Here is a 57671-nt window from a genome sequence, read left to right on the forward strand (position 1 = left end):
ATTCCGGTTGGTTTCTAGATAAAAACGGCAATTGGATTCAACATAACGGGAGGGTTACTAAAACCACTACGGATGGTAAAGTGATCTTTGATATTGGGCACCCGCAAACTATAGGAATTTATAAACCCGAAGATCATTTCTGCCCTACGGAAACTGCAATCGGGCCTAACGGAGATATCTATGTGGCAGACGGATACGGAATGGATTATATTATTCAATATGATGCGAATGGACAATATATACGGCATTGGGGAGGAAAAGAAAATAAAGATTCTAATTACAACTTAAGTAATGCACACGGAGTAGCAATCGATTATCGTGATGCTAAAAATCCAATGGTGGTATGTACTTCAAGAAACGAGCGATCCTTTAAATGGTTTACTCTGGAGGGTACCTATGTAAAAACTTTGCATTTACCTAATATGCAGGTATGTCGACCCGTATTCGATGATCAAAACCTGTATGCCGGTGTTTGCTGGTCACAGCCAAAAGTAGGAAGAACTACCTGGAAAGATCATACGGGTTTTGTAACTATTTTAGAAGGAGATAAAGTGGTGTCTAACCCGGGTGGTACGTCTCCGGAATATATCGATGGAACCTTACAAAAATCTTATCAGCTAGCACATAAACCCATCTTACATGGTCATGATGTATGTATTGACGAGGATAAAAATTTATATATCTGTCAATGGAATGCAAATGGAACTCCCCCATTAAAATTAGAAAGAATTAATAGTTAATAACAAATTAAGTTTCCTTACAACATACCGATGTATGTATAGTGACGATTTCAAATCACTTTAAAAACAGCTATGAACGAAGTATCTGATATTGTTTTATTTTTTGGAAGGTTTCATCCCCTGGTAGTACACCTTCCTATAGGTTTTTTATTTTTTGCTTTTATACTTGAAATATTTGCAAAGTTTCAAAATAAAAATGTTCTAAAAGAAGCTATTCCTCTAGCCTTATTTCTAGGTGCGGTGAGTGCCATTGTAGCTTGTGTTTTGGGGTATATGCTATCCCTAAGTGGTGATTATGACAACGAGGCTTTAGACCAACATTTTTGGTTTGGTATAGCAACCACAGTGCTTTCTATTTTCGCCTGGATTTTAAAAACCGGAAAACTGAAAAACATGATAAAAGAGTCGGTAAAAGTACATATTGCTACGCTTACCTTTATCGTAGTGCTATTGAGTGTTACCGGACATTACGGAGGTAATTTGACCCATGGATCCGATTACCTTACCGCTTATCTTCCAATAGGGAAAGAAGAAAAAAACGAAGTTCCTTTAATCAGTAGCATCGAAGAAGCACAAATCTTTACCCATCTGGTGAACCCAATTCTTGATAAGAAGTGTGCAAGTTGTCATAATTCTTCCAAAAAGAAGGGTGGACTTTCCCTGGAAGATGAAGTAGCTATTTTAAAAGGAGGGAAAAGTGGAGTTCCTGTAATAACAGGAAACAGTGATCAATCAGAGTTGATCAAAAGGGTTCATTTAGACCCGGAGGATAAAGAGTTTATGCCACCGGAAGGAAAAACACCTTTGACCGATGAAGAAATAAGAGTAATTGAATATTGGATAGATAACGGACAAGCTAGTTTTACATCAACCGTAGGTAGCCTGGCAGATACCCCGGAAGATATAAAAAAAATTATGGCAGAACAATTACAACTAGACGGAAGTAAGTCGGTGTCTGTAGCTTCTTCGGTTTCACCGGAAATTTTGGAAAGCCTCCTGAAAAAAGGGGTAAATATTCGCGAAATTGTAGCTAAAACCAATCGATTTGACGTTTCTATGTTACCCAATAGTAAAGCGGAGGAAAATATAAAAGAAGAAAAAATACAGGAAGTATTACAGGAGTTGACTAAAATTAAAGATAATATCGTTTGGTTATCTCTGCCCTCCCAGGGAATTACCGATAGCCAGGTAAAAACAATAAGTACGTTTACCGGATTACAAAAATTAGGATTACAAAAAAATAATATTTCTGATGAGGGAATATCCTATTTAACAAACCTGGAAAAATTGGAAAGTATAAACCTTCATAGCAACAAATTAATTACCAATAAAAGTATAGAAGAGTTGTCCAAGTTTAAGAATTTACAGAATATTTATTTATGGGGAACTTCCGTTCAAAAGGAAGAAGTATTTGATAAAAAAGTTGTATTGTAAAAATCCTAATTATCCTGAGCTTTATCGAAATACTCGATAGTTCTGCTTAATTTGTTGAATCATACTTCTTCCTTTGATTGAAGCATTAGTATTGAACTTACATATTTTAGGATTATTATAAGTCAAATGCACTATAGATTGCTACTATTTAAAAATGCTTCCTTATTTATTTTTTTAAAACTTTTATAATTACGGATTTACTGATAGGAGTATAGCTTTTATCTGCGTAATGGTTGTATGGGACTAGAATATTAGTCTCTGGGAAGTAGGTAGCGACATTCCCTTCAGGAATATCGTACGGGATGATTTTAAAGTTCTCCGCCTTTCGTAAGATATCATCGTACGTACTAATCAAATCCACAATTTCTAAGGAAGTAAAACCGTGCTTCTTTATATCCTTCTGATTCATGAAGATGACCCTTCGTTCATTAAAAATACCACGGTACCGGTCATTCATCCCGTAAATGGTGGTGTTGAATTGGTCATGCGAACGTATGGTCATCATTAAAAATTCATCTTCCTGTAGCTGGTGCGCAGGTAAGGAACAATTACTAAACTGTGCCTTACCATTAGGTAGTTTACTAAAATCCAGGTCTCGGACATTGTTTGGTAAATAAAAACCAGCTCCTTTTGATTTTTCTTCAACTCCCTTAAAATCAGAAATGACCTGCTGTAGCTTTTCCCGGATTTTAGTATAGTCCGTACTTAAACCTAACCAGTCAACAGGATGATTTCCTTTAAAATACGCATGAGCAATACCTCCAATGATTTCGGGTTCGCTTTTCAAATTTTCTGAGGCAGGTTTTAACATTCCTTTGGAACGATGTACCTTTCCCATACTATTTTCTACCGTAAAAAACCGTGATTTTCCGTCTTTAGTATCAAATTCGGACCTTCCTAAAGTCGGTAAGATTAAGGATGTTTTACCCGCAGTAGTATGCGTACGGTTTAATTTGGTACTTACCTGTACGGTTAGGTCACAATTTTGCAAAGCATCTGCAGTATATTGCGTATCCGACACCGCAGATACAAAGTTACCGCCCAATCCGATAAATACTTTAGCTTTACCTTCATGCATTGCCTTTATAGAATGAACCGTATCTAGCCCTTCTTCAGTGGGTGGGGTAAAACCAAAAACCTTTTCTACCGCTGCATTAAAAGCCGGTGTTACATGGTGTACAATACCTACGGATCGGTCACCCTGTACATTACTATGTCCTCGTACCGGACAAGTTCCTGCACCTGGTTTACCCAGACTTCCTTTTAATAATAATAAGTTGACACATTCTTTAATATTCTCCACCCCATTTTTATGTTGGGTAAGTCCCATCGCCCAGCAAACAATGATTTTATGTTTATTTGCCAATAAATTCACTGTTTTGTCAATTAATTGAGGAGAAACTCCGGATTGCTTAATTAGTTCATCTACATCAAAACTTTGTAGATGATTTAAGAAGGATTCATAACCTTGCGTATAGGTTTGGATAAAATTATGATCAAAAACGCTGTTAGTTTGTTCATCCAGTTTAGCCAGCTTTATGAGAATTGCTTTTAAAAGCGCAATATCTTCATTTATTTTTACCGGTAAATGAATATCCGTAAGTGCTTCCCCGTTAGCCAGCACACCTTTGATTTCCTGAGGATTCTTAAACCGGATAAGACCAGCTTCTGCTAGCGGATTGATACTAATAATCTTCCCGCCATGTTCCTTGCACTTTTGTAGCGCGGACAACATACGGGGATGATTGGTTCCTGGATTTTGACCTAAAACGATAATAGCTTCGGCTTTTTCAAAATCATCCAGGACAACAGAACCTTTTCCGATTCCTAAAGTTTCATTAAGTGCAACTCCACTTGATTCGTGACACATATTAGAACAATCCGGCATATTATTGGTGCCAAAAGCCCGTATAAAAAGTCCGTATAAAAAAGCAGCTTCATTACTAGACCTTCCGGAAGTGTAAAATATTGCTTCATTAGGATTTTGCAATTGATGTAAATGTGCTGCGATTAAGTTGTACGCATCGTCCCAGGCTATAGGTTCATAGTGGATGTTACCAGGATGGAGCACCATAGGTTCGGTAATACGCCCGCTTTTTCCAATTTGATAATCCGTCCACTGTGAAATTTCTTCTACGGAATGTTTGGCGAAAAAATCGGCATCCACTTTTTTATTAGTAGCTTCTTCTGCCAGTGCTTTAGCTCCGTTTTCACAGTACTCCGCTACTTTTGAAGGTTTATCCGGATCCGGCCAGGCACACCCCGGACAGTCAAAACCTTCTTTTTGATTCATCTTAGCCAGTCCTGTTAAAGATTTTACAACCCCCATTTCTTTAAAAGCATGCTCCAGAGCTACTTTTACGGCTTTAGGTCCGGCAGCATAAGTAGCAGGTTCTTTTAATGTTAAATCGGAAAAAGCGGTGGAACCGGTTATAGAAATGTTTCTTTTGGAATTACTCATTGGGATTGAAAGAAAGTTTTAATAGAATTAATATTAATGTCCGGTTGAAATAAATAAAAGTTAATAAAGCATAGTAAAATAAGGTAATTCCAAACTTTGAAATGTTCGGAGGTTACTTTTTCACTTTTTTAAAAGTAGTTTGTTCTTTAATATAAAAATTTATTACAATATTGATTTTCAATACTATAGTGATTAGTCTTGATTCTTGTTTCCAGAAGCGATAGCGACCTGCCCGTAAGCAGGCGGGTCTTAAATCTTTACCAGGCACTCATGTAAAATTAACTATAATTAGTAATGTAATTACAAAAAATAGAAACAACTCAACATAAGTGGTTAACGAAGTTAAGACCTTGTGAAGTATACAAATTATACTATTTTTGCAATAAGTTAATTTTTATTGTCGTTTTAAGACTATGTTGCTACCTCCTAAAATTGAAGTTTCACTGGAAAAAATTGAAACTTCACAACATGTTTCCTTTCATACGGGTGTATATAAACAACCTTATTTTAATGGGAATTGGCATTATCACCCGGAGTTTGAATTGTTGTTAATTGTAAATGGCCAGGGAAAGAGGTTAGTTGCAGATCACGGGGAAGATTTTAAAGTAGGGGATATTGTACTACTGGGAGGGTATTTACCCCATGCTTGGATTCCTGATGCCAAGTATCTTAAAGAAAATTCTACGGAATACTGTGAATCAGTGTATGTTCAGTTTAAAAAGGATATTTTCGGGTCTCATTTTGTTGATATTCCGGAACTTAAAGGCGTTCGTAAAGTATTACGTTCATCAGAGCGAGGTATAAAAATCGAAGGAAAGTATAAGAATGAAATTATCGAATTGCTAAAGGGAATTTCAAAATTTTCTCCCTTAGATCAATTACTGAAATTAATCAAAATTTTAGACCTGATTAATCTCTCCGGATATCAGATATTAGCTTCTGAAGGATACTTGAATAATAGTTTTTATTTTAAATCGAACCGTATTATAAAAGTACATGAATTTATGATGGAACATTACAAACAGGATGTATCTCTCAATGAATGTGCGGAAATGGTAAATATGACCGTATCGGCTTTTTGCAGGTATTTTAAGAGTGAAACTAACTATACATTTACCAATTATCTAAATAAAGTCCGAATAGATTTTGCAAAGAAATTATTAATTAATACGAATATTCCAATCAAAGAAATAGCTTTTGATTGTGGCTATAATTCGGTTCCTTATTTTAACCGTCAATTTAAAAAGCTGGAACAAGTATCTCCGTATACTTTCCGGAAGTCTGTAAAAGAGTAAAAGAATTGTTGGTTAAGTTGATAGCTTTGATACGGAAATTTAAGCCATTATTAAATTGGCAGAGCTCAATTTTGCCGAAGTGTCTTTTAAATTGTCCTTATTAATTTTAGTACGGTCCTTGATAAATTTTGTTCCCAGTACATAGGCTTTAGCATTATTAATCGCATCTACTGCCTGTAGTTCATCATTTTTAAAATACCAGATAGAAAATTTGTGAGTGCTTCCTTCTTCGGATCGTATAATGCTTTCATCAAAATCTAAGGATAACCCTACTATTTGAAGTTTAATATCGTATTGATCTGACCAAAACCAGGGGATAGCATTATAAACAACCTCTTTACCACAAATGGATGCAGCTGCTATTTTTGCCTGGTCTACAGCGTTTTGTACGGATTCTAAGCGTATATAACGATCGTAATGCGGATTATGGTGATAGGTACAATCACCTATTGCATAAATATCCGGATCGCTAGTTTGTGCAGCTTGATTGACAGAGATACCATTTTCTATTTTAAGTCCGGCTTCTTTGGCTAATTCCGTATTTACCCGTACACCAACACCTAGTACGATAATTTCTGCTTTATATTCAGTACCGTCGTCACACATAATAGTATTGATGTGATTTTCTGTAGCAATAGAAGATACATTTTTTTGCGTATGGATATCAACTCCTTTTTCGGTATGTAACTCATGGAAAAACCGGCTCATATCTTCGGTGGTTACCCGGGCTAATATTCTGGATTCGCGTTCTAACAGGCTTACGGTCGCTCCAAGTTTTCGCAGAGAAGCAGCAATTTCCAAACCAATATATCCGCCACCAATAATCACCACACGTCTATTACTATCTTCCTGAACCGTTTTGCGAATATCATGCGCGTCTTGTATGGTTCTCAAAGTAAACAATTCGGATGCTTCGGTTAAACCTTTTATGGGGGGTACTAGTGGACGTGCACCGGTAGCTATCACCAGTTTATCGTAGTTTTGTACGGAACCAGTAGAGGTTGTAATGGTTTTTTTTAGGGTGTCAATACTTTTTACAGTAATACCCAATTGTAATTGAATCTGATCTTTCTCGTAACTCTCTGCAGATTTTAAAAGGTTTTTATCAATTTCGTCATCAGAGGTAAGGTAGGCTTTAGATAGGGGAGGACGGTGATAAGGCATATTAGGATCCTGATCAAAGATACGTATGTCGCCTTTCCAACCCTCTTTTCTCAGGGAAAAGGCAAAGTTAACCCCGGCGTGACTTGCTCCTATTACCACACAAACGGAAGCTTCGGTATTTTGATTTGTCATATGATATATATCCTATCTAAAATATTGAGAATTATAAGAGTAAAGCTATATTATTGAGCAACCGTCAGTATCAGTCCATCCAAAGCTTCATTTACTTCTAACTGACAGCATAGACGACTGTATTCAGAAACATTATCATCCAGTTCGAGCATATCCTGTTCAATCTCTCCCGGAGCTCCGGTTTTATCAAAATGATCCGGATGTACATGAACGTGGCAGGTAGCGCATGAGCATACACCTCCACAATCACCATCGATACCTTTTATATTATTATCTACTGCTAATTGCATTACAGATCCGGAATTACCCTCTACTGTAATAGTTTCGTTATCACTGGTAATAAAGGTTATTTTAGTCATATTTTAATAATTTGCGTTGTAGGTTTTGAAATATATAAATTTTAGCTAGTAGTGATCGAACTATTTATTAAAGATAACACTTAGTTTGTCAAAACCTACTTTCCGATTGAATTCCCCAAGGCTTTCTATGTTCTCTTTTGCATCCGTAATAGTTATGGAACCTACTTTTTTAGAAAGGGTATCTAATAAAATGTTCATAATTTGTCGAGCATGGGTTGCTCCCAGGCATTTATGATGGCTAAAGCCAAAACTTACATGAGGATTCATCTTTCTATCTAACACTACTTCGTTTGGATTTTCAAATACCGTTTCATCCCGGTTAGCAGAAGCCCAACATAATGAAATACGAGAGTCTGCTTTTACTGCATGTTCACAAACCGAAGCATCTTGGGTAACTACTCTTCCCATTTGGGTTAACGGGGCAAAATAGCGTATCAATTCCTCTACTGCCTTTCCTGTTATTTCAGGATTTTCCTTAATTAGTTTTAAAGATTCTTTATGCTCCGCAAAATAGGCAATAGTATTGGTAATAGAATTAATTACCGTATCCCTTCCACCTGCAAAAGTTAAAATCATGACACCTTTTACTTCTTCTTTCGTCAGTTTTTTTCCTTCAATTTCAGAATTAAGTAAGGTAGAATATAAATCCTTCCCCGGGTTTTTAATGGCTTTTTCAATTTGTTCGTCTATATAATCGTATAGAATATTTGCTTTATCTCCATCTAAAGCCGATCCTTCACTTCTAAATACATGCGTCCCCCACGAAATCCAGGTTTCGGATTCTTCAAAAGGAATATTAAGTAATAAAGTCAAAGCCCTGGATTGAATGAGTAGAGCAAATTCTTCTACTACTTCGATGGCATTATCTTCGGCAATAACAGTGTCGATAGCATCTTCAATGATGATATTCAATTCTTTTTGATAGGCTTCGCCCAAAGGTCTTTTAAACCAATCTTCTAATAAATCCCGGTACGTTTTATGCATGGGCGGATCAACTTCAAAAGGGATTTGTCGGGTATCACGTATATGGACCTCCGAAGGAATCACAATACGGCCCGGGGCAGCTCCGGATTGGTAAGTTTTCCAATTATGCGCACATTTTCGCACGTCTTTAAGACGTAATACCATTTTGACCGGATCGTTCTGATCATCCATTTCACCACATCCTACTTGCTGTCGGGCTTTTTCAAACGGATCAGAAAATGTGCTATTCTTCATAATAAAGGTATTTTATAGTTACAAAGTAAATTAGATATTTTCACTCAAAATTATCTTTTATTGATAAATTATTAAACAATTTTATCTTTAAGACGGAGAGTTATGGTTTAGAATTTTGTTGAAAAATAATATAGTGTCTTTTATATGGGTTTCCCAGTATATCCATTCGTGCTTTCCGGGATGTTCTTCATAGATATGTGCTATATCAATCTCTTTTAATTGAAGGTGTAGTTTTCGGTTTCCTTCGATAAGCAAATCCTCCGAACCGCAATCAAATCTAAACGGAGGTAGGTGTTCTTTGTGTTTTAATATCGTTTGATACACCGACTCATTCTCCTTATCCGATTGATCATAGGATGTTAAGGGTTCTTCTACAAACAGTTTCATTTCTTCCAGAACGGTTATGGATGATAAGCCGGAAACTGCTTTAAACATTTCATGGTTTTTAATCCCTAAACGCAGTGCCCCGAATCCCCCCATAGATAACCCGGCAATACATAGTTTGGATTGTACACTGGCTTCGGGGATTAATTCTATTACCGCTTGTACTACATCTACGGTAATCCATTGTTCAAAATCAGCTTGCGTATGGGGTACATAACCGCTACCATCTCCCCAGAGCCCATCAGAAGGCATGGCGATAATCATGGGTTTTACCTCTTTATTTTTAATCCAGGATTCCATTTTTAAATGAATGCCTGTTTTTTGTGACCAGATCCAATGGCTACCGTATACTCCGTGAAGTAAAATCGTAATAGGTAAATCTTTCAAATTGTGACCGGAAGGGACGTATACTGTAATATCCCCTCTTTGTTTTAAATGCCTACTCTTGACCGTAATATGCCGCAATTGATTGGCTTCAAAGCGTGGATCGGATAGTTCTGTAGTTCTGAATTTTGATGACATATGTGAAGGTGTTACCTAGGTATTTTTTAGTAAAATAATTTTTATGGAATAACAATATGGAAATATAAAATAGCTAGGCTACCTTTAAGGTTCAAATACAATAACACCTTTTGCATTTTTACCTGACAACATATCGTCAAAAGCTTGTTGCAATTCTTCAAATTTATAAGTAGTGGTAATCATCTCGTCCAGCAGTAAATCACCCTTGCTATAAAGTTCCAGGATTTTCGGGAAATCAATTTGTGGTCTACATTTCCCGTATAAGGGATTAATGTATATTTTATCCCATTCAAACAATTGCATGTCGATGGTTACTTCTTGTTCTATTCCACTAACCTGAACGGCAGTTCCGGCATTGCGAACCATCCCCAGGGGTGCTGCTCCTAATTCCGGTATGGCAGTACATTCAAAAGCAAAATCAGCACCTCCTTTACCGGCAAGCTCTTTTACTTTTATAGTAGCCTCTTTTAAACCTTTATCCGATTTTTCAGCTAACAGCAGATCGGTTGCGCCAAACTTTTTGGCCATTTCTAAACGTCCCGGATTAATATCTATGGCAATGATTTTAGTTGCCCCGGAGACTTTAGCTCCCTGAATCACATTCAAACCAACACCGCCGGTACCAATAACGGCTACAGTTGACCCCGGAGTAACTTTAGCTGTATTAACCGCAGAGCCATAACCGGTCATCACGCCACATCCGATAATGGATGCTGCGCTAAATGGAATTTCAGTTTTATATTTTACAACTGCCTGTTCTTTTACAAGGGTATGAGTAGAGAGCGTACCAATGTTAAAAGAACGTTCAATGCCTTTATCCTTAAAAAGAGTACTTTCTAATCGGGCATGTCCTTTTGAGACCTCTCCGTCCGGTAAAGCATCCCCGGCCACCACCGGAGAATTGTTCTCACAAATATGCTGATTCTGTTCCTGGCATTGAAAACAGGTTCCGCAAGGAATTGCCCAGTTTAAGATTACATAATCACCGGCAGCTACCGTGGTGACGTCGGGTCCCACAGCTTCTACGATTCCTGCTCCTTCATGACCTAAAATAACCGGTCTTCCCCAGTGTAAAGAATCGTGATCCGTATGGCATAAACCCGCTGCCATAATTTTTACCAGTACCTCATCCTTTTCCGGAGGTAATAGTCTTACTTCTTCAATAGAAAAATTCCCGTCTCCGGAACTAATAGCTGCTTTTGCTAACATATATATATCTTAAAAAATACGGATTGTAAAGTAATTGTTTAATTAAAGCCAATAATTAAATCATTTTATCAATTAATTGTAGTATTTATACATAATTGTCTTTCTACTTTTAAGAAGTTGGTAGGCTATATAATCTTATTAAAAATATAGTTGTAAGGGTTTAGAGAAATTAATAGTTGGATATAAATTCTACTAAATTGTCGTTTCTTTCCAGATTTAATTTCTTTCGCAACCTATATCGAGAAGTGTGAACACTTTCCACCGAAATACCAAGTAACGAAGCCATATCTTTACTGGAAAAATTTAATTTAATCAGCGCACAGATTTTTAAGTCCGTCTGAGTTAATGCAGGAAAATTTGATTTTAAATTTCTGTAAAAATCTTGATTGATATCAATAAATCGTGCCTCAAATTCTTTCCAGTTGCTTCCCATACCGGATTGTATGGACTTGATAATTTTATTTACTGAATTTAGATTCAAATTATCTTTATTTTCTGCCAATGAATTTTTTAAACTTAGAATAAATTCATCTTTCTCGATTAATTGTAAGGCAGATTTAGCAAGTTCTTTGTTTTTAAGCTTAATTGCCTTTTTACTTTCGTCTAGTTTAAGTTGCTGTTGTTGTCTAAGTAGATGTTTTTCCTTTTTATGTTTTATTTTTAAATTTCTAAAGATCATTACCCCTACAATGATTGAAAAAAGGAGTATGACAAATAACAAACTTGATCTAAGGAGGGATATTTTTTGTTTACTTTCTAATTCTAATAATCGCTGTTCTTTTAATAATTGTTCCTGTTTTTCTTTTTGAAGGCGGTATTTATCCTTGATTTCATACAAATACTCATTATTTTTACTATTGATCCCGAAGATTTTATTTTCAAATTCAATGGCTGTTTTATAATGATCAAAAGCTTCTTTATACTCTTTATAATTATAATGAATTTTAGATAGCTGCTTATGATTGATAATCTGGTAGTTCATATGGCTCTTATGGATATGAAGTAATTCCAGGGATCGGGTAAAATGATATTTACTTTTTTGAGGTTGATTTAGCTTTTGATAAAGTTTCGCCAGGAAATAATGAATAATGACAAGGTATGATTCGTTATTATCCTCAAAGTACTCTTTACATTGTAGTAGTAGATCCTCAGATTTTTCAAAATCACCGTTTTGAGCTAGAAGAAAGCCTTTTTCGGCTTCCAGGAAATAATTTCGAATTCCCTGATTCTTAGACCTAAAATATAAATATGAACTATCCAGGTACGTCCGTGCGGTTTCAAAGTCTTGATTGTAACGGTAAAAATTAGAAATAGAAAAATAATCACTGATGGTATAATCAATACTAATCTCGTTATTCGCATAAAGTTCCTTACTGATTTCTAGTGCTTTGCTAAAATTCTTTAAGGCAATTTCCCTCCGGTTGTACAAGCTGTAAAGCCAACCTAAAGACTGGTATACCCGGGATTGTGAAAATTCGTCATTACTCTTTTCCGCCAGGAACAAGGCTCTCCAATAACCATCGTATGCCTTCCCATAGTCCAGGTTATGTCCGTACAATTGGGATAATTCATAGATACTTCTAATCTGATTAAAGGTGTCTTTTCGAGTAGCAAAAAACTCGATACTTTTCTCATAATTGGCAACGGCCTTTTTGAAATTTACGAACTTGTTTTTTCTGGCATCCTCCAGATATGAATTTGTTTTATATACCTGTTGTGACCACACTGTTTGACAACAAAAAATAGTTGTTAAAGCAATTGAGATTATTAAAAGAGGTACCTTTTTTAACATTATAATTTTATTTGACCTATTGCCGTTTAAATTCTAGTTTTATAATTATCTTATTTTAAGATAATGATTTACTTTATCTATTGAAATAAACGTTTGTTTTGTGTAATCTTGAGTAAAACAACGAAAAATAAAGAAAGCATTAAAAGAAAATTACAAAAAGTCTATATTTAAATAGTAGCTTTGTCTAGTAATTTAGTGTTTGATCTTGTTTATGTACAGTTTATGTCTAGTTTAAGATAATCAAGATTTCAAGCTTTGTGTGATATTTGTAAAATATATAAATTAACAAAAACAATGACAACTTTAAGAACTATTCTTAAATTTAGCCTTATCCTTAACATTTTTATAGTTTCTTCTCAAGATTATTCGGAAATTGGCAATTACGATTTTAATAACCACTGGAATTTTAAGTTAATAGAAAACACAGGAACCTACGATAACGACCTTTATAAGGAGTGGACTAAGGTTAAAATACCACATGATTGGAGTGTTGGTTTTGCTTTTGACTCTATTAAAGGTGAGGGTGCTACCGGATACCTTCCAGGAGGAAAAGGCTTGTATAAAAAAGAATTTACGGCTACAAATGATAAGAACATCACTACCTATTTACTATTTGACGGGGTTTATAACAAGAGCTCCGTGTATGTAAACGATAAATTATTAGGTTTTCACCCTTACGGATATTCACCTTTCTATTTTGATATTTCTGATTATTTAAATAAAGCGGATGATTCCAATACGGTAAAGGTAGATGTCGACCGTACTAGGTACGTAGATAGTAGATGGTATACGGGATCAGGTATTTACAGAAAAGTAAAGCTAATACGTAAAAATAATCTGCACGTTCCGGTTTGGGGCATATTTATTACAACCCCGGTTATTAATGAAGAAGAAGCTGTCGTAAATGTAAAATCTACGGTTAAAAATAAGTACGCAGAAGATCAGAAATTTGACCTTCAAATAAAAATTCGGGATGATAAAGGAAAAGTGGTAGCAGAAACTGTGCAACCATCCACTATCAAATCAGGGAGTAGTATGGAGGTAGCACATCAACTAAAAATACCGCAACCTTATTTATGGGATATAGATACTCCTAGAAGGTATGATGCTGAGATTAGTATAGTTCAAAAAGGAAATAGTATTGATAAAAATACGGTAAATTTTGGGGTAAGAACGATTGCCTTTGATGTGGATAAGGGTTTTTTCCTTAATGGAAAGAATACGTTAATTAAGGGGGTGTGCCTTCATCATGACGGAGGTATTGTAGGTGCTGCTGTCCCTAATGATGTATGGAGAAGAAGGTTGTTAAAACTAAAAGATGCTGGATGTAATGCTATTCGTATTTCACATAATCCGGGATCAGAAGAATTTCTGAATCTTTGTGATGAAATGGGATTTTTGGTACAGGACGAATTTTTTGATGAATGGGATAATCCAAAAGATAAGCGATTAAATCAAAACGAAAGAATTGTAGATTCCATTTCTCGAGGGTATACAAACTACTTTCAAGAGTGGGCAGAAAAAGATTTAAAGAATACCATACTAGCCCATAGAAACCACCCTTCTATTTTTCAGTGGAGTATAGGAAATGAAATAGAATGGACCTATCCTAGAAATGCGGATGCAACTGGCTTCTTTAATAATATGAGCTGGAGTGGAAATTATTTTTGGGAAAAACCACCTCATAGCGTAGAGCAGATTAAAGAAAAATTAGCTACGTTGCCCGTAGGTAAATACGATATTGGTAAAACAGCTAAAAAACTAGCGGCCTGGACCAGGGAATTAGATACTACCCGTTATATTACGGCCAATTGTATTTTACCTTCTTCAAGTCACCTGTCGGGTTTTGCAGATGCCCTGGATGTGATAGGATATAGTTACCGAAGGGTTTTATATGATTATGGTCATGAAAATTACCCGGATAAACCTATTATGGGAACCGAAAATTTAGTACAGTGGCACGAGTGGAAAGCTGTTCTGGATCGGCCGTTTATTTCAGGAACCTTTCTTTGGACGGGGATCGATTATATGGGAGAGTCTCACGATCAATGGCCTAGAAAAGCTACACCAAGCGGAATGCTGAATGTTGCCGGGTTTGAAAAGCCTTCTTTTCACATGATGAAAACCCTTTGGAATGACAAGCCTCATATGTATATGGCTACGCAAACGCTGGATAAATCCATATTTAAAGAAGATGAAAAAACAGGTGCTCCGGTCGAGAGAAAAGAAGGGGGATGGAAAAAAGCTTTATGGGATTGGCATGATGTCAACGAACATTGGAACTACACACCAAATGAAAAAGTAGTAGTAGAAATTTATTCTAATCATGACGAGGTAGAATTATGCCTTAATGATAAAAGTTTTAAAACAAAAAAATTAGCAGATTTTGAAGATAGAATTTTTAAATGGATTATTCCATTCCAGGAGGGGGAATTAAAAGCTGTCGGAAAAACAGCCGGCAAAACCGACGAAGTGATTACTTTAAAAACAGCAGGTAAATCAAATAAAATACATTTGAGTGCAGATAAGACTACAATGCAAGCTGATGGCTCTAGTGTGGTGCATGTAATTGCCCAACTACAAGATAATTACGGAAATCCAATAAGAAATAATGAAGAGACGATTACTTTTTCTGTAGAAGGTAACGTAACTTTGCTTGGAGTGGATAACGGGTCACCTTTTAATGTACAAGACTATACTTCTAATAGTATTACAACGGATAAAGGAAGATGTTTATTATTAGTTCAAGCTAAGGAAACAAAGGGTGAGGTTACTATAAAAGCAACAGCAAATAACATAAAAAGCAACCCATTACAAATTAAAGTTGACTAAACTTTTGCTATAAATAAATTATTAAACACAAAACACCAATGAATGTAAATTATAAAATTGCATGTTATTTATCTGCAATCTTTGCATTATCTGCTTGCAATCAGTCCGTATCTCAGGGGACTAAGACCACAGAGAGTACTGAAAAACCTTGTGAGCCGGAATTAGATTTATCCCCGGAAAAATTAGACCGGTTTGGAATTACGAATAAAGAATATTTAAGTGCAGCTTCTAAAAGAGCTTTACAGTGGAAGTATGTTGAGAATGACTGGTACCGGGTGTTTAATGAGATGAAACCTTTAAAAGGGGATCTAGCTTATGAAGAAGGTGTCGTTCGCCGTGATCCGTCTGCAATGATTAAAGCGGACGGACTGTATCACGTATGGTATTCTAAAAGTGTGGGAAAAACGGATGGATTTAGCGGTGACGTTGAAAAAGATAAAGTATTTCCCTGGGATCGCTGTACCATCTGGCATGCCACCTCAGAAGATGGCTGGACGTGGAAAGAAGATGAAGAAGCTGCCATACCCCTCGGTGAGAAAGGTACCTACGATGATCGATCGGTCTTTACCGTAGAAGTAATGGTGTGGGATGGAATGTACTATCTATGCTATCAAACCATAAAGTCCCCGTATAACGTACGTACTAAAAATGAAGTGGGTCTGGCCTGGTCAAAGTCGCCTAATGGACCCTGGGAAAAAAGCAAAGAACCTATCTTAAAGCCAGCAGATAACGGTATCTGGAAAGGAGAAGAACAAAACCGTTTTAGTGTTGAGAAAAAAGGGGATTTTGATTCTCATAAAGTACACGACCCCTGTATCCTTCCGTACAATGGTAAATTCTATTTGTATTACAAAGGAGAGCAAATGGGAGAAGAAATATTATACGGAGGCCGTCAGATTCGGCATGGAGTGGCTGTTGCCGATAACCCAAAAGGACCTTATGAAAAATCCAATTACAACCCTATTTCTAACTCCGGACATGAAATTTGTGTTTGGCCTGTCGATGGAGGGATTGCTTCCTTAATTACTACGGATGGTCCCGAAAGAAATACGTTTCAATGGTCACCTGACGGGATTAATTTTGAAATCAGAGCAGCCGTAAAAGGGGCAAATATGCCACATGCTATTGGTCTTAACAGAACCATTGAAGTTAGTAAAGATAACCCGACCGCAATATTCGACTGGGGATTGTCACACGTTTACAACAGTTGGCATTATCAAAGCATTATGAGATTTGATTCTTACCGTAAAACATCTCACGTAGCTCAGGGAGCTATTACTCCTAAGGGTGAAAAGAAAAAAGACGAACAAACAGATAATTAATAAACAGAATAGTATTGAAAGCAACGATATACGAAGGTAATAAAACCTTTAGCGTAGTAGATAAAGAAATTGCAGCACCCAAAGAAGGAGAAGTACGTATTAAAGTAGCGTATTCTGGTGTATGTGGAACGGATGTACATATCTATCATGGGATGATGGATAAAAGGGTAAGCATCCCTGAGACAATTGGTCACGAGATGTCCGGTGTGATTGATGCCGTAGGAGGAGGAGTGACCGGATATGGAGAGGGAGATAAAGTAGTAGTACGCCCTTTGGATGACCGCGGTGCTAAACCCTCGGATAAAGGATTTAATCATATATGTCAGGACCTTAAGTTTATTGGAATTGACAGTCCGGGTTCTATGCAACAGTACTGGAACGTACCTGCATTTACTTTACATAAATTAAAATCAGAAACCGATTTAAAACTGGCAGCACTTATCGAACCTTTATCTGTGGCAGTTCATGACGTCCGATTAGGGGAGGTAAAACCGGGGGAAACGGCTGTTGTTTTAGGAGGTGGTCCTATTGGTTTACTTGTTGCCATGGTAGCTAAAGAAGCCGGAGCTGAGGTTATTATCTCTGAGGTGAATCCGGTACGTATCGCTAAGGCAAAAGATTTAGGTTTTGATGTAGTAAGTCCTGTAGAAACCGATTTGGTGCAATACGTAACAGAAAAAACAGAAGGTCGATTGGCCGATGTGGTCTTTGAAGTAGCAGGAGTACAACCGGCCCTGGATGTAATGACCGAAGTAGCAGGAATTCGCGGAAGAATAGTGGTGGTAGCGATCCACGGAGAACCAAAACCAGTAAATTTGTTTAAGTTTTTCTGGAAAGAATTAAAATTAATTGGCGCACGAGTATATGAGAAAGAAGATTATGATAAAGCTATTCAATTAATAACAGATAATAACTTACCTTTTGAGGATCTAATTACCGATGTTCAACCCTTAACTAATATCCAACAGGTATTTGAAAATATTGACAAGAATCCTGACGGGCTTAAAGTATTAATGGATTGCCAACAATAAAATTAACAACTTATAATTAATGAGCATTTTAAATAAATTCAGTTTAGAAGGAAAAACAGCTTTAGTAACCGGATGTAAACGGGGTATCGGTAAAGCAATGGCTATTGGTCTAGCAGAAGCCGGAGCTAACATTATTGGTGTTTCGGCAAGTCTGGAGAAAGAAGGAAGTGATGTAGCTAAAGAAGTAGAAAAAAGAGGAAAAGAGTTTAAAGCATATCAATGTGATTTTTCAGATAGAAAATCATTGTATACATTTATCGCAGCGGTACAATCGGATTTTCCGGTAATAGACATTCTGGTAAATAACGCAGGGACTATTTTACGAGCTCCGGCAGCAGAACACTCTGATGAATATTGGGATAAGGTGATAGAGGTTAATCAAAACGCACAGTTTATCCTTACCCGGGAAATAGGAAAAAAAATGGTAGAAAAAGGGAGCGGAAAAGTTATTTTCACTGCCTCTTTGTTAACTTTTCAGGGAGGGATTACCGTTCCCGGATATGCAGCCAGTAAAGGAGCTATTGGTCAAATGACCATGGCATTTGCTAATGAATGGGCATCAAAAGGAGTTAATGTAAATGCTATTGCTCCCGGATATATTGCTACGGACAATACGGAAGCTTTAAGAAATGACCCCAATCGTTCGGAATCTATTTTATCAAGAATACCTTCCAATAGATGGGGCGCACCTGAAGATTTCGCCGGACCGGTAGTATTTCTGGCTTCAGAGGCTGCAGGGTATATGAATGGTTCTATCATGGTCGTTGACGGCGGATGGATGGGTAGATAATCAGAATAAAAATATTTGAAAAATAATCACATGAAAGCTAAAGAATATCAACTTTTTATAAACGGAGAATGGACTAAAGCAACTTCAGGTAAAACTGCGGAGATTACCAGTCCTATTGACGAAAGTGTTGTAGGTACCGTACAAATGGGGGTAGAAAAAGATGCGGAAATTGCATTAGAAGCAGCAGATAAGGCCCAAAAAGAATGGAGAAAGATTCCGGCCAGAAAACGTGCCGAACTGATGCGAAAATTTGCCGAAGAAATCCGGGCAAATAAACCCTATTTAGCAGAATTACTAACCCGGGAACAAGGAAAAATAATTTCATTAGCAGAAATAGAAGTAGAGGTAACCGCTACTTTTATTGAATATGCGTGTGAATGGGCGAGACATATAGAAGGGGATATTATGCCTTCGGATAATGAAAAGGAACATATCTACATTCATAAAATCCCAAGAGGGGTTGTAGTGGCTATTACCGCATGGAATTTCCCATTAGCCCTAGCGGGTAGAAAAATTGGACCTGCCCTGGTTGCCGGAAATGCAATTGTTGTAAAACCTACCCAGGAAACACCATTGGTAACACTGGAACTAGGTTTCATTGCAGAAAAAGTAGGTTTACCAAAAGGTTTGTTAAACATTGTTACTGGATCCGGGAGAGTTTTAGGAAACGCATTAGTTGAAAATTCTATCACCAAGATGGTGACAATGACCGGTAGTACCCCTGCCGGACAGCAAATTTTTAAAGCTGCGGCAAAAAACCTAACCCACGTTCAACTAGAGTTAGGGGGAAAAGCACCCGCCATTGTTTTTGAAGATGCCAATCTGGATCAAGCTGCTGAGGCTGCATTTAATTCCCGTTTTGACAATTGTGGTCAAGTGTGTACTTGTAATGAAAGAATGTACGTACATGAGAATATATACGATGCATTTATGGCTAAGTTTTTAGAAAAGATTAAAACGTATAAAGTCGGTAATCCTTTAGATAGAAGTGTATCTATGGGACCTAAAGTAAATGCTTCCGAACTTAAAAATATAGAACACCTGGTTGAGGTAAGTATTAACGAAGGCGCTACGGTGGCAACCGGAGGTAAAAAACCGGAAGGAGAAGCTTTTGAAAAAGGATACTGGTATGAGCCCACAGTTCTTACTGATGTAACCCAGGAAATGACTATTGTACACGAAGAATCTTTTGGACCTATTTTACCAGTCATCAAGTTTAAAGATTTTGATCAGGTAATTGGGTACGCTAATGACTGTGAGTACGGACTAGCTGCAATGATCTTTACTAAAGATATGGCGACCATTATGCGTTGTAACGACGAACTGGAATTTGGAGAAATCTATGTAAACCGTGGTCATGGAGAGCAGCACCAAGGTTTCCATAACGGATATAAACTTTCCGGAAGTGGAGGAGAAGATGGTAAATATGGTTTTGAACAATATTTGGAAAAGAAAACCTTTTATATAAATTACGGTTCTTAATAAGATTCGATAATTTACAGACAGGATTTTTATAAATATTTCTGTATGTAAAATATGAAAAACTTTTTAGGTTTTTCTAAATAGTATGATTTCAATTCTCAAATGTTGCAGGGTACATTCATCTATGATGTTTTGTTAAATTTACCTCTGTTACATTTAGGGAAAAGCGTCAATTCGAGTGTTTCTTCGTAATGAAATGGAGAAAAAATGTATCGAGAATAGCTTTTCTGACTAAAATCCTTATTCTCGATACACTTCTTCCTTTGGTCGAAGCACTCGAACTGACGGATTTTACAATAATTATTATTTAAATGCACCAAGGGTTAAATCTGTTTCATTTGAGAATTGTACTGAATAATAAATAGAAGTTTAAACAGCTTCGTATATAATAATACAAAAGAAATTTTTAGCAAATTTATAGTGCTCCTTTGAGATACTGATAACACCTGCTTGAGTTTTATGAGCAGATTGACATTCTACGTGTCGATTTTTCAGAAGAGAAGTAATGATTTTCTTTTGCTAAAAAATTAGGTGATGCATGGGATAAAGTTAAAACCCGGATAAATAGTATCAGTAAACAGGTATATAGCATTATAAAATCTTAGAATAGGATATATTACATTATGAATACACAAATTTCAGTAATTACCACGCGTTTGTTTGAGGTTCCTTTACCAGAGGTATTATCAGATGCAAAGCATGGGGATCATTATCATTTTGAGTTGATTACCACTACGATAAGCCTTGCAGACGGAACCGAAGGTACCGGATATACGTATACAGGGGGTAAAGGCGGAAAGGCTATTAAAGCCATGATCGACCATGATTTTAAAGAGGTGCTTATCGGTAAAGATGGTTCTGATATAGCAGGTATCTATGATTTCTTAGAATGGCATATTCACTATGTAGGACGAGGAGGGATTGCATCATTTGCTATTTCTACCGTAGATATTGCTTTGTGGGATATTCATTGTAAAAAAGCAGGGCAACCCTTGTGGAAAGTTGCCGGAGGTGCTGATCAGACTTGTAAAGCTTACTGCGGAGGTATTGATTTGCAGTTTCCGTTACCTAAATTACTTGGTAATATGGATACTTATCTTAGTAAAGGTTTTAAAGCGGTAAAAATTAAAATCGGAAGGGAAAACTTGGATGAAGATATCGAAAGAATTAAAGCTGTTCGTGAACATGTGGGTAAGGATGTAACTTTTATGGTAGATGCCAATTATTCTATGGATATTGATAAAGCTATCGAAGCCATAGAACGATTTAAGGAATATGATATTACTTGGTTTGAAGAACCTATCATTCCGGACAATTATAAAGGATATGGTGAAATTGTAGATAAAACTAATTTTCCTTTGGCCATGGGAGAAAACCTACATACCATTCATGAATTTGAGTATGCCTTTGAACAGGCAAAACTATCTTTTATACAACCTGACGCTTCTAATTGCGGAGGGGTCACCGGATGGTTACGGGTAGCAAAGTTGGCTAAAAAACATAACATTCCGGTATGTTCTCATGGGATGCAGGAATTACACGTTAGCCTGGTTTCTTCACAAGAAAATGCAGGTTGGCTTGAGGTTCATAGTTTTCCAATCGATGAATATACCACCCGACCACTAGTAGTAGAAAATTATCGGGCAGTAGCACCTGATACTCCAGGTACCGGGGTAGTTTTTGACTGGGAGAAGTTAGCACCCTTTGAACAAAAATGATAAAAATTGAATTCACACCACCTATTTATTAATTATTCATCTTAAAACATATGAAAGTAGAAAAACAAAATTTTGGTACGATTGATAACAATCCCGTATCCCTGTACGAATTATCCAATGAGAATGGAATGATCGTTAAAATTTCTGATTATGGCGCAACCATTACCTCTATTCTTACACCGGATGCGCAAGGTAAATCTACGGAGATTACGTGCGGTTTTGAAGATGTTTCCGGTTATTTTTCTGATGAATATAAAAGCAATGCCCCTTACTTTGGGGGAACGGTAGGTCGATGTGCCTCCCGAATCCATGAAGGTGAATTTACCCTGGAAGGAAAATCCTATACCCTTGTAGGTAATGATAGAGGAAATCACCTGCATGGCGGTACCCAGGGATTTGATAAAAAAATGTGGGAAGTAAAAGATAGCAGTAAAACAACAGATAAAGCAACTCTTAGCCTACAATTGAACAGCCCGGATATGGAAGAAGGATATCCAGGTAATGTAACGGTGATTACAACGTTTACACTAACAAAGGATAATGAATTGATCATTTCTTATGAAGCCGAAACGGATAAAGCAACTCCTATTTCGCTAACCAATCATTCTTATTTTAATTTATCAGGATTTAAAGAAACGATACACCACCATAAGGTACAGATAGATTCCGATGCATTTCTGGAAGGAGATGATAAAGGTGTTCCACAAGGGGGCGTTGTCAAAGTAGACGGAAGGCCAGAAGATTTTAGAAAAGCCAAACTATTTAAAGAAGCCCTGGATCAAATGGAAACCGGTTTTGATAATTACTACTTATTTCCGGCAGATTTTCAACTTCGGAAAGTAGCTTCTTTTGAACATGAAGAAAGTGGCAGAGGGATGGAAGTTTCGACTACAGAACCTGGGATGTTATTTTATTCAGGTTATTTCACTTCGGATTTATTAAAACGGGAGAACGGAGATCAGTACGGCCGGTATAGAGCGTTCTGTTGTGAAACCCACCGATATCCTAACGGGGTAAATCTTGAAGATGCTCCTAAGTCTATTACGTATCCGGGAGAACCCTATACGAGTACAACTATTTTTAAGTTCTACACTACCAAGTAAACAATTCACATAAACAACCACATCTTTAATCATTAAAATTTAATTATTATGACAATAGGAATATTATTTGCGGTCTTTGCCGGATTAATGTTAGGATTATACGCATTACCTGAAAAGTATACTAAAGGCTATGAATTTGAGAATACCTGGGGAATGATGTTTTTTATAAATATGCTCATTATTCCTATTGCCGCGGGGTTTTTACTCGTAAATGGATTTAGTGATATTATTTCTAATATGCCTGCCGATATTTTATGGAAGATGGGACTGGCAAGTTTGCTTTGGGGAATAGGAGTAATGATGTGGGGTAAAGCGATCAATTATATTGGCTTGTCCTTAGGCTTTTCTATTTTTATAGGTACCGTTATATTGGTCGGCTCCTTACTACCATTCCTGGTAGACGGATTGCCTCCTAATAATGTATTTATGGTGATTCTTCTAGGAATTTTGGTGGTTTTATTTGGGGTTTCTTTTAATGGAAAAGCCGGGATGTTAAGACAAGCCGAAGATCAAAAAGATCTTACTGAAGAAACTTCTTCAAAGTCCTCTTCTATGACCATTGGTATTACTATAGCCATTATAGGAGGATTGTTAGCTACCGGGTTTAGTTATGCAAACGCCTACGGAAGACCTTATTTACATGAAGCATGTCAACAAGCCGGAAACCCGGAGTGGATTACTGCAGTTATGGTTATGGTCATTATCTATGTATCCGGAGCCATCTTTGTGATTCCGTATTTTATCTATCAATTAAGTGCAAAAAACTTATGGGGTAAGTTCAGTTCTTCACATACGCCTACCAACTTATTTTATACTTTTATTATGGCCTTGTTAAACTTTGCAGCTTCCGGAACCTTTGCGTTTGCAGCCTATAAATTAGGATCTTCGGGAAATACGGTTGGGTATGCTATTTTTAATACGGTTTGTGTTGCGGTAGCTATTGTGACTGGAATTCTTACCGGAGAGTGGAGTAAAACCAGTTCAAAACCGAGAAAGTTTTTATATTTGGGATTGGCTGCTATGATTGTTGGAGTAATTATCATTGCTTCCGGAAACGCTATACGTTAGTTTAAATGATAAACCGTTGTAATCAAGTACATTTGTTTAGAGCAAAAGCGTTTTAATTAAAAGATCATTTTCAACAAAATTTTATGGGCATTATCACATTTATTGGCTTTACTCTTCTGGTAGCCGTTATTTCTTATTTAGCAACAAAAAAAACGGATGAAAGTTCGTATACAGGTTATTTTCTGGGAGGAAGAAGTCTTACGGCTCCTGTCATAGCAGGGTCTTTATTACTTACCAACCTCTCTACAGAGCAAATTGTAGGTCTTAACGGACAGGCTTTTTCAGAAGGTATTTTAGTAATGGCGTGGGAGACTTTAGCCGCAATTGCTATGGTTGTTACCGCACTTTATTTGTTACCCAGGTATTTAAAACAAGGTTTAACCACGGTTCCTCAATTTTTAGAAAGTCGATATGATGCGGGAACAAAGACTATTACTTCGGGATTATTTCTTACCGGATATGTAGTGGTTTTATTACCCATAGTATTATATTCCGGTGCCCTAGCTATTAGTACAATTTTTGATATTCCCGAAATTTTAAATACGGATAAAACCACTGCCCTGTGGATTACCGTATTTGCTATTGGTATTATTGGTTCCATCTATGCCATTTTTGGGGGATTAAAAGCAGTTGCGGTTTCGGACACTATAAATGCTATAGGACTTTTGATCGGTGGTTCGATGATTCCGGTTTTAGGGTTGATGGTAGTAGGTGATGGTAATATGATTGATGGTTTTGCCGAGTTGTACTCCTCTAATAAAGATAAATTTTCATCCATAGGTACTGAAGAAGCTTCGGTGCCCTTTAGTACTATTTTTACAGGAATGATGTTAGTCCAGTTATTTTACTGGGGAACTAATCAGGCAATTATACAAAGGGCTCTTGGGGCGAAAAACCTAAAGGAAGGTCAAAAAGGAATTTTATTAGCTGCTTTTGTCAAGATATTAGGTCCGATACTGGTAGTATTGCCGGGGATTATTGCTTTTCACCTATATGGCGATAGTATTACCAATCCGGATGAAGCCTATCCGACTTTAGTTCGTAAAGTGTTGCCTGTTTCTTTAATTGGTTTTTTTGCTGCGGTTCTTTTTGGGGCTATCTTAAGTTCATTTAATAGTGCCTTAAATAGTTCGGTTACCCTTTTTGGGGTAGATATCTATAAAGGGTACATTAAGAAAGATGCATCTGAAAAACAAATTGTAAAAGCCGGTAAATTATTCGGAACTGGTTTGGCCATTATGTCCATGTTTATTGCTCCTTTAATTGCGAATGCACCTTCCGGCTTATTTGGTTACTTGCAACAGGTAAACGGATGTTATACGATTCCAATTCTGACCATTATTATTATGGGTTATTTAACCAAACGCGTTCCGGCAGTAGCGGCAAAAGTTGCTATTGTGATCGGTGCAGTGGTTTATTTGATCTATGTAATTCTTGATAATACGGTAATGAAAGGTCAGTTCCCACACTTTTTACATGTACAGGCTATTCTATTTGCCTTTAACATCGTGGTAATGCTAATCATTGGTAAGCTATATCCGCTTAAGGAAGCTTATAAAATGAAATATACCGAAGAGGTAAATATTGTACCCTGGAAATTTACAACTCCCGTCGGAATCGCTATTTGTGTAATCGTGATTGGGGTGTATCTGGTATTTAGCTAAATGGTCATAAAAAGGAAGGGGAAGACTAGATTTTCCGGTTTGATAAAGTTTTTAAGTACTTAGTATGGGTACCTTGCGCTCGACGCTATAACTGTCAACTTAGTTGTAGTTTAAGATAGCGTAGATAATTCTAATTCATATAAACTAATCCCATCCCCAGCCCTTCCCAAAGGAAAGGTAGCTAAAAGTCCTTTCCTTTGGAAAGGATTTAGGATAGTATAGTTATAGCTAAATCAACAATAAATAACATAAATATCTTTATAAAAAAAACCAGCCTCACTAAAGGGCTGGTTTTTTTTATAGATAAGTTACTTTTTGTTTCCAAAAAAATTATTTTATTAATATTTTTTTAGAAAAATTTAATTCCGATCCTTTGGCGGTAAGAAAATAACTTCCAGAAGTGAGCGTAGCGGTATTTATCGTTTTACTTTCCGTATTAAAAACGTCCTTTTGAACTATTTTACCGGATATGTTGTAAATAGTAATGGTACCAGAACCTATAAGATGATCAATAGTCAACGTTGCCTTTGCAGGTTGGGGGTAAAGATTTATCGTTTTCGGGCTTGTAGCATCTGTATCTAAAAACCTGGTTTTATTGTTTGAACAAACTTTATTTTTTTGTAATCCGTACACAATATCCGGAGTACAGCCAAAGCCTTTTATGATCGTCTTTGCTTTTATATCTATATCATAATCCCCATTATTGTTATCCACCTTTCCGGAAGCCGAAGGTCTAGCCCTGTAAAGAATAGGTGCTATGGCTTCACTTACCTTTACTTGAGGCTCACTACTTACTGAATTTGGTAAACTATTAAACGGATTGTTTTTTATAAAGTCTACCGGATAATATACATAATGTTTCTGTTTGATCTGCGCTACTTTTTTACCAGTCTTTATGATTCTGATAGTACCTTTAAATATTGGTTTTGGAGAATAAAAACCTTTTACTTTTCCAAAACCAGGATCAACTCTGATACCGATACCACAATCTACTGCGACTACATCATTAATAAGTACTTTGCCATGCTTTTTAGCATGTGGTGAAATCATTACAGCAGCATTACCGTTGCGACAACGTATACGATCTCCATAAATGTTTTCCTGATTACCATAGGTAAACCCGGCTTCTTTTAATCCGGTTGCAGAACCTTCCATACGTAAAGTTACTCCTCCAACTCCTCTAAGATTACGAAACAACATGTTTTTTCCGCCGGCAAATTGTACAAGTCCATAGCCATAATTAGCATTATTGATCGAACAATTTTTAATAATACCATTGGAAGGTTTTCTGGTTTCAAAATCTTTACCGCTACCTCGCTTAGCTTTAGGGCCTATTCTAAAAGCAGAAAAGAGGGTTTTGTTATCAACAATATTAACATTAGATATGCTGAAATTGGTGATATAACCTATATTCCCTACAAAAACTCGTCGTTCAGGAGGTATATTGGAATAGTCCACGGTAAATTTTCTACCGTTATTAGACGCTATTTTTACATTAGAAACTTCTTGCTCCGTATTTGTTTCTCCAAGATTAAAGATAGGGCCGTTAAAACTATTAGGAACTTTAAGGTTGGCCTTAGAATCTACAATAATATGAACATTAGACTTTAAACTAACTGATCTTGCCAGGGTGTGGTAACCCGGTGGGATGGTAATACGCCCTCCTCCATTAGCAGAAGTTTTATCAATTGCATCTTGTAAAGTCGTACTGTTTACAGGATCGAGTTTAATAATCTTGTTTGGAACGCTGCCGTTAAAAAAGAATTTCTCAGGGGGTATGTTTTGTCCGAACAGGAAAGTGGTACAAAAAATTACCGCTAGTGTAAGTTTTAGTTTCATTACGAATAAGTTTGTGATTTATAAGTCCAGTTTAGACTATTTTGTATAAAAATACTAAATTTCTTTAAGGTATACTTTATCATCTGGCTACAAAATTTTAACTTAATATTGAGGTGTATCATTTTGATATAGAAGTAGTTTAGGATTTCCCTTAACTTAATGTATGATATCTCCCTAACTGAAGTACAGCTCCTCTTTTTTGATTACTATTTATACTTTTTATTTTGGGGTTGCATCTATGATTAAATACTATTAGCGTCCGGTAAAGATTTAAGACCCGCCTGCGGACGGGCAGGTCGCTATCGCTTCTAGAATTAAGAATCAAGACTAATATTTATAGTATTGAAAATCAATATTTTAAATTCCCTATAGGCTCTAGTTTAAATTAGCGTTGTTATTAAAATAATGCTGAACATCCCTCTAAATCTCCCTTCAAAGGGAGACTTTTTGGCTCCCTTCCTTCGAAGGAAGGGTTGGGGAAGGATGTTTTTAATGATGCTAATTTCAAAATCTGATTATCAGTGTTTTATGTAATAATATTAATATCACTAACTTATATTAACAACGCTTATTTAAACTAGAGCGTTCCTATATTTAAAGAACAAATTACTTTTAAAAAAGTAAAAAGTACTCTCCAAACACCTTAAAGTTTGGAATCACCTTATTTTACTGTGCTTTATAAACTTTTATTGATTTTAACAGGACACTCATAATTAAATAGTTAAAATACAATTTTAAAAACTAAATCGAGGTCTCTCTAAAACTGCTATTGATTTCTCCATAAGCGTTAATTCTGTTTTCATAGTAGATGTTTAGATGATCTCATTAGATTAAGTTTACTTTTCTTAAAGTCACTATTAAAAAACAGGAAGTCTTTAAATCTCATTTTTTAAGTATATATTACCAATAATTAGTATCTAAAATTGTATATGAAAGTATCCATATTATTATTCACTGTGTTATCTGCTGTAATTATAGTAATAAGCTGTAATCCGGTTCATAAGACTAAAACCCCTGAAAAAAATACTGATCAGCATCAACCGCAACATTTACTTACCTCTTTAGATTCTTTACAATTTAAAGGAACAATAGAAGGGAAGGCAGTAGGTTTTTATGTATTAAAGAATATTAACGGACTTGAAGCTGTTTTTACGAACTACGGACAACGACTATTATCGCTATCAGTTCCGGATAAAAAAGGAAATTTTGATGATATTGTATTAGGCTTTTCTGATTTAGATCAGTACACTAAACCGGAAGGAAAATACTTTGGGGCTATTATCGGACGATATGCTAACAGAATTGCAAAGGGAACGTTTGCCATAGGAGATAGCATATACCAATTGGAGACTAACAATGGGAGTAATCACCTCCACGGGGGAGTTGACGGTTTTAATAGGGTAGTTTGGGATGCTAATCAGGTATCTGACCAGGAAATTGAATTCTCAAGAATATCTTCTAATGGGGAAGAGGGGTATCCGGGTAATCTTAGTGTTAAGGTTCAATATAAGTTGACCAATCAAAACGAATTAAAAATTAGGTATACGGCTACTACGGATCAATCTACGGTAGTTAATTTAACGCATCATTCTTTTTTTAACCTTGCCGGAGCAGACAGTGGTACAATTTATAAGCATTTGTTACTGATTAATGCAGATCAATATATTCCTATTGATCATAATTCAATTCCTTACGGAAGATTGGAGAAGGTAGCAGATACCCCTTTTGATTTTAGGCAACCAAAGCCTATGGGAGAAGATTTATTTGAAGAACATCAACAACTGGTTAACGGAAGTGGTTATGACCATACTTTTGTCATAAATAATGTACCCAAAAGCAGTGAAGGCCTGTCTCTGGCAGCTATAGTTGCAGAACCAAAGAGCGGAAGAATGATGGAAGTATATACCGATGAACCCGGAATCCAGTTTTATAGTGGTAATTTTTTGTCTGAAAAGCTAATTGGAAAAGAAAGAAGGCCTTACGTCCACCGGGGAGGTTTTAGCTTAGAAACACAGCATTTTCCTGATTCGCCTAATCAAAAGAATTTTCCAAGTACCTTATTACGTCCGGGAGAAACCTATATTTCTTTATGCACTTATAAGTTTTTGGTTCAAAACTAACTGTATATAACTTTTTATTTTGTAGTTACGGCAGCTTTTTGATATATGTAAAGCGTTGTCATAATGATATATATACATGTAGTTAAATCAACATTAAATTGCATAAATCTTCTATGTATTTTTATGTTTATCTAACTATAAAGAAAAACCCGGATTATAAATTTATAATCCGGGCTACACTATCCTAATGGATGTAAATGTTATTCTAATCCTTCGAAGTCAACAACAGTACATCGTGTTACTTCATCACATATAGGAGAAACCGCAGTAAAACATATTTCTACTGGTCCGGCTTCAGTAACGTGTTCATTAACTAAAATATGAGTTGGCCTTCTAGGTGTAACCACCTCTCCGTTTACGGTCCAAGTTCCAACAATATCTCGTCCGAAATTAGTTTCTCTTCCTCCGGCTATTCCTACAAAATGATTTATATCTCCAGGTCTTTTTCCATCAATGATGCTGTCAAGAACACAATCAGGCTTTATTCGTCTACCTCGTCCTTCTCTTCTTCTTCTTCTTCTTTTTAGACTTTCTTCAAAGTCATTTGCTGCGTCTTCAACAGAAACAAGTGGTTCATTGATTTCTTGCTCTTCTTCACAAGATGTTAAAGAAAAGGTGGCTACTAACACCAATAAAATTAGGGTTTTAAAAGCTTTCATAAAATTAAATTATTAAATTAAAAATGACTAATATTGATAGTTTATGCTCTTATTACTTACATACTATGTCATAATTATAGTAATTAGAAGTTTAAAACTATAAACTATCCTACGGCTAATATATATTGTTTTTACCACATAGTGTAGTTTTAATTTAAGAAGTATAAGTGTAAACAGTAAGAATTAACTATTTATTAAGTAGATTAAGAATTTATTAACAAATGTTTTGCTTTAGGATTATTATTCTACAATTGATATAATTTTATTGCGTTAATTTTCTGTTTATAAAGCACAAAATAACAGTTTATCCTTAACTATATACTTGATTAAATGATGCTTTTATATATTAAATATTTACATCCTTTTTAAATTAAACGTATAAAGAAAAGCGGGATTTTCTTTTAATTAAAACCCCGCCAATCCATCCAATCTACAAACTACAAACTTTTATATTTACTTTTTTATAAAAAGTACGATCTATTTAAAAAGATGATTTGTGTGATTTATAGGATCGTACTTATCTATAAAATTCAAGTAGTAGCTATGATAGATTTATTTACTTATTTACGGATTATTTTGGTTGTCATTTTGGTCGTATTTCCGTTAACTCTGGCGATATACATCCCTGATACCCAATCTGAGGTATCAATGGTATAACTGTTTTGTGTACTTTTGAAAGTTTGACTTACTACCTCCTTACCGCTGATATCCATGACTTTTATGGTAATCGTTTCCTCCGGTAAAGTTGCAAATTGTAGATCAACTAATCCGGTAGTTGGGTTAGGATAGGCTACCACATCATTTTCGGTAAGGTTTAAGGATTTTTTACTAGCTGTGGATTCTTTCTCTCCAAATAGTGAAAAAATAAGTGTGGCTTTACCTTCCTGACCAACAGATAAATCTAGTAATCTAAGATCACTATAGGAATTCCATTCTGGTAGTAATGTTCTTACATTAGTACCTCTTCCATAAAAATCGGATTGCTTATTAAAATTTGGTTCGTTAGGTTCTATCAAATGATAAGAATATACTAAATTATTTATGCTATTAATTTGTTCTATCCTAACAAAAGAACACCAGTATTTACCAGATGTTAATTTAGTTGCTTCTGGCAATTCAAATTCTAATTCTTTTGATGTCTCCGTATCATCAAAGTCAGGGTTGGTTTTTATCGTATCGGTTATATTAATAATTTCTTTCCCGGGTTTACCATTATCATCTTTATAAATTCTAAAACGACCCTGATCTCCAGGAACAGACAGTTCCAGGAAGATTAAATCTGAAAATACAATCATTTTCATACGCTCAATTGTCCAAGTTTCCCCTTCCGGAATAATAAATTGATCGGCTAGTTCTTGAAGAATATTTTCTTCTAAGGTATTTATATTAAGTGGTACTTCTGAAGGATTAAAGATGGTTGGTAAAATTGACCTATTGGGATCAAAGGTGTCAAAAAGAGGTGTTTGAAAAACTTGCACGTTGAATTCAGTTGCTACTTTTTGAGCACCAGATGCAGCAATTATTCTAATGACAGCTTCTCCTATTTTATCAATATTTTCTATTGCTGAGTTGGTTCGGGTAAAGAAAATTTGTAGCTTCTTTCCGGACAATTTATAATCTATAAATTCATTATTGGTATCTGAACTTTCCACTCTTAATGTAAGCTTTTCGCCATTGGTGTCTCGAAAAACCTCGCTGAGATCTACTGTTATGGATTCAGGGGTATCCTCTATACTAAAAGAAATATCCTCTGGCTTTTTATTTACTAATAAGGTTATTTCCCCTTGTTGAGGGGCAACATTAAACTTTTTGCTATATACTCCATTACCATGTACAGCCAGTGCGGTTAACCCATCTTTACGAGTTCTAACCTGCATTACTACACCATCACCAATTTGATTATTTTCCAACTGCCAAACCGTATTTTCATCTACTATTCTATTTGTATAATATAGGCCGGTACTGGTACCTGCAAGAAGGCCGTTATTGTTTCCTAAAAAGGATACCCACCTTACCGAGGGACCATTACCGGTACCATCTTTATTCTCTTCCAGGTTGCCACTAATATCCGTCCAGGTTTCCCCTGCATCTGTAGTGTAAAAGACACTTTTTACATTATAATTTGAAAAAGCAATTACTACCCGGTCAGAGTTATTAGGGTCTACCTGTACGCTATTGACAAAAGCATCTTCAGGAAAACCCTTACCGGTAAAAATATCCACTGGTTTACTGGAGGACAGACTTGCGAAATCCATTCGATACACCTGCCCTTGTCCGGTACCAAAATAAACCTTGTCTGCTTCAGGAAATTTTGAAACATCCAGGGCGGTGATGTTATTACGTTCTCTGTTATCAATTGCTATAGATTCAATAGAGGCAATCTCAGACCAGTTTACAGTAGCTAGTGAAGTTAATTCATCAATACTAGCAACAGCTGGTATATCATCCAAGTTAGTATTCCGGAATAAAGAAGTTCCCACCGGTAAATACATTATATTATCGTCATTAGGGTCTAATAGAAATGGATTGATAAAACTAAAATTATCAGGATTTGCAATAGCTGGTGTCACATAGGCGATTGATTCTACTTCGTTATTATTATCCATATTCAAGCGGAAGATATCTCCAAGCTGTGAAGAAACATATCTTGTGCGTCCTTTATCAGCAAAAGCGCTATAACTACCATCCCCTGCGAATTGCTCTACCCAACTCGCTTTAGAATCTTTTTGATTGGTAAACCAGGTACCGTTATCCTGGAAACCTGCCAGAAGTTCATCACTTTCTAACTCCGGGTTCAGGGAAATGGAATAGGGTTGTGTGGTAATATACCCATTGTTTAACGAAGTCCAGGAGACCGGTTCTTCAAAAGAGTTGTTTGTAGTAATATCCTCGGTTACAAATACCCCACCATCATTAGCCATTAAAACCTTATTGGGATTAGAAGGGAAGAAGACAATAGCATGTATATCGGGATGGTTATTCGGGTATAGGGAAACATCGTTATTTGGAGAATATCCGGCGATCCAATTATTGGAAAAATTATTTACCGCAGTTCGAAACCCATCGGTAGTCCTAAAGAGGTTGGTTCCACCAAAGAAAATCATATCCGGATTAGTAGGATGTACGGCAAGTACCATATTATAAGCAAATTGCGTATTCAGACCTCCTACCGGCTCTATCGTTATTGGTAATTGATCCGTGAAATCTGTAATTGTATCATCTATCGCATTATATCTAAATAAATTAGTTGAAGTAGCTACAGGGGTTACTAAAGTACTTAATATATAGACTTCATTTTCATCGGACGGATTGTAGGCACATATCATCCTGGTTGATCTGTCTAAATCAAAAATACCTTCACTAATCAGCGTCCAATCTACCCCATTTTTAGATCGATATACTCCACCGTTTTCATTTGATCTTATTGATGGTTCGGGAATAGTTGCATATAAGGTGCCTTTAGGGGTAATCATAATTTCAGTTCCTTTATCAAAACCACTAGCAAATACTTCCTGAAAACTCTTACCACCATCCTGAGATCGATGAACACCATTAAACGTAGCAACATATAAATCACCATTTTGAGGATGAACTGCCATACTATTTACCACATCAAAAGGGGAGGCGGTAAGTATGGTATTATCTGCCGTAGCTTCTAATAATTCCCAAGTACGGCCACCATCTTGTGATTTATAAATACCAGCTCCGGTATAAAGGGCTACGGCAGTTGCTGAATTACCAATACGTTCTCCCCCTCCATAATACCAAATATGTTGGTATCCAGGTCTTGGATCCTGTACTATTGAAGTAATACTTGGGTTTTGAAATCTTCTGGTTACTCTTTTCCAGTTCTTACCTCCATCCTCACTACGCCATAGGCCTCCGGAAACTCCTCCGGCAAGGATAATATTTTCATTTGTCTTGTCTATAGCCAGTGCCCTGGTACGTCCTCCTACGTTAAAAGGCCCGCGGTTTTTCCAACTAGTAGAAGATTTTTTAATATTCCCTACAGAGGATAAGGATTTGGATTGTTTTGTAAATAATTGTTCTTTTTGATAGATATCTTGAGGTACCTTTCCGGTTCTAGGGTCGCAAGTACGGTCAAATTCGTAATACATACGATCGACTGCTTTATCCCTAATTTGAGAAGGAATGACACGATTGACTTTATTGCTATTGTTTTTTTTAGCCTGGATTTTTAGACTTTTATATAATTGATGTCCCGTAGGTATTTGAGAAGTTCCAGGTTTTGTTTGTCCGTAGAGTAGGGGTTGGCTAATCAGGCAAATCAGTAGAATTGCCAAGGTATATTTTTTTTTCATGTTAGTAGTATTATAATGTTTTGTGTATGTGAGCTTTTAATTTGAAATTATAAGTAAATCGTTTTTTGTGTTAATTAAAAGTTAGTAGCATTCTGTAAAAATTCAAGACCCGCTTGCGGACGGGCAGATTGCTATCGCTTCTAGAATCAGGAATTAAGATTAATTATTATCATTTGAAAAATCAATATTATCATATGACTTACGTTAAGAAAGCAGATTACTTTGATCTTCAATTTTTTTGTTTAGAAATTTTCTATGCCGTCTTATATTCATCTACCTATATTTTGTTAAAAGTCGCGCAGCTTAACAGTTATAATCAGTACCAATCTTTAAAAATTAAGAGTCCGATCTTACGAATGCGAATCAGTTTAAATAAAATATAAAGAGACTACATAACAAATCAGGTGTGAACTAATCATAACGAATTGCCTAATTTTAATTCTGGATGGAAATTAGCATATCGCTACTTATAGTAATAGCCCGGATTTAAAATAAAAGTCAGCATCTGGGCTATTTTAAGTTCATTACCTTTTATAATTCAAAGTCAGTAATAATACAATCTGATATGGTTCCACAAGTAGAAGAAGTTACACTAAAACATACTTCTACTTTAGCAGGCTGAGATAGGTGATCTTCAAGCCTAACAAATCTAGGTCGTAATGGAGTTACTACCTCTCCGTCGATTGACCAGGTAACTTCTGCATCATCTCCAAATAAGAAAGGAAACTCATTTACACCTACAAAATGACCTGATGAGGTAATTCCCTTGGCATCAATTACACCACCAAAAGCACAATCGATCTCTGAAGGTCCGCGTGGATCGGTATCGCTTTTTAAGCTTTCTTCGAACTGTGCAATTTGTTCTTCGGTAGAAACAGTGGGTTCATTGGTTTTTTCATTTTCTTCACAAGAGGTGAAAGAAAAAGAGATTATTAATACTAAAAGAAATAAGGTTTTAAAAGTTTTCATAAAAATGAAATTTAGGTTAAAATAATAATGTAAAATCAGCATCCGTATTTTTAAATATGGTGTAACAACCACAGTTGGTAAAAAAATCAGGATTTTTATTTACTTACGGTAAAACTATAGTATTTCTTTCTTTTACAGTAGAAAAGAAGTTATCAAAAGGTATACAAGGGTAATAAGCATTTGGTAAGCATACTTGTAAAATACTGTTTTTGTGGTTATTAATGTAAAATTTGGCTCTAGTCTAAATTAGCGTTGTTATTAAAATATGCTGAACATCCCTCTAAATCTCCCTTCAAAGGGAGACTTTTTTGCTCCCTTCCTTCGAAGGAAGGGTTGGGGAAGGATGTTTTTAATGATGCTAATTTTAAAATCTGATTATCAGTATTTTATGTAATAATATTAATATCGCTAACTTATACTAACAACGCTTATTTAAACTAGAGCGTAAAATTTATCTAGCTATTAATAGAATTAAATTAATAGTGCTGTCTCACAATATGTTTTTGAAAAATAGTACTAGCGTATAGCACCTACTCGATATAAACCTTTAATTCATATACATCTTTGATTATTTGACAGGTATCTATGATTAAATTAACCTGTCTTCAATACAATTTTCTATCGAAAATCACTCAGACAACGTTAATTTTATTGAAAACAACCCTAACTATGCTAATTTTCTATCGAAAATCACTCGGACAACGCTGATTTTTTTTTGGGAACAACCCTAACCATGCTAATTTTCTATCAATAATCATTTGGACCAGGCTAATTTTCTTTTATAATCACCCTGACTTAGGTTAATTTTTTATTGAAGATTATTTAAATTACGCTAAACTTCTTAGATCAAATTCAAGGTATGATCCATAAAAAAAGGCGAGGTTTCTTATTGCGAAACCCCGCCTGGCAATCTAAACTACAAACTACAAACTACAAACTATACTATTACATTTACTTTATTATCAAGAAGTATGATCTATTTAAAAGATGATTTGTGTGATTAAATATCATACTTAGTTATAATAGTTTATATAATAGTCAAAACTCTTTATCTATTTACGGATGATTTTAGTCGTCATTTTGGTTGTATTTCCGTTTATTTTAGCAATATACATTCCGGATACCCAATCTGAAGTATCAATTAAATACTCGCTTTGAGTATGATCAAAGCTGTAACTTGCCACCTGCTTACCACTGATATCCATGACTTTTATGGTGATCGCTTCCTCCGGCAAAGTCGTAAACTTTACATCGACCAATCCATTAGTAGGGTTAGGATAAGCTACTACGTCATTTTCCGTAAGATTTAAAGATTTTTTACTAACTGAATTTTTTACTCCAAATAAGGAGAAGAGTAGGGTAGCTTTTCCTTCCGGAGAATCATTAATATTTGCTACTGGAACATCTGTAAAGGAACTCCATTCTACTGTTAATGCTGCTGAATTTATACCCCTTCCATAGGCATCTGCTATATTGTTGAAAGTTGGTTCATCAGGTTCTACAATATAGTAGAGCCATCTTAAATTATTTACAAATATAATTTCTTCAATCCTGGCAAAGGAACACCAGTATTTTCCGGAAGTCAACTCAATTTTTTTAGGTAATACAAATTCAAACTGCTCTGGTGTAAGTTCATCTTCAAATACAGGGTTTGTTCTTATAGTATCCGTTACGTCTAGAATTTGTTCCCCAGGTCTATTGTTATCATCTTTATAAATTCTAAATTGGGCTTGATTACCTGGAATAGAAAGATCAGGAATTAATAATACGTCTGAAACTGCGGTCATTTTCATTCGTTCGATAGTCCAGGTTTCGCCTTCCGGAATGATAAACTGATCTGCTAGTTCTTGGGATACATTCTCTACTAGTCGAAGTTTGTCAAAAGGTATTATTGAAGGGTTGACATCGGTTGGAATAAGAGGTTTATTAGGGTCAAAACTATCAAAAAGAGGATTTTGAAATACCCGTACGTTAAATTCAGTGGCTACTTTTTGTGCTCCTGATACGGCAATCAACGTTATTATTGCTTCCCCTACTTTATCAGGATTTGCTGTAGCTGAATTAGTTGCAGAAAATAAAACTTGTAACTTCTTTCCGGAGAGGTTATAGTCTATAAATTCATTATTTGAACTTTCTACCTTTACGGTAAATTCCTGATCATTAACTTCCCTAAAAACTTCGTTAAGATCCACTGTTATAAATTCTGGGGTATTTTCTATAGAAAATGAAACATCTTTAGGTTTTTTATCGATAAATAACGTTCTTTCCCCTGTTGGAGGGCTTACGTTAAACTTTTTACTATATACCCCGTTACCGTGTACGGCTAATGCAGCTAGTCCATCTTTACGGGTTCTGACTTGCATGACTACACCATTACCAATCTGATTAGTTTCTAATCTCCACACTGTGTTTTCATCTACTATTCTATCTGTATAATATAATCCGGTACTGGTACCTGCTAATAGACCGTTATTATTCCCTAAAAAGGAAACCCATCTTACCGAAGGGCCATTTCCACTCCCATCTTTGTTTTCTTCAAGGTTCCCGCTAATATCCGTCCAGGTTTCTCCGCCATCTGTAGTGTAGAATACACTTTTGACATCATAATTGGAAAAAGCGATCACTACGCGGTCAGAATTATTAGGGTCTACTTGCACACTATTAACAAAGGCATCTTCAGGAAAACCCTTGTCAGTAAAAATATCAACCGGTTTACTAGTAGATAAATTGGCAAAATCCATTCTATATACTTGGCCTTGCCCGGTACCATAATATACCTTATCAGCTTCGGGAAATTTTGAAACATCAAGTGCGGTAATACTATTAAGTTCCCTAAATTCACTTATTATAGATTCTACCGAAGCAATTTTAGACCAGTTTACGGTAGCTGGTCCAGCTATATCATCAATACTTGCAAAAGACGGTATCTCATCCAGGTTACTATTTCTATATAAAGAACGTCCTACTGGTAGGTACATTACGTTATCATCATTGGGATCCAAAACAAAGGGGGTAACAAAACTAAATCCTACTACACCTGCTGGTTTTACAAAGGCTATGGATGCTACCTCATCATTGTTATCCAAATTAAAACGTAAAACGTTACCAAACTGGGTGGAAACATATCGGGTACGCCCCTTATCAGCAAAGGCGTTATAACTACCATCCCCTCCGAACTGCTCAATCCAGCTTGCAATGGGGTCTTCTTGATCTGTATACCAACTACCATTATCCTGAAAACCTGCCAGAAGTTCATCACTTTCTGATTCCGGATCGAAAGAGATGGCATAAGGTTGTGTAGTAATATATCCATTGTTTAAAGAAATCCAGGAGACCGGTTCTTCAAAAGAGTTATCTGTGGTAATATCTTCGGTCATAAAAACTCCGCCATCGTTAGCGTTTAATACTTTATTAGGGTTAGAAGGGAAAAAGATAGCAGCATGCATATCCGGATGGTTATTAGGATATAATGAAACATCATTTAATGGAGAATACCCAGCGACCCAATCATTGGAAACATTATCTACCACAGTTCGAAAACCATCCGTAGTCCTAAATAAGTTGGTTCCTCCAAAGAGAATTATATCCGGATTGGTAGGATGTATGGCAAGCACCATATTGTATCCTGTTTGCGTATTTAAACCGCCTATTGGTGCTATAGTTGGGGGAAGTTTATCGGTAAAATCTATAAAAGTGTTGTCCGTAGCATTATATTTAAAGATAGAATTTAAAGGTTGATTAGGCCTATTGGCTGTAACAGTTCTGAAAATATAGACCTCATTTTCATTTGAAGGGTTATAAGCGCATATAATTCTTAATGACCTATTTAGTTCTTCGATATCTTCACCAATACGTGTCCAATCTATCCCATTTTTTGAGCTATATACCCCTGCTATAGTCGAATTTGTTGTTAATTCAGAAACTGTTATATAGAAGGTGCTTTTAGGTGTAATTATAATTTCTGTTCTTTTATCACGACCACTAGCAAATACTTCTTGAAAGCTTTTACCGCCATCCTGAGATCGATGAATTCCGTCAAAAGTAGCAACGTATAGATCTCCGTTTTGAGGATGGATAGCCATACTGTTTACCACATCAAAGGGTGAAACATCAAGTACAGTTTGATCTGCTGTAGCGTCCAATAGTTCCCAGGTACGTCCGCCATCTTGTGATTTATAGATTCCTGCTCCGGTATACAAGGCAGTTGCGCTGGCAGAATTACCGATACGTTCTCCACCTCCATAATACCAGATATGTTGATATCCCGGTCTTGGGTCCTGTACTATTGCGGTAATACTTGGGTTTTGAAATCTTCTGGTTACTCTTTTCCAATTTTCACCTCCATCCTCACTACGCCATAGGCCTCCGGAAACCCCTCCGGCAAGGATAATATTTTCATTGGTTCTGTCTATAGCCAGTGCCCTGGTACGTCCTCCAACGTTAAAAGGACCACGGTTTTCCCAGTTGGCAGAAGACTTTTTAATATTACCTACAGAGGATAGAGATTTTGATTGTTTGGTAAACAACTGTTCTTTTTGATAAATATCTTTAGGTATTTTTCGGGTTTTAGGGTCACAGGTACGATCAAATTCATAGTACATCCGGTCGCTTGCTTTATCTCCTATTTTTGAAGGGTTTACAGGTTTGTTTTTTGCGTTCTTCTGAGCCTTAATTTTTAGGCTTTTGTAAAGTTGATGCCCGGTAGGTATTTGAGTAGTTCCAGGTTTTGTTTGCCCATAGAGTAGGGGCTGACTTATCAAGCAAATCAGTAGAATTGCCAGGGTATATATTTTTTTCATTTCAGTAGAATTATAATGTTATGTGTTTATAAAGCAGGGTCTAATATTAGGTACGACCTACTTTAGTAATTACTGTCTATAGCTGCTCATTTTAAGGTATTGTAGTTATATAAAGGAGCTGTGTTGTTATGAATGGAAAATGAAGTATGTTTTAGCTTAAGTAATGTGCCGATAGATAATCATCTATATATAGTAAAAAGAATTAATACCCATACAAATGGTAATCTTACAATATATAATAGTGTATTGGTAACCAACAGGTATACGTACTAACTTGAACTACTTAAATTCCAATATGAAGTTATAATTATAAGCCCGAATCTTAACAAAAAAGATAAAACCCAGGCTTATAAAAATGTGTTCATTTCTAACCTTCAAAGTCTATAACCACACAAGCTCCCAGGGTTCCACAGCTTAAAGAAGTTACCCTGTAACAAACTTCTAGTTGTCCTGCCTGAGAAATGTGGTCATTAACTCTAACAAATCTGGGTCTTAATGGTGTTACCACGTTTCCATCGATGGTCCAGGTAACTTTTGCATCGTCTCCGAATAAAAAAGGAAATTCATTTACACCTACAAAGTGACCGCTTCTTACCTCCGCATTGATTACACCACCAAAAGAACAATTGTTCTCAGACGGAGCACGGGGATCAATATCACTTTTTAAGCTTTTTTCAAATTCCTTTGCTTCATCTTCAACAGAAATAAGAGGTTCATTAGTTTCTTCTTTATCTTCACAAGAGGTAAAAGAAAAAGAGAGTACAAATAATAATAGGGTTAAGGTTTTAAGAGATTTCATAGAAATGAAATTTAGGTTAAAAATTAATTGTGTAATTAATCTAGTATTCTGTTTTGTTATACATAAATAGAGATACCAAATTAGATAGGCAAAACTATAGTATTTCTTTTATGCTTATTTAAAATAAGGTCATCAAAAGGTATACGATAGGGTAAAGCATTTGGTAAGCATGTATAATTGAATAGTTGCTGACCCTATCTATTATAGGTATAAGCTTATGATGTAGATTAAATTTTTAAGGAATATTAACTGGTTTGTGCTAATACCATGTAAAACCACCTTATTAGTTAGTGCTAAAATTTCTGAAAGATATTTTAATTTATCTAAATTTTTTGAGGCTAGATTTTATAATACTTTAATTTATAACAAAAAGGTGGGTAGTTTGTTTACAGTAAGCGCTTGTTGTATTATATTAGAATCTAAGTTGTATGTATAAAAGTAATAATGTAATTAACGAAAATCATACGTTTACTACATAATACACGTTAATATAGCAATACTCTTTAAACCTAAAACTGTTAAAACCATGAGATTGTTTTCTTTCATGGTATGTTGTACGTTTCATTTATACGTATTAGCATATCAAGATACCCTTACTCTAGGGAAGCAAATTGATAGTTTACTTGCCTTAAATACTAAAACTGTTGATTTAAATAGCTATCAATTTTATCAAACCATACTTAAAGACTCCGAAAAACTAAATTATTCCAGAGGTGTTTTACAGTCTTGCATTAAAATTATTACCTACCAAACGAAGAATGGAAACCTGGACAGCTTGTTTCACTACAGTCAGAAATTCGAAAAATACCAAAGCCTTTGTCCGGATCAAAAATTAAAATTAGATTATTTATATACCGTGGGATATGGATTTTTATATCGTTATAATCTTCCGGAGTATGCGTTACCATATTATGTAGAAGCTTTACGATTATGTAAGGAAGATGATTTTGATAAGAAATTTAGTTTAAATAAGGGTATTGTAGATAGTTATATTTATAAAGGACAATACGATCTTGTCATAGAACAAGTTAATAAAATGCTTGAAGATTCTGCTAAGACCACTATAGAAGCAAAAAACTTTATAAAAGGTTCCTTAGCCATTGCTTATCAACAACAAGAACGACCTGACAAGAGCGGACCTATATTAAAAAGTATTATTAAGGAAGCAGCTGAAGAAAAAGATAGTCTTCAATACACCTTTGCTAAAGTTTATCAAGGTTATAATCTTTATCTCGAAAATAAATATAATAGTTCTATAGATTCCCTTAATTCTACTTTTAAACTTTTAAAAAAACATTGGCCTAGAGGATTAATTAATCACTATGAATTTCTATCAATGTCTTATGCTAAATTAGGGAATTATAAGAAGGCTTCCCACTTAATGAAAAAGGCTACTACGGCGTCTCCAATAGCTGAGTTACCTAAATTATATAGTCATCTTGCTAATTACCATATTCAATTAGGTAATAAGGATTCTGCTTTGTATTATAATAACCAGAAAAGCCTGATTATAGATAGTATTAGAAAGGTAGAAAAAAAGGTTTATGTTGATTTTTATAAAGTAAAACTGGATTTTATAAATACTGTTCAGGAAAATAAGAACATCAAGTTAAAACAAATCATACTGGCTAAAGAAAATAGAAAACAACGCTATTATATTACCATTTTGTTTATTAGTACTATTTGTCTGATTATTGGAGTAATTGCTTTTATGTTTTACAAGAAGAATAAAAAGTCAGAAAAAGAACTTAATATACTTAAGAGAAATGAAAAACGAACCCTGGAAAACCATATTCGGTTAAGAGAAAACGAATTGTCTGCTATATTGATAGGACAATCTAATAAAATGAAAGAATTAAAAGAGATCAAAGATCAGGTACATGAGGCTATCGACGAAAGGACTTCCGGAAAGATCAAAAAAACCGTATTATTATTGGATAAATTTTTAAAAACCACAACCTCTGATGAGATTTTAACCGAACGTATAGAATCTCAATACCCGGGTTTGGTTTTACAATTGCAAGATCTTTATCCTCAACTTTCTAAAACAGATATCAGACATTGTTTATTAATTAAATTAGGACTTTCTATAAAAGAATCAGCTGATCTGCTAAATGTGAACCCTAATACGGTTAAAACTGCCAGGTACAGGGCAAAATCAAAACTAAAACTTCCGGAAGACCTGTCACTAAAGGATTTTTTAGAAAGCAACTTGTCGTACGGAATACCTGAAAGTTATTGATAATAGTTAAAATATATTAGTGTCCGGTAAAGATTTAAGATCGCTATCGCTTCCAGAATCAAGACTAATCATTATAGTATTGAAAATCAATATTTACGTTAAAGAAAAATTACTTTTAAAAAAGTGAAAAAGCAACCTCCAAACAGCTCAAAGTTTGGAATTACCTTAAATTACTATGTTTTGTAAACTTTTATTTATTTTAACCGGACACCAATGATTCTATATCTGGTAAATTAATATAAGAAGTAGTAGGAGTTTTTTAGAGATTATTATGGTTTAATTTTATGCGTACTATACACTCGATGAATTTGTACAACAATCCGTACCCGTACATTGACAATACTTACGATTATAAAAATGGAGAAGGATTAAGGCGATAGAAGGAACATAAATGACGACTTCTTTTATTTCTAAAATCCCGAATTTTTCATTTAGGATAATCCCGGCCAAAATAATCCAACTACTCCATAAGGCATATTTTATCCATGATTTTGAAGTTTGGGTAGTAGAAACAATGATAGCAATAAGGGATATAACAAGAAAAACTAAATCTAGCAATTGCCACCATAGTAAATGCTCTTTCCTTAACCCAAAAGTGCTGGCTTGTAAACTGAAAAATAATGGGGTTATCAAGCAATGAATCAAACATAATCCGCTAGCTGTAACTCCTAAAAGATTGGGATATTTGGTTTTTTTGATAATAGCTATCATAGGTATACTATTTCTTTTTATGGATTTATTTGAATCTAAAAACTCCTATTTAATAATGTTCTTAGAACAAAATAGTTAATGAATCCCGCCTTTACTGAAATTGTTTCAGAATTCGACGGGATTTTTAGGTAAACCTTAAACTTTTTGGCTAATTTCTATTGAAGTTTGAAGTTTACTTTTATATTTTTTGATTCTTATAATCTTTCTTCAACTTAGTTCTCTAAGGTTCTAAGGTTACCTTTCGGGTTACAGAATTAAAAGGACCCGGGATTAAATTTCCGGATGTATCGGTTAGTTCTAATTGAATAGTAACTTCTCCCATTGGGAGCCCTTTAATTACATGGGGAACCCATTCTTCTACCATAAATTGTTTACCATTTATCGTAGTACGAACTTTAGTCCCACTTTCTGAAAGCGTGGTGTTAAGTACAAAAAAGTCCAATAGAATTTGTTCCGTGTCCTTGCCCTTATAAGTGCCTTTAGGGCGACTGTAAATGAGCGTAGGCGCTTTCAGGTCAAAATCAAGAGTATCCTTAGTAGTATCTCCTACAGTTAATTTACGAACTATTACCGAATTCTCATTTTTTACGGATTCGTGATAAGAACGACTTAAAAAAGCAACCAGGTGATGTGTTCCTGCCGGAATTTCTTTTTGAAAGATAGGCTCATAATGTGCAGAATAGGGTTGGTTATCCAGGATAAAATGTATATGCTGTCCTTTTCCTGAATTTGCTAGGCTTTGTGCGTTAGGCCCTTCGGTTTGTTTACCTAATTCATAATTTTCTACAGCAAAAGAAAAGTCTACTTCTCCAACTTCTGCAACTTTTATATGTTGCGGAGTATCTAATAACAGAGATGCATCTGCATAGGCAGGAGAGCCTTCTAATTTTTGCAGGGTAATTTCAGGAGGAGTGGTCGGTGTTTCCACTTCAGTAGTATCTACTGTTGTTTCTTTTTCTTCCGAAGCTTTTTTTTCTTGTTTACAGGCGGTAGCTACAAAGAGTAAGGCTAAAAAAGTAAAACCTAAGTGTGTCGTTGCTTTTTTCATTTGATGTTATTTAGAAATTTTTAAAGTTATTTTTAATGTAATCATCTTAAGCGATGAAATGCTATTGCATTAATTAGAAAGAGTGAAATATACCCAATTCTATTAACCAGAAGTCATTGCCGATACTAAAATAGTAGTTGCAATCCCGAACCCTGCTCCTGAAACAAAAAGATTCCACTTAAAATGGGAACCCTTTACTATTTTAGTATATATCCATAGAGAGGTCATAAATAATAATACAATAAAGATCTGCCCTGCTTCAATACCTAAATTAAATAGCAATAAAGGCATGATTATACGATCACTAAAAAGCATAAATTTAAAATTACTGGCAAAAGCTAGTCCGTGGATAAGCCCAAAGATCAGAGCAATACTATATTTTATGGTTGCATCTGAAAACCTTCCGTGTTTTTCGTAATTAACAATATTAGCAATTGCCGTAATCATAATAGTAGAGGGAATCAGCATGTCAATCAGTTTAGAATTAGCCGGAATTATTTCTAAGGCACTTAGTACCAGGGTACCGCTATGACCGATGGTAAATGCAGTTATAATAACTAAAATTTGTTTCCATTGTGTTAAGGTAAAGGCTGCACATAAAGTCATCACAAATAACAAGTGATCATAAGCTGTAATATCTACAATATGATGCCATCCGCTGTAAAAGAAAGAACTTAATTTATTCATTAGGGTAGGTTTTAAAAATTAATGGGTAGATCGTAATCTGTAGACATCGCTTCAAAATAAACTTCTTCTGTCAAAGAGGGAAACCGTACGGTAACCATATTGGTTTGTAGAAAATCAAATTCCTCAAAAAACAGCTTATTTTCTACACAGAGTTGATCTCCTTTTTTAGGTTTGGTAATATTTTGAGAAAAGTAAAAAATACAAATGTTATATTCTTCCATCACTTCTGACGCTACATATTGAAGAGGGAATTGTTTTCCATTAATACTTATTACATAATATTCTTTAAAATAGCTTTCAATTCCTTTTTTATCTTGGTTTGATAAATTATCGAGATTTATATTTTTGGCAGTTTTACTATCTATGCTATTTAAAAAATCATCCAGAAATACCCTACATTCAATTTGTAATTGAGTAGTCTCAGGATTATATTGAATTAGTGAGGAGGTAAGTTTAATAGGATGTGCATTGAGCAGAAAGATACTACCTACTACTATTCCTATTTGTTTTATAGTTCTATAAATTTTAGTTTTCATTTTTGTGTATTTTACTATTGATGGATGTGTGATTTTTTTGAAGTCGTGTAAAGAAATAATTGGTTTACCAGATCATACCTTTATTCCTTATAAGAATAATCGTTTTTATTGCTTAGGATGTATAGTGCTTTTATTGTGGCTCTAGAGGTGTATTTGATCTATAAAGTTTCCTTATTTATCCGGAAATAAAGTTTTATCTGTTTATAGGATTATCTGCAAACCTTTATGTTTAGATTGTATTTAAATAAGATAGACACAAACCTTATGTATCTTAATTTTAGGTACAAACATCAAAATCTTAAGTTTCTCTAAATAGATTTTATAACTAAATCCATACTATTATTAAAAAGATTTAATAATTCAAATGAAGTTTTAAAAGCTAAAAGTATTCGAGAATTCCTTTACATTTAAATACAATTACAATGTCAGTAATTACAATAAAGGAAGGTTTGAACCAACAAACTAATCTTTACATTAGAAAATAAGAATCTCCGGAAATCAATAAATAATTACCCCAAAGTAGAAGGCGGGGGTTTGTTATAAACACTTTTGGGGAGTGTAATGCTAAATTGAGAAGTTTGATAATAATAATTCGTTTGGTACTCCGGGTAATCCAGCACCATATTTTGTAAACTATCAGTACTAGTACCTCCAGTAAAAGGAGTGAGTTTATGAGAAGTAGTAATAATTTTGCACAACTCACAATTTAATCGATCGTCCTGACCATCTTCATCTACAAAATGTGAAAAAGCATGTACATTTACAATTCTAAGAAGTAGAAAAGCAAACAGAAAAAATAAGGTAATGCTATTTTTAAATATATTCTTTTGCACCTCACAAATATAGAAATTAAAGTTATATCAAAATCTTATTATAATTGATAAAATATGTTTTTAGTGATTTTTGTGATGGGGTTGGGTTTATAATGTTTACAGGTATTTAAGGGGTTTGTCAATAAATTTGGGTGTAGTGGAAATCAAAAACGGCAAACCCCTCTGGAAGAACCCGGACTGGGGTTTGATCGGAAAGGAAGAAAAGAAGTTCCTGTTTTCCTGGGGTGGGGATTAGAAAAGGGCAGACCGCCCGCACTTCCATCAGAATTTTAGCCTGCACCATAGCGAACTGGTCAAACACTACTGGGCAGGAAAAAAGGACAGGCATTATGTACACCTATCCTAAACTATTAACAACCTTAATACGAAAAACATGTTAGCGTTACTGGAATATCTAGTTTTGTTGTGACGGTTTTTTGAAGGTTTTTTACTTTTATCAGATGAAAAAGAGGAGTTACGATTTAGATTTTAAAAGAACGATTGTCGAATTAGTCGTATCGGGCAAGCGTGTTAGTGAAGTTTGTAAGGAATATGATCTTGGAACCGGCATGGTAAATCGCTGGAGGCGAGAGTTTACTAAGAATTCTACGGATATAAAAAGTACCCAAGAAGTCTCGTAAATGCAGAAAGAGATTGTTAATTTGCGTAAAGAACTACGTGAGATCACTATGGAATGTGACATCTTAAAAAAGGCAGTGCGTATCTTCTCCAGGAGCGACCGGTAAGGTATCAGTTTATTGCTAACCATAAAGAAGAATATCCGGTTGAGAACCTGCCGGCAGGCAGAGTTGTGCAAGTATATGAGCGTAAGTAAGAATTCCTAATTATCATCGGGTAAAAACCAAATCCTTGGAAAAAACAAAAAAGTCTTTGATTTACCTTAAAGAACGTATTAAAATTTTATTTATACAGAACAAAACAATCTACGGTAGTAACCGCGTTAAAAAGGCATTGAAATGCGAAGGTTTGTTTTACTCAACATCCTACATTGCTTTGCTTATTAAGAATTAGGGCTAAGAAGCATTCTTAAAAAGAAATACAAGGTTACTACGGATTCCAAACATAATTTAACTGTGGCAGAAAATAAATTATAGGATTACCCATTTAAGTCTCAAATACTTGTAAGTGAGGATATTATTTTGTAAATTATAGGTAAATATTTCACAAATGAAGATATTAAAAGAGCTTGATAGACAGGTATTTATAGATCGGTTTACAACTAACGAAGATTGTTATAAGTTTTTGGCAAGATTAAAATGGGAAAACGGCTATAGTTGTAGGAGATGTAGCTCAACTGCTTACACAAAGGGCAAGCAACCTTATAGCCGTCGTTGTAGTAAATGCGGTTATGACGAATCTACAACGGCAGCAACCCTATTTCATAAACTTAAGTTTGATATCCTTAAAGCCTTTGGGATGCTCTACGAGGTTTCCACTAGTAAGAAAGGGGCAAATAGTATTTGGTTAGCAGAACGTTTTGGTTTGAACCAAAAAACAACATGGGCATTTCGCCAGAAAGTACAGTTAGCTATGGAAAGCAGTGAGCAGTACCCTTTAGAAGATGAAGTCCATGTTGATGAGTTCGAGATAGGTACACCCTAAAAGGGGGAACAGGGAAGAAGTAAAAGTGATACGAAAATGAGGGTAGTCGTTGCTTTTGAATACAGGGATGGTAAGTCTGGAAGGGGCTATGCTAAAGTTATAGAAGATTATAGCGCCAGGTCTTTAAAACCATTGTTTGACACGCATATAAAGAATGATGCCAGTATATTAGCGGATGGTTGGCCTGGTTATCACCCAATCAAAGAAGAATACCCTGACTTGAAACAAACTTTATCAAACAAAGGAAAAAACTTTAAAATGTTGCACATACAGATCAGGAACTTTAAAAACTGGTTGAGAGGGGTTCATTCTTATTGTAATAAAGAATACCTTCAAAAATACATCGATGAATATTTCTTTAGGTTCAATAGACGGAACCACAGGGTGTCAATCCTAGATAAAATAATAGAACGTTGCACTAGCCATGAACCCATAACTATCAAACAATTAAAAATCATTGCGAACTAAATGGGTAACCCTAATAAATTAAATAAAGAATTTACTTCTTTAGAATTAGGAGAGAAATGGGTCTCGGATATTACCTATATCAAAGTAGTGGGTTATTGGAATTACTTAACAACTATACTAGACTGGCTAATAGAAAGGTCATATCTTGGGTAGTAAGCCAGGATATGACTACAAAAAATACAGTCTTAAAAGCATAGAAAAAAGCTATCAAAGTAAGAGAGATTACTTCTAACCATATCTTCCATTCCGATAGAGGGGTACAATACGCTAGTGATCTAATGAAACAATGCTTTACCAACCCCAAGCAAAAACCATAGTCAAAGTATGAGTCCGAAAGGGAATTGTTAGGACAATGCAGTGGCTGAAAGTTTCTTTAAAACTATTAAATATGAATGTCTTAACCATTATAAATTCAATAAGGGTGTACTACAAATTTCCATAAATAGAAATTTTTATGATTTTTCAATGTCCAAGATCGCTTAATTTTAGTGAGTTTTTGTTTCTGGAAAAAATCAAGTTATTAGTAAAACAGTATATTTGTCGTACACCCTTCAATAACTATATCACTAGTGTCCACTATAAATAATTAGATTTTCTTTGAAATTATTGATACTCTATAAGTTGTAGGGTTTTGAGTTGCGTGTCGATTTAAAATGGCTAGGTTAGTCAATTTTTAACTTGACACTTAGGAACCAAGGTAAATATGTATTCGCTCAACTACTAACTTTTTTACCGAAGCGTACTTTTAACGGTATTGTTAATAAGTATGTTCGTCATTTTAGTTGTTGGAACCAATTACTTTGTATGATATTTAGACAACTTACAAACTGTGATAGTTTACGAGATCTTGTTGTTACATTAGATGCACATAACAAGAAATCTTACCATTTAGGAATTGGTAGAAGGGTTACTAGAAGTAATTTGGCTAAGGCAAATCAAAAACGTGATTATAGGATCTTTGAAGATTTTGCATATAACTTAATAACCATAGCAAACGCTAAACTTTCTGATCAAAATCCTAATACCGGACAAAAAATTTACGCCTTTGATTCTTCTACAATTGATCTATGCTTAAGTGTCTTTCAGTGGGCTAAATTTCGAAAATCGAAAGGCAGAATTAAATTGCACACACTTTTTGATATTCAGACGCAAATACCTAGCTTTATCCATGTTACCCCCGCCAACATTCATAATGTAAAAGCAATGGATCTACTAATTTATGAAGTTGGGGCTTATTATGTTTTTGATAGAGGGTATCTCGACTTTGAGAGGCTTTACAAGATTACAAAATGCGCAGCTTATTTTGTTATTATAGCTAAAGCGAACTTTAAATTTAAGCGAATGTATTCAGATAAAGCTAACAAAGCAAAAGGAGTTTTATGTGACCAGATTGGAAAATTAACTGGTTTTTACACCTCCAAAAACTATCCTGATAAACTCAGGCGAATCAAATATTATGATAGCGAAAACAAAAGGACATTTGTATTCCAAACTAATAATATGGAAGCTACAGCAGAACATATCGCTTTACTATACAAAAAGCGTTGGCAAATCGAACTGTTTTTCAAATGGATCAAACAACATCTGAAAATCAAGTCTTTTTAGGGAACTTCGGAAAATGCAGTCCGGATACAAATTTATACAGCAATCAGCACTTATTGCTTAGTAGCAATAGTAGCACAGGAATTGAAAATCAATCGATCAACTTACGAAATATTACAGATCCTAGGAGTATCCCTACTAGATAAAACCCCTGTAAATGAGCTATTTAAAAATACAGATTACAATAATGCCAATGAACTAGAATGTAAACAACTGTCTATCAATTTGTTTTAAGTGGACACTGGTGGCATTTTATATGAACTAAATCACTATGGACTAAAGTCCATAGGTTTGTAAATCCGACTAAAGTCATCAGTACGCAAGCTTTACCGATCACTCAAGTATGAAGTTCCCACTGTCATTGCCGGACTTCCTGTGATGCTTTAAATACTCGTTCACCATAGTATCAGTAATATTACCAGTACTCCAACATCCAAAACCTATAGCCCAAAAATGCCTGCCCCAGTAACGCTTGTGCAGTTCAGGAAATTCTTGTTGAAGCCGTCTTGAACTCCTTTCCTTTAGCTTTTTTACCAAACTACTGATATCTTGGGAAGGACGATATTCTATATGCATATGAACATAGTCTTTGCTTACAACTCCCTTAAGAATTTGAACACCTTCTGCATCACAAACCTGGATCAAAAGCTCCCTACACTTTCTTTGAACATCTCCAATTAAAACGGCATACCTATATTTGGTACTCCATACTATATGTACGGTAAGCCTCGATACTGTATGACCATTTACCCTTTGTCCTGACATCAAACAAAGGTAGGTTTTTTTAGAAGCTAAAGCGAGATGCACTAAAGTGCATAGTTTTAACTATTTCTGTGACCAATAAATAACCGTAAATCGTATGAATCTGCTCATAAAGATGTATTACAACAACGCTTGAAACTATCAGGTCAGCGATGGACTATGGAAGGGTTCCAACAAATGGCACAATTCAGAGTGGTATACAAAAGCAAACAAGAACACAGGATTAAACAATTATGTCAAAATGCAGTATAAAAGGAAATTTGTCGTACACCCTTGAAGAAAGATAATCTGTTTTTAGGTAATTTTTTCTTACCTGCTTTTTTACCAATTCGTATCCCATAATATGGTAGAGCTTCAGGTAAAGTACTGTATGCACCTGTATACCTTCGATTTTTAAGTTCTCCACAGAGAGTTGCTATTAGTATATCTGGTTTTTAATCCATTCTGGTATTTAATGTATTGAAAGCAGTAAGCACTACATTTTTTCCAATAAACTTTTCTTGGAAGTGCATCATGATCAAAGTATTTTCTAACAGTTTCTCTATGGATATTAAGGTTTCTAGTAATAGCTCTAGTGGAATACCCTTCTTTCTGTATTTTCTTTGCCTGCAAAAATCTTTATTTGAATTTACTATTAATGGTTTATTTTGTTGTAAAGGTCTTGTTTCATCTGACTTAGAAACATGAATAGTATCAAAGACTCTACTTAACCTATTGTATTCTCAATTTTTTCATATTTACAGTATTAAATTTACAATTTAAGTAGCTGTCTTAAAAATGGAGAGTATTATAATGTATATAATTAGGAGTCCACCAAAAGGGAATTTTAATTCAAAGAGTTTTTATTTCTTATCAACTATCTACTAATAAGATGAATTTAAAAAAGTTATATTATTGTTAATTCTAACAATCCTTTTTTTGTAAGTTTTTAAAAATCATATGCTTATTTATTTTTTAAACAAACAAATAATCACTTAAGGTTAAACCGTAACAGTTTAAGTAAATACTTTCTTATATTTGTTTATATATGAATAGTAAATCAAGTTCATATTTTTATCTCATAGTAGTCTGTTAGTTATTAATCACTTGTAATAGTATATAATTAATTGTTAGTGAAAATTTTATTTCAAAGCTGAAATTTTAATTATTCTCTAATTTTATATTGATCACATTTTTTTAACAGAAGGAATTATGTGAGCCAAAAAGGCGAAGCCTTGTTTTATATCTACTCCATCTTTTATTTTTCTTATGTTAATCAACTTATTCAAATAGATAAGCCTATGTCAAAAAATTTTAAATCTGGTTGGTATGTTCTTTATGTACAATTATGCCACGAGAAAAAAGTTCATAACCTTTTAGAAGAAAATCAATTAGAATCTTTTCTGCCAATGATTAAAACCGTAAGGGAATGGAGTGATCGAAAAAAAACGATATTTAAACTTCTTTTTCTATCTTACTTTTTTGTAAAGGTCAGTTCATCTTTAGAACACCATAAATCACTTTCTGTAGATGGTGCCTATAGATATGTGCATTTTGGTTAAAAATATGCACAAGTTACTGAAAAAGAGATTCTACAGATTAGACATTTGATTAAAACAAATGATAATTAAAATTAACTCAACTTCCCTAATAGTTGGAGAAATGAGAACAATAAATACCGGAGCACTTTCTGGGATTGAATGCAAAGTACTTAAAGTAAATAATATTAATAAAATAGTTGTTAGAGTAAATTCTTTAAAATTAAATATTATGGCAAGTGTATCTTCATATTTTCTTGCTAAATCCTTGGTAACAAACTAAAGTAGTGTATCTGTAATTTAATTTCTCATAGAGGGTTTAATATATTAAGTTTTGCATTAAAAAATACCTTTTTAGAATATACCTTGCAAGCTTGCTCCCGGAATATGCATATTCACAATAGTACTAATCTTAATAGTTATATTATATACGATAAAGAAGTAACTTTACCATAGGACTAATATTAAGTATTCCTACTACATTTTTTATGTACTTAGAAGAAATTCAAGAGGTCAAAAACACAGATATAAAAGCTCTACAATTGTTTTTGCAATAAATAATAGCCTAAAAGAAAATCATTAATACGTAAAACCTTAATATTATGAAAATTGATTTAACAGCAGAAGAAAAAAAGAAATTCTTTGAACAAGGATTTATAGGGCCTTTTAAACTTTATGAGCCTAAAGAAGCAAAAAACATTTTTAAGCAAATCAGAATTAAAAGTGCAGACACTTCCAATACTCTTCATAATAACCCACTTAACTATGATCGGCATTTTGATATATCGGAGCTAACAAATCATATATGTCATCCAGGCATTGTAGATAGGTTAAGTAGTATTATGGGCGAAGATGTAATTTTATGGAGGATGGAATACTTTCCTAAGTATCCTGGTAGTAAGGGGACCGAGTGGCATCAAGTACAGGATTATAGTTATGCTACAGGTAAACCTCAACTTATTCCTACAGATACAACATCGGGGATACCTTTTGATCTTACTGTTTGGACTTGTTTTACAGAATCTACAAGAAAAAATGGTTGTTTAAAATTAATGCCAGGGTCACATAATAAAATGTTTTTTGATGAAACCAAGAAACCAAGCGAAGGAAGGAATAAATTATATACCGCAGTAGATTCTGATACTGGTTTTTATGGGTATAATTTTTCTGATTTTAAGGTAGACAATAATTGGCAACCAGATGAATCCAAAGCTGTAGTTATGGAAATGGAACCTGGAGAATGTGTTATTTTTTCTGCAAGATGTATGCATTCTTCTTTCCCTAATACTTCAGAAAGATCAACTAGATTCGCAGTAGCCTGTCGTTATGTACAAAGTCATGTTAAAGTATATCCCGATACTAACGAATTTAGAGCTCATGGCTCTGATTTTGATTTAAGTAGATGGGGATGTGTCCAAGTAAGTGGAGTGGATAAATATGGCCATAATAAATTTAGAACAGATAATAATTTAGGGCAACCATTTCCTGTTTTGGAGCCAACAAAATAATAAAATCAATTGATTAGTCGGAATTGCACCAGTAATAATATTTAGCTATCTTGATAACAAAAGAGAAATGTATGAATATTTTGAAGTTCGTAGAATAGTTCCCTGACGAAAAATCCTGTCGTGACAACGTTGTAAAGGCTCGTAACGCCGAAGGCGTTGTGTGCAAGAGGTGCTATGGCAAGAAGCATTATTGGCTAAAGGGCAAATGGGCATGGCAGTGCTCAGCCTGTAACTTCAGGATCTCCCTGCGCAGCGGGACCATAATGGAGAACTCTAATCTTCCCGTTAGGACCTGGTATCTCGCGATGGCGTTCATGACCTATTCCAAAGAGGGGATCTCGGCCACGGAACTACAAAGACAGCTTGGCTACTCGAGGTACAATACCATTTGGTCGCTGATACACAGGATAAGGGGCGCCATGGGCAAGAGGGATGCGCTCTATGACTTGGAAAGGATGATAGAATTCGATGAGGGATACTTTGAGAAGGCCACCAGTAAGGCAGAGCAAAAGAACCTGAAGCGTGGCAGGGGCAGCCAGAGACAGTCCAATGTGGCGGTCATGGCCGAATCGACAAAACTGGAAGACCCGAAATCGGGCAAGAAGGATAGCCAGTGCAGGTATTTCAAGATGCAGGTTCTGGGCTCGTATAATAAGGACGAGGTGAACCAACTGGTAAGAGAGAACATTGACGAACTGAGCATTGTCTTCAGTGACCAGAGTACAAGCTACGTGGACATATCCGATTATGTCGAAGTACACGTTACAGAGAGATCGGGCAGGGAGACCACGGTATCAACCCTAAAACAGGTGCATATCGCAATAAGCAATGCAAAGAGGACACTGCTGGGCATTTACCACAAAATCGATGGCAAATATTTACAGAGCTATCTCGATGAGTTTTGCTATAAGCTCAACAGGAGGTATTTAGGGGAGCAGCTATTCGATAGACTAGTAGTAGCGGTAACTCATTAATACTGGTGCAAAAGCGTTTAATCAATAAAAATCAATATTCAAAATTAATAAATCTTATGTCGGTTACATTAATTTGCCTGCACTACGGAGGAGGAAATCGTTTTAGTTTTCTTAAGCTAAAAGAATTTTTGGATCAGTCAATAGAAATGAAATCTCTTGAAATTCCGGGACATGGAAAAAGATTGAATGAACCATTACTTACAGATTTAGAATTAATTGCTAAAGATGTTTTTGAACAAATCAAACCTATTTTAGATGATAATGAATATATCTTATATGGTCACAGTCTTGGAGGTACAGTACTATTTCTTGTAACTAGATTGTTACAAACAAACAATTTTAAAATGCCTGGGCATTTGATAGTATCGGGATGTAAAGGTCCAAAATTTAATCATGTAAGATCTAGTACCTGTCATTTATTAAATGATGAGGATTTTAAATTAGAATTAAAAAAATTAGGGGGGTTTCCCAAAGAAGCGTTGGAGAATGATGAGTTGCTAACATTTTTTCTTCCGATACTTCGAGCAGATTTTAAAGCTATTGAAACATACCAATATAAAACAGAAGAACCTTTTAAAGTCCCAATTACGGTCCTATCCGGGTTAAACGAAAATATAACTCTAGAAGAATTGGAAAGTTGGAAAGATGAGACAGCTCTTTCCTTAGATTTTTTACAGTTTCCTGGGCATCATTTCTTTATTCTAGAAAGGTTTAAAGAAATAGGAGAGATTATAAATGATATCTCAAAAAATAAACTTTCAGAGAGTAGGGCTATAATCTTATAAAAGTTAAGTTCAGAATTAATAAATTTAAAAATATTATATGATTAAGTTATTCAAGTTTAAAGATGCTAAAGAATATTATGAATCTTTAGGAGACGATTTAGTTAAAGGAAGAAACGAGAAATTTCAAAACAAAGAAAAACCGCTGTGGTTCAATGTGGGGTATTGGAAAGACTCTGAATCTTTTGAAGATGCCTGTAAAAATTATGCTGATAATTTATTCGATTTTGGGGATTTAAAAGATGATTGTGATATTCTTGATGTAGGTTATGGCTTTGGAGTGCAAGATATTCATTGGGCAAAAAAACATAATATTAAGAGCATAAAAGGAGTTAATATCTCTCCAACTCAGGTTAGAGTTGCTAGAGAACTTGTCGAAGAATCAGGATTGTCTGATGTTATAGATCTTAGAGAAGGGGATGCTGTTTCTCTGGATTTTGAAGATAAAAGTTTTGATGCTGTAATAGCCTTGGATTGTGCATATCACTTTACAACGAGAAAGGATTTTCTAAAAGAAGCATCCAGAGTGTTAAAGCCTGGTGGTAAGTTAGTTTTCACAGATATGATGCCGATAAAGGAAAAAAACAGCAGATTTGGTAATTATCTTTTAAAACTGAATGCTATTCCTAAAGAAAATTTTTATCCCAAAGAACATCTGATATCATTTGCAAAGTCCATAGGATTTGATGATGCAAAATTTGAAGATATTAGTCAATGGGTTTTTCAAGGTGCTGCAAAGTTTGGAGAACAAAGGTTCAAAGGCAAGAATGTTTCTGATATTCGTGTGAAACTGAATCCAAAGGATGAAAAAAAATATAGAAGAGCTTACAATCTTTCTGGGATTAGAAGATGTTATATGTTTTCTATGACTAAAGAGAAATAGCCTTCTTTAGACTTGCCATGCATTAGATTTTTTTACAACTTCTAACAGCTATAAGATATATCGATTCGTTACGTTTTTCAAATTAATTGCAGCTAGTATGCTATTTTAATTTAATAAAAAACAATGCTTCATAGTGATCGAAATCTTCATAATACAGTCCTAAATAGATATTCCAAATTTAAAAGATATATCATCTTCATTGTTGTTTAATTCTGACACAATGTACACCGTCAGGCTTAAATAAACATTGAATTATGGGCTCATAGTATAAGACTTTATTTTTTTGAAA

41 protein-coding genes and 2 pseudogenes (1 of these 43 running past the window's edge) are annotated in these 57671 nt (G+C 35.0%); 24 read left to right on the top strand and 19 right to left on the bottom strand.

Translation table 11 applies throughout. From position 1 onward, the window contains the following. Window positions 1–740, top strand: partial view of a 6-bladed beta-propeller gene (locus NBT05_RS09060; RefSeq protein ID WP_265773164.1) — the 3' portion only. 376 nt of this gene lie to the left of the window's left edge; only the last 740 of its 1116 coding nucleotides appear in the window; its start codon lies beyond the left edge, outside the window; its stop codon occupies window positions 738–740. A gap of 72 nt (window positions 741–812) precedes the next feature. Continuing rightward, entirely contained in the window at window positions 813–2174 is a 1362-nt protein-coding gene (locus NBT05_RS09065) for a DUF2231 domain-containing protein (protein WP_265773165.1), read from the top strand. A 166-nt stretch (window positions 2175–2340) separates the two neighbouring features. Here NBT05_RS09065 and NBT05_RS09070 read toward each other — a convergent pair whose 3' ends face one another. Further along, entirely contained in the window at window positions 2341–4635 is a 2295-nt protein-coding gene (locus tag NBT05_RS09070; RefSeq protein ID WP_265773166.1) for an FdhF/YdeP family oxidoreductase, read from the bottom strand. Between the two features lie 413 nt (window positions 4636–5048). Here NBT05_RS09070 and NBT05_RS09075 point away from each other — a divergent pair, with 413 nt between their 5' ends. Next, window positions 5049–5930 carry an AraC family transcriptional regulator gene (locus tag NBT05_RS09075; protein WP_265773167.1) on the top strand — a complete coding sequence of 294 codons (882 nt, stop codon included), beginning with the start codon at window positions 5049–5051 and terminating at the stop codon, window positions 5928–5930. Between the two features lie 39 nt (window positions 5931–5969). Here the strand turns inward: NBT05_RS09075 and NBT05_RS09080 are convergent, their stop codons facing one another. From NBT05_RS09080 to NBT05_RS09105, 6 genes are all read right to left on the bottom strand, one after another. After that, complete coding sequence (locus NBT05_RS09080; RefSeq protein ID WP_265773168.1) at window positions 5970–7226, bottom strand: NAD(P)/FAD-dependent oxidoreductase; 1257 nt, start codon at window positions 7224–7226, stop codon at window positions 5970–5972. Between the two features lie 50 nt (window positions 7227–7276). Beyond that, entirely contained in the window at window positions 7277–7585 is a 309-nt protein-coding gene (locus NBT05_RS09085) for a 2Fe-2S iron-sulfur cluster-binding protein (RefSeq protein ID WP_265773169.1), read from the bottom strand. 60 nt (window positions 7586–7645) lie between these two features. Continuing rightward, the gene (locus tag NBT05_RS09090) at window positions 7646–8803 is read right to left on the bottom strand and encodes a cytochrome P450 (RefSeq protein ID WP_265773170.1); all 1158 of its coding nucleotides are present in this window, start codon (window positions 8801–8803) and stop codon (window positions 7646–7648) included. Window positions 8804–8890: 87 nt separating this feature from the next. Further along, on the bottom strand, window positions 8891–9709 hold the full coding sequence (locus tag NBT05_RS09095; protein WP_265773171.1) for an alpha/beta hydrolase: 819 nt from the start codon (window positions 9707–9709) through the stop codon (window positions 8891–8893). Window positions 9710–9793: 84 nt separating this feature from the next. Next, window positions 9794–10918, bottom strand: coding sequence for a Zn-dependent alcohol dehydrogenase (locus tag NBT05_RS09100; RefSeq protein WP_265773172.1), 1125 nt, complete (start codon window positions 10916–10918; stop codon window positions 9794–9796). A gap of 169 nt (window positions 10919–11087) precedes the next feature. After that, window positions 11088–12710: a tetratricopeptide repeat protein gene (locus NBT05_RS09105; protein WP_265773173.1), complete on the bottom strand. Its 1623-nt coding sequence runs from the start codon at window positions 12708–12710 to the stop codon at window positions 11088–11090. 294 nt (window positions 12711–13004) lie between these two features. Between NBT05_RS09105 and NBT05_RS09110 the strand changes: the two genes are divergently transcribed. The 9 genes from NBT05_RS09110 to NBT05_RS09150 all read left to right on the top strand — a co-directional run bounded on the left by NBT05_RS09110 (window position 13005) and on the right by NBT05_RS09150 (window position 25720). Continuing rightward, on the top strand, window positions 13005–15542 hold the full coding sequence (locus NBT05_RS09110; protein ID WP_265773174.1) for a glycoside hydrolase family 2 TIM barrel-domain containing protein: 2538 nt from the start codon (window positions 13005–13007) through the stop codon (window positions 15540–15542). A gap of 38 nt (window positions 15543–15580) precedes the next feature. After that, window positions 15581–16864 (top strand): glycoside hydrolase family 117 protein, encoded by a 1284-nt coding sequence (locus NBT05_RS09115; protein ID WP_265773175.1) that lies wholly within the window; start codon window positions 15581–15583, stop codon window positions 16862–16864. A gap of 14 nt (window positions 16865–16878) precedes the next feature. Then, window positions 16879–17895 (top strand): zinc-dependent alcohol dehydrogenase, encoded by a 1017-nt coding sequence (locus NBT05_RS09120; RefSeq protein WP_265773176.1) that lies wholly within the window; start codon window positions 16879–16881, stop codon window positions 17893–17895. Window positions 17896–17920: 25 nt separating this feature from the next. Further along, window positions 17921–18685, top strand: coding sequence for an SDR family NAD(P)-dependent oxidoreductase (locus NBT05_RS09125; protein ID WP_265773230.1), 765 nt, complete (start codon window positions 17921–17923; stop codon window positions 18683–18685). A gap of 30 nt (window positions 18686–18715) precedes the next feature. Beyond that, complete coding sequence (aldA, locus tag NBT05_RS09130) at window positions 18716–20167, top strand: aldehyde dehydrogenase (RefSeq protein ID WP_265773177.1); 1452 nt, start codon at window positions 18716–18718, stop codon at window positions 20165–20167. Window positions 20168–20790: 623 nt separating this feature from the next. Next, the gene (locus NBT05_RS09135) at window positions 20791–21885 is read left to right on the top strand and encodes a mandelate racemase/muconate lactonizing enzyme family protein (RefSeq protein ID WP_265773178.1); all 1095 of its coding nucleotides are present in this window, start codon (window positions 20791–20793) and stop codon (window positions 21883–21885) included. A gap of 50 nt (window positions 21886–21935) precedes the next feature. Continuing rightward, window positions 21936–22988: an aldose epimerase family protein gene (locus tag NBT05_RS09140; RefSeq protein ID WP_265773179.1), complete on the top strand. Its 1053-nt coding sequence runs from the start codon at window positions 21936–21938 to the stop codon at window positions 22986–22988. A 48-nt stretch (window positions 22989–23036) separates the two neighbouring features. Beyond that, window positions 23037–24056 (top strand): L-rhamnose/proton symporter RhaT, encoded by a 1020-nt coding sequence (locus tag NBT05_RS09145; protein ID WP_265773180.1) that lies wholly within the window; start codon window positions 23037–23039, stop codon window positions 24054–24056. Between the two features lie 83 nt (window positions 24057–24139). Beyond that, window positions 24140–25720, top strand: coding sequence for a solute:sodium symporter family transporter (locus NBT05_RS09150; protein ID WP_265773181.1), 1581 nt, complete (start codon window positions 24140–24142; stop codon window positions 25718–25720). A 330-nt stretch (window positions 25721–26050) separates the two neighbouring features. On the opposite strand, the gene NBT05_RS09155 is transcribed toward NBT05_RS09150, so the two are convergent. Beyond that, window positions 26051–27559: a T9SS type A sorting domain-containing protein gene (locus NBT05_RS09155; protein WP_265773182.1), complete on the bottom strand. Its 1509-nt coding sequence runs from the start codon at window positions 27557–27559 to the stop codon at window positions 26051–26053. A gap of 929 nt (window positions 27560–28488) precedes the next feature. Between NBT05_RS09155 and NBT05_RS09160 the strand changes: the two genes are divergently transcribed. Beyond that, window positions 28489–29679: an aldose epimerase family protein gene (locus NBT05_RS09160; protein ID WP_265773183.1), complete on the top strand. Its 1191-nt coding sequence runs from the start codon at window positions 28489–28491 to the stop codon at window positions 29677–29679. Between the two features lie 200 nt (window positions 29680–29879). On the opposite strand, the gene NBT05_RS09165 is transcribed toward NBT05_RS09160, so the two are convergent. The 5 genes from NBT05_RS09165 to NBT05_RS09185 form a co-directional block, all read right to left on the bottom strand. Further along, window positions 29880–30338 carry a hypothetical protein gene (locus NBT05_RS09165; RefSeq protein ID WP_265769570.1) on the bottom strand — a complete coding sequence of 153 codons (459 nt, stop codon included), beginning with the start codon at window positions 30336–30338 and terminating at the stop codon, window positions 29880–29882. A 560-nt stretch (window positions 30339–30898) separates the two neighbouring features. Beyond that, window positions 30899–34660 carry a T9SS type A sorting domain-containing protein gene (locus NBT05_RS09170; RefSeq protein WP_265769571.1) on the bottom strand — a complete coding sequence of 1254 codons (3762 nt, stop codon included), beginning with the start codon at window positions 34658–34660 and terminating at the stop codon, window positions 30899–30901. A 531-nt stretch (window positions 34661–35191) separates the two neighbouring features. Then, entirely contained in the window at window positions 35192–35629 is a 438-nt protein-coding gene (locus NBT05_RS09175) for a hypothetical protein (protein WP_265769572.1), read from the bottom strand. Between the two features lie 1052 nt (window positions 35630–36681). Next, window positions 36682–40428: a T9SS type A sorting domain-containing protein gene (locus tag NBT05_RS09180; RefSeq protein WP_265769573.1), complete on the bottom strand. Its 3747-nt coding sequence runs from the start codon at window positions 40426–40428 to the stop codon at window positions 36682–36684. 367 nt (window positions 40429–40795) lie between these two features. Continuing rightward, entirely contained in the window at window positions 40796–41227 is a 432-nt protein-coding gene (locus tag NBT05_RS09185) for a hypothetical protein (RefSeq protein ID WP_265769574.1), read from the bottom strand. Between the two features lie 526 nt (window positions 41228–41753). On the opposite strand from NBT05_RS09185, the gene NBT05_RS09190 reads away from it, so the two are divergent. After that, the gene (locus tag NBT05_RS09190; protein WP_265769575.1) at window positions 41754–43469 is read left to right on the top strand and encodes a hypothetical protein; all 1716 of its coding nucleotides are present in this window, start codon (window positions 41754–41756) and stop codon (window positions 43467–43469) included. A 291-nt stretch (window positions 43470–43760) separates the two neighbouring features. Here NBT05_RS09190 and NBT05_RS09195 read toward each other — a convergent pair whose 3' ends face one another. From NBT05_RS09195 to NBT05_RS09215, 5 genes are all read right to left on the bottom strand, one after another. Next, window positions 43761–44180 (bottom strand): MerC domain-containing protein, encoded by a 420-nt coding sequence (locus NBT05_RS09195; protein WP_265769576.1) that lies wholly within the window; start codon window positions 44178–44180, stop codon window positions 43761–43763. Window positions 44181–44400: 220 nt separating this feature from the next. Next, the gene (locus NBT05_RS09200; RefSeq protein WP_265769577.1) at window positions 44401–45228 is read right to left on the bottom strand and encodes a hypothetical protein; all 828 of its coding nucleotides are present in this window, start codon (window positions 45226–45228) and stop codon (window positions 44401–44403) included. Between the two features lie 102 nt (window positions 45229–45330). Further along, window positions 45331–45915, bottom strand: a complete 585-nt coding sequence (locus tag NBT05_RS09205) for a HupE/UreJ family protein (RefSeq protein WP_265769578.1) — start codon at window positions 45913–45915, stop codon at window positions 45331–45333. Between the two features lie 11 nt (window positions 45916–45926). After that, window positions 45927–46451 carry a DUF6702 family protein gene (locus NBT05_RS09210; protein ID WP_265769579.1) on the bottom strand — a complete coding sequence of 175 codons (525 nt, stop codon included), beginning with the start codon at window positions 46449–46451 and terminating at the stop codon, window positions 45927–45929. 509 nt (window positions 46452–46960) lie between these two features. Then, window positions 46961–47284, bottom strand: a complete 324-nt coding sequence (locus NBT05_RS09215; protein WP_265769580.1) for a hypothetical protein — start codon at window positions 47282–47284, stop codon at window positions 46961–46963. 440 nt (window positions 47285–47724) lie between these two features. Between NBT05_RS09215 and NBT05_RS09220 the strand changes: the two genes are divergently transcribed. From NBT05_RS09220 to NBT05_RS09240, 5 genes and pseudogenes are all read left to right on the top strand, one after another. Further along, a complete protein-coding gene (locus tag NBT05_RS09220) occupies window positions 47725–47904 on the top strand; it encodes a transposase (protein ID WP_265769581.1) in 180 nt (59 codons plus the stop codon). A 547-nt stretch (window positions 47905–48451) separates the two neighbouring features. Continuing rightward, window positions 48452–48886, top strand: coding sequence for an IS1595 family transposase (locus NBT05_RS09225; protein WP_265769582.1), 435 nt, complete (start codon window positions 48452–48454; stop codon window positions 48884–48886). Between the two features lie 36 nt (window positions 48887–48922). Further along, window positions 48923–49354 carry an IS1595 family transposase gene (locus NBT05_RS09230; protein ID WP_265769583.1) on the top strand — a complete coding sequence of 144 codons (432 nt, stop codon included), beginning with the start codon at window positions 48923–48925 and terminating at the stop codon, window positions 49352–49354. Window positions 49355–49366: 12 nt separating this feature from the next. Beyond that, a pseudogene (locus tag NBT05_RS09235) lies at window positions 49367–49768 on the top strand (transposase); the annotation flags it as partial. 264 nt (window positions 49769–50032) lie between these two features. Next, window positions 50033–50959, top strand: a complete 927-nt coding sequence (locus NBT05_RS09240; RefSeq protein WP_265769584.1) for an IS4 family transposase — start codon at window positions 50033–50035, stop codon at window positions 50957–50959. Window positions 50960–51289: 330 nt separating this feature from the next. Here NBT05_RS09240 and tnpA read toward each other — a convergent pair whose 3' ends face one another. Further along, complete coding sequence (gene tnpA, locus NBT05_RS09245; protein WP_265769585.1) at window positions 51290–51721, bottom strand: IS200/IS605 family transposase; 432 nt, start codon at window positions 51719–51721, stop codon at window positions 51290–51292. A gap of 1190 nt (window positions 51722–52911) precedes the next feature. On the opposite strand from tnpA, the gene NBT05_RS09250 reads away from it, so the two are divergent. The 5 genes and pseudogenes from NBT05_RS09250 to NBT05_RS09270 all read left to right on the top strand — a co-directional run bounded on the left by NBT05_RS09250 (window position 52912) and on the right by NBT05_RS09270 (window position 57382). Then, window positions 52912–53259, top strand: a complete 348-nt coding sequence (locus tag NBT05_RS09250) for a transcription termination/antitermination NusG family protein (protein WP_265769586.1) — start codon at window positions 52912–52914, stop codon at window positions 53257–53259. A 578-nt stretch (window positions 53260–53837) separates the two neighbouring features. Continuing rightward, entirely contained in the window at window positions 53838–54743 is a 906-nt protein-coding gene (locus NBT05_RS09255) for a chlorinating enzyme (RefSeq protein WP_265769587.1), read from the top strand. Between the two features lie 71 nt (window positions 54744–54814). Continuing rightward, window positions 54815–55717, top strand: a pseudogene (locus NBT05_RS09260) (IS1595 family transposase). A gap of 56 nt (window positions 55718–55773) precedes the next feature. Beyond that, window positions 55774–56502 (top strand): thioesterase II family protein, encoded by a 729-nt coding sequence (locus NBT05_RS09265; protein WP_265769588.1) that lies wholly within the window; start codon window positions 55774–55776, stop codon window positions 56500–56502. 37 nt (window positions 56503–56539) lie between these two features. After that, window positions 56540–57382, top strand: a complete 843-nt coding sequence (locus tag NBT05_RS09270; protein WP_265769589.1) for an SAM-dependent methyltransferase — start codon at window positions 56540–56542, stop codon at window positions 57380–57382. Window positions 57383–57671: the final 289 nt, after the last annotated feature.

Origin of the sequence: Aquimarina sp. ERC-38 (genome assembly GCF_026222555.1) — a bacterium.
In the GTDB taxonomy this organism is placed as follows: domain Bacteria; phylum Bacteroidota; class Bacteroidia; order Flavobacteriales; family Flavobacteriaceae; genus Aquimarina.

Bases quoted from the DNA above. Each gene is read 5' to 3' on its own strand.
- NBT05_RS09065 (WP_265773165.1), top strand. From the start codon at position 813: ATGAACGAAGTATCTGATATTGTTTTATTTTTTGGAAGGTTTCATCCC.
- NBT05_RS09070 (WP_265773166.1), bottom strand. From the start codon at position 4,635: ATGAGTAATTCCAAAAGAAACATTTCTATAACCGGTTCCACCGCTTTT.
- NBT05_RS09075 (WP_265773167.1), top strand. From the start codon at position 5,049: ATGTTGCTACCTCCTAAAATTGAAGTTTCACTGGAAAAAATTGAAACT.
- NBT05_RS09080 (WP_265773168.1), bottom strand. From the start codon at position 7,226: ATGACAAATCAAAATACCGAAGCTTCCGTTTGTGTGGTAATAGGAGCA.
- NBT05_RS09085 (WP_265773169.1), bottom strand. From the start codon at position 7,585: ATGACTAAAATAACCTTTATTACCAGTGATAACGAAACTATTACAGTA.
- NBT05_RS09090 (WP_265773170.1), bottom strand. From the start codon at position 8,803: ATGAAGAATAGCACATTTTCTGATCCGTTTGAAAAAGCCCGACAGCAA.
- NBT05_RS09095 (WP_265773171.1), bottom strand. From the start codon at position 9,709: ATGTCATCAAAATTCAGAACTACAGAACTATCCGATCCACGCTTTGAA.
- NBT05_RS09100 (WP_265773172.1), bottom strand. From the start codon at position 10,918: ATGTTAGCAAAAGCAGCTATTAGTTCCGGAGACGGGAATTTTTCTATT.
- NBT05_RS09105 (WP_265773173.1), bottom strand. From the start codon at position 12,710: ATGTTAAAAAAGGTACCTCTTTTAATAATCTCAATTGCTTTAACAACT.
- NBT05_RS09110 (WP_265773174.1), top strand. From the start codon at position 13,005: ATGACAACTTTAAGAACTATTCTTAAATTTAGCCTTATCCTTAACATT.
- NBT05_RS09115 (WP_265773175.1), top strand. From the start codon at position 15,581: ATGAATGTAAATTATAAAATTGCATGTTATTTATCTGCAATCTTTGCA.
- aldA (WP_265773177.1), top strand. From the start codon at position 18,716: ATGAAAGCTAAAGAATATCAACTTTTTATAAACGGAGAATGGACTAAA.
- NBT05_RS09135 (WP_265773178.1), top strand. From the start codon at position 20,791: ATGAATACACAAATTTCAGTAATTACCACGCGTTTGTTTGAGGTTCCT.
- NBT05_RS09140 (WP_265773179.1), top strand. From the start codon at position 21,936: ATGAAAGTAGAAAAACAAAATTTTGGTACGATTGATAACAATCCCGTA.
- NBT05_RS09145 (WP_265773180.1), top strand. From the start codon at position 23,037: ATGACAATAGGAATATTATTTGCGGTCTTTGCCGGATTAATGTTAGGA.
- NBT05_RS09150 (WP_265773181.1), top strand. From the start codon at position 24,140: ATGGGCATTATCACATTTATTGGCTTTACTCTTCTGGTAGCCGTTATT.
- NBT05_RS09155 (WP_265773182.1), bottom strand. From the start codon at position 27,559: ATGAAACTAAAACTTACACTAGCGGTAATTTTTTGTACCACTTTCCTG.
- NBT05_RS09160 (WP_265773183.1), top strand. From the start codon at position 28,489: ATGAAAGTATCCATATTATTATTCACTGTGTTATCTGCTGTAATTATA.
- NBT05_RS09165 (WP_265769570.1), bottom strand. From the start codon at position 30,338: ATGAAAGCTTTTAAAACCCTAATTTTATTGGTGTTAGTAGCCACCTTT.
- NBT05_RS09170 (WP_265769571.1), bottom strand. From the start codon at position 34,660: ATGAAAAAAAAATATACCTTGGCAATTCTACTGATTTGCCTGATTAGC.
- NBT05_RS09175 (WP_265769572.1), bottom strand. From the start codon at position 35,629: ATGAAAACTTTTAAAACCTTATTTCTTTTAGTATTAATAATCTCTTTT.
- NBT05_RS09180 (WP_265769573.1), bottom strand. From the start codon at position 40,428: ATGAAAAAAATATATACCCTGGCAATTCTACTGATTTGCTTGATAAGT.
- NBT05_RS09185 (WP_265769574.1), bottom strand. From the start codon at position 41,227: ATGAAATCTCTTAAAACCTTAACCCTATTATTATTTGTACTCTCTTTT.
- NBT05_RS09190 (WP_265769575.1), top strand. From the start codon at position 41,754: ATGAGATTGTTTTCTTTCATGGTATGTTGTACGTTTCATTTATACGTA.
- NBT05_RS09195 (WP_265769576.1), bottom strand. From the start codon at position 44,180: ATGATAGCTATTATCAAAAAAACCAAATATCCCAATCTTTTAGGAGTT.
- NBT05_RS09200 (WP_265769577.1), bottom strand. From the start codon at position 45,228: ATGAAAAAAGCAACGACACACTTAGGTTTTACTTTTTTAGCCTTACTC.
- NBT05_RS09205 (WP_265769578.1), bottom strand. From the start codon at position 45,915: ATGAATAAATTAAGTTCTTTCTTTTACAGCGGATGGCATCATATTGTA.
- NBT05_RS09210 (WP_265769579.1), bottom strand. From the start codon at position 46,451: ATGAAAACTAAAATTTATAGAACTATAAAACAAATAGGAATAGTAGTA.
- NBT05_RS09220 (WP_265769581.1), top strand. From the start codon at position 47,725: ATGAAAAAGAGGAGTTACGATTTAGATTTTAAAAGAACGATTGTCGAA.
- NBT05_RS09225 (WP_265769582.1), top strand. From the start codon at position 48,452: ATGAAGATATTAAAAGAGCTTGATAGACAGGTATTTATAGATCGGTTT.
- NBT05_RS09230 (WP_265769583.1), top strand. From the start codon at position 48,923: ATGAGGGTAGTCGTTGCTTTTGAATACAGGGATGGTAAGTCTGGAAGG.
- tnpA (WP_265769585.1), bottom strand. From the start codon at position 51,721: ATGTCAGGACAAAGGGTAAATGGTCATACAGTATCGAGGCTTACCGTA.
- NBT05_RS09255 (WP_265769587.1), top strand. From the start codon at position 53,838: ATGAAAATTGATTTAACAGCAGAAGAAAAAAAGAAATTCTTTGAACAA.
- NBT05_RS09265 (WP_265769588.1), top strand. From the start codon at position 55,774: ATGTCGGTTACATTAATTTGCCTGCACTACGGAGGAGGAAATCGTTTT.
- NBT05_RS09270 (WP_265769589.1), top strand. From the start codon at position 56,540: ATGATTAAGTTATTCAAGTTTAAAGATGCTAAAGAATATTATGAATCT.